Origin of the sequence: Chryseobacterium sp. HMWF035, from assembly GCF_003094695.1 — a bacterium.
Lineage (GTDB): Bacteria > Bacteroidota > Bacteroidia > Flavobacteriales > Weeksellaceae > Chryseobacterium > Chryseobacterium gambrini.
Genome location: NZ_QEHP01000113.1, coordinates 79,398 through 137,068, shown reverse-complemented (window position 1 = coordinate 137,068; position 57,671 = coordinate 79,398). Strand labels below are relative to the sequence as shown.

Sequence of the window (57,671 nt, the reverse complement as noted above, 5' to 3'; positions counted from 1 at the left end):
TGAATATCGGAAATAACGTATCTATCGGTCATAATGCGATTGTTCACGGATGTACCATTAAAGATAATGTGCTTATCGGAATGGGAGCAATTGTAATGGACGACTGTCTTGTGGAAGAAAACTCGATCATTGGAGCAGGATCTGTGGTAACGCAGGGAACCCATGTGAAATCAGGAGAAGTTTGGGGCGGTGTTCCGGCAAGAAAAATTAAAGACATCAATTCGCAGCTTCTGGAAGGAGAAGTGAACAGAATTGCAGATAATTACGTGAAATATTCTTCATGGTATAAAGAAAACGTGAAACATTTTGAAGGATAAATTTTAATTCAATGCTGAATGGTGAATTTTGCTTCGCAAGTAAATTTTTCACAGTAAATTCAAATTCATAAAAATAAAAAGCATTGCTGAAATCTTCAGTAATGCTTTTTTGTCCTTAGTGAAATTCCTGAAAGAATTTTAGAGTGTTTTTATTAGTAAACCAGTTCGGCTTTGCCTTTTATACATTTAATTGCTGTTGGAGGATTTACCATCATGCAGTCCGACATAATTCCGTATTTCTGGTTAAATGCTTTTACTTTTTCAGTATAATCATCAATTCTGCTTAGAATACTTTTCTCCATTTTTTTAGGATAGGCAATGTACAGTTGAGGTCCGCCGCAGGATTTTGCACCCATCGGAGCGAAAGCCCATTCAGTTGCATCGGTACATTTTTCTTTCGTAACTTCAGATTCAATGGAAACCCGAATTCTATCGAGCTGTGCCTGATCGTATTTCTGGCTGCTTTCATCGGCAGGTCTTTCTGCGATATCCTGAGGAAGATTGGCATTTGCTTCTTTTGCGGTTCCGCAGGAAACAAATAGCACCGAAAAGCTTAATAATACGACAGAAATATAAGAAAGAGGTTTTAGCATAATTACTTTTTTCTGTTTCAAAATTTTCAAAACTTATGCCAAGATAAGGATTTTAAGTTTCATTTCCGTAATTTTGACGACGATGAACAATCATTTTTTTGACTTAATAGAACATACCAACCGAAGCGTATTTTTAACGGGAAAAGCAGGAACAGGAAAGACGACTTTCCTCAACGATTTTGTAAAACGTACCAGAAAAAAACACATCGTTGTTGCTCCTACAGGAATTGCAGCCATTAATGCAGGTGGCGTAACCATTCATTCTATGTTTGGACTGCCGTTGAGAACGTTTTTACCGACCACGGAAAGAATTGATACCAGTCTGGCAAATAATATTGCAGACCTGATGCCTCATTTCAAATACAGAAAAGATAAGCTTAAACTTCTGCGTGAAGTAGAGGTGATTATCATTGATGAGGTTTCCATGCTTCGATCCGATGTTCTGGATATGATGGATTTTTCTCTGAGGTTTATCCGTAGAAATAATCAGCGTTTTGGAGGGGTTCAGATGCTGTTCATCGGGGATTTGTATCAGCTTCCGCCGGTTGTGAGAGATGAGCATATTCTTAAAATGTACTACAATTCGCCTTTCTTTTTTGATAGCCATGCGATTAAGGAAATTCCGTTGATTACGATAGAGTTAACCAAAGTTTACCGTCAGTCGGATGAAGATTTTCTTGCCATTCTTAATGCCATCCGTGACGGAGATACTGCGAATATAGATTTTGAAAGGCTAAATGAAAGATATGATCCGGATTTTAATTCCGGGGACGAACCTTATGTTTATCTCTGTTCGCACAATAAAATGGCGGACGATATCAATCAGGAAAAGCTCGACGAAATAAAAGTAACGTCCAAAACCTACGAAGCGAAACTTTTTGGTGAATTTAAAGAGAACCAGTTCCCGAACGAACAGTTTTTAGACCTGAAAATCGGAGCGCAGATCATGTTTATCCGAAATGATATTTCCGGAGAAAAAAGATATTTCAACGGAAAACTGGGTGAAATTTCTGCGTTGGACGAAAACGAAATTAAAGTAATTCTCGACGGAAGCGAAAGGGAAATTACCGTAAAGCGTGAAGTCTGGGAACAGAAAAAATATTTTCTGGATACTGATAAAAACATCAAGGAGGAAGTTTTGGGAAGCTTTGAACAGTTCCCGATAAAACTTGCCTGGGCAGTTACCATTCATAAAAGTCAGGGTTTAACCTTTGACCGTGTGATTATCGATGCCGGAAAGAGTTTTACAGCAGGGCAGGTGTATGTTGCTTTATCGCGTTGCCGTACTTTGGAAGGGATTGTTCTGAAATCTAAGATTACGCCTGAAGTTATTTTCAAAGACAACAGAATCCTTCATTTTCATTCCGATACAGTTGCCAATGATCAGGTAGAAGGGATTTTAAATAACGAAAAATACGATTACAGCATCAGGAAAGTGCTTCGTGCGGTCGATTCTCAATGGCTTTTAAAGGAAATTGAAGACTGGAACAATCTTTCAATCGTAACGAAAAGTCTGGATCATCTTAAAACGAAGCAATTATATAATCAGTTAAAACCTGAAATCGTTAATCTCGGCAAGATTTTCGAAAAACTGGAAAGGGTTATTTCCCAAAAGGTGAATAATTTCATTGAGCAGAAAGAAGAATGGTCTGAAATTGAAAGCAAAACCAAAGGTGCGGTGAATTTCTTTTTTACTGAAATCAGAGATAAGGTTTTCAGTCCGCTGAAAGATTTTTATGCTGAAATTAAAGGCACAAAAGGTCTGAAACAGTATAACGAAGATTTCCGCGTATGGCTGGAAGATATTGAAGAATATTTAAACAGTTTAAAGGAAATTCACTTGCTGGAAACCAAGCTTCTGGATGAGATCAACAACAAGGAAGTGACCATGAAAGTGGCAAAAGTTCCGTCTCAGGTTCTCACGTTCCAGTTGTTTGAGCAGGGGAAAACCATTGGGGAAATCGCTCTGGAAAGAGGTTTGGTGAAAGAAACCGTGATCGGTCATCTCGCGAAATTTGCCGAACAGGGATTGCTCGATATTTCAAGAGTGGTCACTTCAGATAAAATAAAAGCCTTTGAAGATATTTTCTACAAAGATCCCAAAGAAACTTTAACGGAGTGGAAAAATATTCTCCCGAGTGATTTTGAATTTAATGAAATCCGGATTCTGATCAATCATTTTAATTACCTGAAGGAGAAGAATCAATAAATATTGCTGATGTATAAATCACAAACCTCACAGGTTTTTAAAACCTGTTAGGTTTTTTTATCATAATTTTTTTTTGGAAGAATAAATTCCTGATGAATTTTTGTATTTTTAGGTGTTAAATCCTCATCACAATGAAATATCTATTTACTTTTTTGTTTGCCTTCTTGCTGAATGCAGATCACGATTCCAAATTCAATTACGATCTGCTCATTGGTTCATGGTCGCAGAAATCCATTGCGAACAGCAATTCTACCGGAATATTCACCTTTAAAAAAGACAGTACGGCAAGTCTTGAAATGATCGATCAGGCTTCCAACGGAATGATTGGCGGAATGACTGGTCCTTATAAAATTGAAAAAACCAAAGGAAATTTGAAAATTACGTTACTGGGAAAAGAAAAGACATTTGAAATTCAGGAACTGAGCAAAGATGTTTTGGTGATTCAGAATAAAATGGAAGGTAAAGAAAAACAGGTTTTTAAACGGTACATTGATAAATAGCTTTAATTTAAGATTGTCATAAAAACGCCTTTATGATCACTCATCACATTTTTATCCACAAAAATTCCACATTCTGTATTTTCTGAAAAACTTTTCGGGATTATAATGTGATCAATATTTTCTTCAATTTCTGAGGTAGAATTGATTAAGTTTAATTCTTTAAGTAGACTTTTTAAAGTTTCCGTTGTGCTGGAACTGATTGAAAATTGTTCTTCACCTTTTCTGAATGATGTATTAAAATCGCCAACGATAAAAATATTTTTGTTCTCTGCATAAATTTTTCGACAATCCTGAATCGTATTCTGTAATTCTATATCCACAAAAGGTTTTCGGTTAAACCAAGTTCCGATAATGGTGCAGTAGAAAACAATTTTTCCCAATTCTGTTTCAAATTCCAAAGCGAGATTGGTTTTATCATCCGTCACAGCATATTTTTTCGAATATGGAATTTTAGAGTATAAAACTGTCCGGAAAGCTTTTTTTCCTTTTAAATATTCTGAATAATTGAGATTTTCATAAACGGTGTTTTCAGGAATTCGCGAACTGAGATATTTATACGGGAAATTTTGAAGATCAAGATCGAGGGCTTCCGTAAGAATAAGGAAATCGAAATCAAACTGATTAAGAAATTCTGCGGTTCCTGAAGATTTCTTTTTTCTCGCCCAATCGATGTTGAGGCTTGCAATTTTCAATAGTCTCTGTTTAAAATTAATTTCCGTTGATTGTTGTCATAATAACTTGCATGAAGACTTGTATCTTTGAAGAATATTTCTTCATTTTCTATTTCATTAAATCTTTGCTTATCGGTCTTTGCAAAATCAATCAGCGTAAATGTGTTTTCATCTAAAATGGTTTCGGAAATGGATTTTATAATTACGTTAAAAAATAACAAAATAGGATGCTCTTCACTATCAAATCCCAAGTTATTATATTCTCCTCCTAAAAATAAATATTCTCTGAATGCTTTTGGAAAGGGTGTACCATTATTGAGTTTTTTTCAAGTTCCTATATCTCATTTATATTTAACCCTCTGTGAATATCATCGGAAATTTTTGAGTTTAGCTTCCATTGTTTTTAAATATATTATTTCAATAATTCCTATGTAGTAGGAGACTGCTTTTACACAGTCTCTCTGTAACTCTTTATACCACTAAATTATTTTCAGCCAAATAAACATGCTTGTCGATCATTTCTGAAAAAGTTTTGTAGGGAGTGTTCCAAATAATTTCGTCATCATCATTGTAATAAGCTTCGTGTAATGAGCAATTTATGGGTCTTGCTTATCTACTTCATCCGAATAAATAAATATCCCGCATTCATAATCCAATACATTAAGTAAGTACAGCAAACGGACGAACTATATTAATTTTTCTCTTTTTTAGACCTTTTCTAAAAAAATCTGTTCTTTTGGGCGTATTTTTACCATAATGATTTAATTGTATAGTACTAAACTTACCACCTAAAAACAAAAATTCTCGATAAGCTTTAAGAAAAGGTAAGCTATTGTTCATTTTTAACTCCATTTGTACAATTTCAGCTTCGCTTAGTCCTATTGGAGGACCATAAGTATTATATAGTAGTCCAATACCATTTTGTTTAAATTGCTCGTACTTTTTTAAATATATTATGTCCATAATTTATTTTTTAAGTTTTCGAACAACCGTACCCTTACATAGTTTCGTCTTTGTGAATAATAATTCCATTTTCTTACTTAGAATGGTCAGTTCTTCTACTTTTTCAAATTGCCATTTTTGTCATAAACTTTGGTTGTGTTTGGAACGGGTATATTATTATGAATTTGATATTCCATTTCTAAATTCCCGTTTTCATAATAATCTCTTATCCAACCTTCCAAATATCCATTCTGATATTCATTTTCACCAGAAAGCCATCCTTCATCTTCATAAATCTGGCAAATACCTGTAAAAGGTTTACCTTTGTATAAAAGAATTTCACTTCCTCCGAAATCAAATCCTCCGTGTTCTAAATCTTCATATTTTATTTTTAAAGCCATAATATTATAAAGAGACTCTTTTTTACACACTCTTTCTTTGGTTATTATACTCCTAGATTATTTTCTGCAAGATAAACACGTTTATCTATCATTTCTGAAAAAGTTTTATAGGGAGTATCCCAAATAATTTCATCATCGTCATTATCATAGGCTTTGTGTAATGAACAGTTTTTCGGCTGTGGATTATCACCCTCATCCAAATAAATAAAGGTTCCACTTTCTTCGAAAATATTTATTATAGCGAAAGGGCGTGTGATATTTACTTTTCTCTTCCTTAAACCATTTCTGTAATATTCTGCTCCTTTAGGTGTGTTTTTCCCATAATTGGACATCTGAATAGTTGCATATTCACCACCTAAAAACAAAAATTCTCGATAAGCTTTAGGAAAAGGTAAGCCATTGTTCATTTCCAGTTCCATTTGTTCAATTTCTGCTTCGCTTAGTCCTCTTGGCTGACCAAATTGTTTTATGGCATTTCCAGCACCACTTTCTTTGTACTGTTTGTACTTTTTTAAATATATTATTTCCATAGTTTTAATCTTTTAATAATTCAAATAATTGTATACCACCTTTAATATCTTCATCTCCATGAATAATAATTTCCACTTTTTTACCCAAACCCACTGCATACTCTTCAATATCTTTTGCTTCTTCCGCCAAATCCTCAGCTTTAGCACTGCTCTTAGCACCCTGCAAAAGTTCTTCAACAAATTTAATAAAGCCTTTGAAGCCTTTTAAACAGGCTTTAGAAAAAGAAAAACCACTTTCTACTGTACTTCAAAAGTGGTTTTATAGGAAAGGTTAGATTATTCTTCTATTGGAAAAACTTGTTTTACAAATTTGATAAGTTCTTCAATGCTCTTAAACTCTTTTTCTACAGGGATTTGACCAATAAAATAAACAAAGTACATCTTATTATCAATTTGTTCTACTCTAGAATATGATTCTTTCTTAGGTTTCCCTTTTTCATCAATCCATATAGTTAATGAATTGATACTAGTATGCAATTGGGTAGAATATCCCTCTTTTACTAACTCTGTTGATATTGTTTTAAAATTCATAATTATTTAATGTTAAATTTATTAGCACCACCTCTTAACCATAATTTTGAAAATTCTTCTAGGTCTACAATAGCTTCAACGCCTGAACCATTTCCTATTCCTTCCAATGGCCATGGGTCTTTAATATAAACCTTACTATCAAGTACTTTATCAATAATTACAGCATGCTTTTTACCTCCCATGGGATGTATGCTACCTATCCAACTACCTCTTTCAGATATTTGAGTGATTATTTCATGCATTTCCTCATCAGGATATTCCCGATAGGTAAGAGCTTCAATTTCTTTATCCTTAAAAATATCTCTTAATGCTAACTCTATACCTAAATCAGTCGTGCCAAAAAGCTTAGTAGTGCCAGCTAACTCTCTTATTGATGCTTCGGTCATTTCGATTCCATTATCTTTGGCTAATTGCCTGATACATGCAGCAGCGCAGGACATACTATGCTCTTGGTCAACCATGTTTCTGGAAAGAACTTCAAGATATTTCAATGTCCCTCCTGTACCAGTGCCTAATTTAGGTTTTAAAATTTTTCTCCAAAAATTAGTAACTTCTTCCCAATCTCCAATAAATATTTTTTTGTTTTTCCATTTCAGAAGATAATCTTTTGCCCTGCCTATAATTTCAATACCTACGCTTTGTAAACCTCGTATTACAGAAGTTGGTATTTTATAGATACTTAAAGGCTTCTGTCCTTTCAATACTACTTCTTCAATATCATGCGCTTCTTCCGCCAAATTCTCAGCTTTAGCACCGCTCTTAGCACCCTGCAAAAGTTCTTCAACAAATTTAATAAACCCTTTGAAACCTTTAGCACAGGCTTTTGCAAATCTAAAGATAAGCTTTCCAAGCCCAAGCAACAAATCTGTAATACCAAATGTTACTGCTGAGAACGTTTCTCTGGTGAGAACCCAAAGCAGACTGGATGCTTTCTCTACATAAGTAGCTCCTTTTATGATGTTACCTGCACCTTCAGTGAAAATCAGAAGTAAAATATTGATGATGAACTCAAAGGCAATAACTCCTGTATAAAATGCTATTGTATAACGAGATGCATTGTCCCAATATCCTTTCAACTCATCAAATATACCCTCAAAATCAGCTTGGGAAATACCTCCACTGGAACTAAACAGGTTTTTAACCCCTTCTAAAAAAACAGGTACATTTTCATGTGCCCAATCCAATACATCTTCTGCTTTTTCCAAAAGGTCTCTTCTTTCCAGATACTGCTGGTAAGAAAATGTAGTGGTAGGCTGCAAAAGGAACTCCAAAATATACAAAATACATTGTACCAAACCTACCAAACCATTTATTACTCCACAATTAAAAGCATTAAGAATTTTCAAGAATTCAATTCCTTTCTCTGCCAAATCTGTAACGGTGTCTTTAATTTCTGAAAGAAAGGTTTTAATGGTATTGATAATTCCGGTAATCTTGGTTATCAGTTTTTTGAAGGAATCTGGCAAGTGTTCTATAGAAGCGTCTTTCACTTTACTTGCAGATTGCATCACCAGTTCCCATACTTGGCTAAAAGCTGTCTCTATCCCCTGTACAAATGGGTTACTGCCCAAATCTTCAAAAAATTCTGCTGCCTTGTTCATATTTACAGGAACTGCGACTCCTGTAAAAACAGGAATCAGAGGGGAGTAATCTTTAGAAGCTGGGTCATAATTTTTTTCATTAGGTTTAAAGTCTTCCAATTGCTTGGCACACCACCCAATAGCATCAGCAGGAATGGAAGAGATATCTCCTATAATTTCTTCGAACCTCCTGTCACCGGTATAAAACTGATATTCTCTCATTAAAGCATCCCGAACAAGAGTCGCATTAATCTTATCTCCCTCATAAGTATATGCCAGTTGTGCCAAATAAACTGCCTCATCTTCCATAGAAGTAATGTTTTTAAAAAACTTTCCTCCTATTTTGGCAGGTAAAGGTTCCGGAAACCGCTTAAAAAGGCTTACAAAATAATCTCCCATCTTAGCAGCATAGAAGTCGCCCGCAAAGTTGGATTTGTTAGAATTAGGCTTTTCATAAAATAGGAAAAGGCTTTGTGGTTCTCGCTTGTTGGTATTGTAGCTTCCCAATACCTGTGAGCCGTTTTCACAGGGCAAAACTTCTGCTCTGTATTCATATCCCTTCTTTCCGGTTTCATCTGTTCCGGTAGAAGGGAAAATAGATGCCGGATCGTCTGTAAGATAAGAATACCCCAATGGTGTATTTCTGTAATCGTGGAACTTGCTTCTAAACTCTGGAGAATCATCCTTATTGATTAGAGTATTTTCAAAAGCATTCTTATTTTCAACAACTCCTTTATTTGCCTCTTCAAAAGTAATCGTTTTAAATTGGGAAAAATCCCCAAATTCGTCGTCAAATTCTTTCATAATCTTTGTGTTCTTGCAATTAATATTTGTTTAAATGTTTCTGAAAACAAAGCTAAAGCTTGGCTGCGCCAAAACTTGACGTGTTACTTTTTTGTTTATAAAAAAATCAGGACAGTTAATATAGCTGCCTGATTTTATTTTTTGTAAAATTTTGATGAAAATAGCTGAAATTTTCAACAAATTATCTAAAGATTTACCTGAAAGACTTAAAACTTTAGTGAAAAAGACCTAAACGGAATGTAAAAAGACTTAAACAGAACGTAGAAAGACTTAATCAGGTCTTCAGTTCACCTTAACGTTTAGGTTTTTTAGTATTTGATAATCTATATTGTTCTATTTTTCGGTTTCAGGCATATTGTTTTTTGCTGTTCTCGGGAAAAACTGTTTCAGGTCTGCTACTTTTTCTGCAAAACCAATTACTTCTCTTCCTTTTTTGTATTGAGAGTATGCATAATCGTCTAATGCATCATTATAATTATCGTAATCGTGTAAAATCTTGGTACTTTCCATTTGATATACCAAACTGGCTAATCTTTCTTTTCTCGTTTCTAAGAAAGTTCTTGCCTGATAATCGCTTTCAAACTCATCCCAGTCTACATCATCTGCACTCAACTGAGGTTGGTTCATTTTATAATCTCTCACTTTGTTCACAAAAAGTTTGTTCTGCTCATTTATGGTTCCGTAAAGTTTTCTTTGTTCGGCATTTAAAGCCGCCAGTTTTCCCTGAAATAAAGCTTCTAATTCTGCAATTTTGGCATCTATTTGTGTTTTTAAATCGTTAGTAAGCTGTGTCTGAATAACGTTTTTCATGATTTATAAATTTTTGTTCAAATGTATTAAAAATCAATTAATTTTTAAATAAATCATCAAAATTTTGAATATTAATAGTTTTTATTAATTTTTTATTGTGAAATAATTAAATTTTAAATATTTTAAACTTAATATTGATATGAATAGAAAATTATACTCACTTGCTGTAATTTTATAATACTCTTTTATTGATCTGAAGTTTTTGGGAACAGATTGTGTTTCTAAAACAATTGCAAAAAGTAAATTTCCCCCATAGTTTTTCCCTGAACCTCACCATTAATCCTATCGATTACAAAAAGTAACTAATGCAGTTTATTAGTCTTATCTTTGTGATGTAGAAATTTAAAATAATGAAACCGACAAAAGTGTGTGAAATACTTTTGTCTAAACAGAATATCCCGATATGAAAAATTTTGAAATATCAGTATTGGATCTTGCCCCTGTAAAGCAGGGAAAAACTGTTCATGATACTTTTCAGGACAGCTTATCTTTAGCCAGCCATGCTGAACATTTAGATTATAAAAGATTCTGGCTTGCCGAACATCACAATATGGAAAGCATTGCCAGTTCTGCAACCTCCGTTCTGATTGGTTTTATCGCCAACGGAACAAAAAAAATAAGAGTCGGTTCCGGAGGAATTATGCTTCCGAACCACAGTTCATTAGTCATTGCCGAACAATTCGGAACCCTTGAATCCCTATTTCCCGGCAGAATCGATCTTGGTTTGGGAAGAGCTCCGGGAACGGATGGTTTAACCGCTCAGGCTTTGGGAAGAAATCCTGCAATGATCAATCAGCAGTTTCCAAGACAGATTTTAGAATTACAGAAATATTTTTCCAAAGAAAACCGTGATGCTTTGGTTCGTGCAATTCCGGGAGAGGGACTGGATATTCCGATGTATATTTTAGGTTCGAGTACAGACAGTGCTTTTTTGGCAGCAGAATTGGGACTTCCGTATGCTTTTGCGGGGCATTTTGCGCCGGAGCAGATGGAAATGGCTTTCAATATTTACAGGGAACACTTTGAACCGTCAAAATATTTAGATAAACCTTACATCATTGCCTGTGTAAACGGAGTAGCAGCAGAAACTTCGGAAGAAGCTCATAAAATGTCCACAACATTGTTTCAGGCTTTTATTAATATTATCCGAAACGACAGAAAGCCTTTTGCACCGCCGATTGACGATATGGACGACATCTGGTCGCCCATGGAAAAATCTATGGTTTTGCAGAAACTGAGATATACTTTTATCGGAGATCAGAATGAAATTGAAGAGAAGCTGAAAAGTTTTCAGGAAAAATTCAATGTGGATGAACTGATGATTAATTCCCATATTTACGATCATCAGAAAAGACTGGAATCATACAGTATTTTCAGAAAAGCGAAAAATTCCCTATTGGTCGAAGCGAACTAGTATAAAAACTTCTTCAATAGGTTAACAGAAAATAAAAAAGAGTCCGTCTCAGAGTGTATGAGAACGGACTTTTTTTATCGTTTTTCCTGAATTCCTTACGGATGATCTTTAAATACGCGCTTTCAATCTACTCTGACTTTACGTAAGAGCTTATTATTGTAGCTTTTATACGATTTTCAGCGATTGAATCAATCCGTTCTCAAACTCGTAATGGTAAGTCAAAACAATCGGACTTCCCGGAAAATTGCCCGAGACTTCGGCTTTCAGTTCCTGTTTGGTTTCTGAATAGTCTAAAGGTTTCATAGTTGCTTGAAATTCTTTGTTGGCTTTATCTATCCAGTTTTCGATCTCTATTTTCCCGTGATATGTTTTTCCTTCGTCAAAAACGACGGCTGCTTCGGTAAAGCAGTTGGTATAAGCTGTACTGTCAAAATTGTCCTGTGCTTTTACTAAATCGGTGATTACTTTTGGTAAATTCATTTTTTTTATTTTTTATGATGATTATATTAAATAGTAGGAATGGTTCCGCCATCAATTACGAATTCAGTTCCTGTAAGATAGCCTGCTCTTGGTGAAACTAAGAACCCAACCAGTTCGGCAATTTCTTCGGGTTGTGCAGGTCTGCCAAAAGGTATTCCGCCCAATGCGTCCATTACACTTTGTGTTGCCTGTTCTTTTGTAATGTTTGAGCTTTCTGCAATACGTTCCATCATTTTTTCGGAAGCGCTTGTCATGATCCATCCCGGTGAAACGGTCAGAACCCTTACTCCTTTTGCCGCAACTTCATTGGATAAACTTTTGCTGTAATTAATTAATCCTGCTTTAGCCGCCGCATAAGGCAAAGTAGAATCGTAAAGCGGCAATCTGCCCTGTATGGAAGCAATATGAATAATCACACCGCTTTTTTGCTCAAGCATTTTCGGTAGAAATCCTCTGTCTAAACGGACGGGAGCCAATAAATTAGTTTGAATAGACAGTTCCCAGTCTTCATCGTTCAGAACCGCAAAACCACCGGCTTTTGTTTCGGAACCCCCCAGATTGTTAACCAGAATATCCAGCCTTCCAAATGTTGCTAAAACTTCTTCCACCACTTTTTCGGTTCCTGTTACTGTACTTAAATCTGCTGAAATGAAATAGTGGTTGTCATCAGAGATTTCCGGTGGGTTTCTTGCTGTGATAATTACTTTTGCACCTGCGTTTGAAAGCCGTTCTGCAATCGCTTTTCCGGCTCCTTTTGTTCCTCCTGTTACCAAGGCCGTTTTACCTGATAATTCGTTATTGAAATTAAAATCCTGTTTCATTGCTAAAATCTTTAGGACAAAGTTCAGACTTATGTACAGTCCTTACAAGTACGGAAATACGATTCATATAGGGGTAAATTTTTCCCCTATTGTACATTTTGGAACATAGGTTTAACTTTGTGGTAATGTATGAGAGAAAAATTTTACCCAATCTGAATTGTGGTTTGGATCTTATTGGCGAAGTATTGTACGGCAAATGGAAAATCCGTTTACTGTGGTTCATTAATGAAGGTCATTTGCGTCCCAGTGAACTGCAGCGCAAAATACCCGATGCAACAAGACGGGTGTTGAATATTCAGTTAAAAGAACTCGAAGAGCACGAATTAATTACCAGAAAAATTTACCCTGTTGTACCGCCCAAAGTAGAATACAGCCTTACTGAACTGGGAAAAACGCTGATTCCTGTAATTTCTGCATTGGGAAATTGGGGAGACAAGAATGAAGAGCATTTGCGATCAGTTATTTTAAAGCGTTTGAACTCCGAAAATAAATAGTGTGTTTTTTAAACTTAAATCCGGAAATATTTACAACTCTGTGTTCGGCAGATAATAAAGAGTTTATATTATTGGCGATGCTTATTTTTATGAGTATCTTTGCACAAATTTAAAAAGTAAAAATGTCTGATATTAAGTTAAATACTATTCCAGAGGCAATAGAAGACCTTAAAAATGGTAAAATAATCATAGTAGTGGATGATGAAGACAGAGAAAACGAAGGCGATTTTCTTTGTGCAGCAGAACTTACAACACCGGAAATTATCAACTTTATGGCGCTTCACGGAAGAGGTCTTATCTGTATGCCGCTTCCCGAAAAAAGATGTGATGAGCTTGGTCTTGAAGTAATGGTAAGCCGAAGCAGCGATCCGAAAGAAACAGCTTTCACCGTTTCTGTAGACCTTTTAGGAAACGGAACTTCCACAGGAATTTCTGCAAGCGACAGAGCGAAAACCATTCTGGCTTTGATGGATGAAAAATCTAAACCGACAGATTTCATGCGTCCCGGTCATATTTTCCCATTGAGAGCAAAAAAAGGAGGTGTTCTGAAAAGAGCAGGACATACAGAAGCGGCAATTGATTTAACTTGTCTTGCCGGTTTAAAAGAAGGAGGCGTAATCTGTGAAATCATGAATGAAGACGGTTCGATGTCGCGTTTGCCGGAGCTTTATGCTTTTGCACAGAAACACGATATGAAAATTGTTTCCATTGAAGATCTAATTCATTATCAGCTTAAAAAAGGAAATCTTATTGAGAGAATTGAAGAAAGAAAAGTAAAAACGGCTTACGGAGATTACGATTTCTTCGCTTTCAGAGAAACATCCAACGATCAGATCCATTTTGCTTTAACGAAGGGTTCCTGGACTGTTGATGAGCCTGTTTTGGTAAGAGTTCAGTCATCAGATTCTTATTTTGATGTGTTAACGAGATTAAATAACGGCGAAAAACCTCAGTTGGAAAAAGTAACCTCAATGGTGAATGAAGCAGGAAAAGGAGCCATTGTTTTCATTAATAATGTTTCAAGCTCTGAAAATACATTAAGAAAGCTTCAGCAGTTCCTGAATTATCAGGACGGACAACAGCAACATCCGACTTTGGCATTCAACTACAGAGATTACGGAATCGGAACACAGATTCTGAAAAATCTGGGAATTAATAAATTTAAAGTAATCACCCAGAATCCTAATGTGAAGCCGCAGGTTGGCGGATATGACGTTGAGGTAACGGAAATGGTGCAACTATAAAATGTGAATTGTGAATGGTCAATTTTGCTCTGCAAGTGAATTTTTGCAATGCTAAAATTGATAATGAAATAAATTCACTGTTGACAATTCACTTCGACGAAATAAAAATGGCTTGATTTCTCAAGCCATTTTTATTTCGTCGAAATTTCTGAAACCATTCAGAAAATCTTTGATATTCATTCTCTTTTTTCCTTCAAGCTGTAATTCTGATGGAAAATATTCTCCGTCTTGGGTGTAGATCTTAAATTCATTTTTAGAAATTTCCAGACTTCCGGCTGTTTTTCCATGATCTGAAATTTCAAATTTTCCACCAAAAATTTTAAGTCCTTTTTCTTCTTCGCCTATCTTTAAAGTGGTGAATGCCGCAGGATAAGGAGACATACCCAAAATAAACTGATGAATTTCTTTCGAATTTTTCGTCCAGTCGATTCTTGTATCTTCTTTAAAAATTTTAAACGCATTTTTCGGATGCTCAACTTCCGGCTGCGGTTTTTCGGTGATTGAGTTTTCTGCCAATCCGTCTAATGTTCTTACCACAAGCTCAGAGCCCATTTCCATGAGTCTGTCGTGAAGGCTTCCCGCATTTTCATCCGGTAAAATAGGGAGTTCTTCCTGAAGGAGAATATTTCCTTCATCTATTTTTTCATTGATAAAAAAGGTTGTAGCTCCGGATTTTTCTTCTCCGTTGATAATTGCGTAATTGATCGGCGCTGCACCTCTGTAATCGGGAAGTAAGGAAGCATGAAGATTGAATGTTCCCATTTTAGGCATTTCAAATAAAACTTTCGGCATCATTCTGAAAGCGACCACCACAAAAACATCGGCTTCCAGTTTTCTTAATTCCTCTAAAAATTCAGGATTTCTCAGTTTTTCAGGCTGAAAAACAGGAAGATTATTTTCTACGGCAAAAACTTTTACCGGAGACTGATTGATTTTCTGTCCGCGTCCGCTCGCTTTATCCGCAACCGTTACGACACCTACAACTTCATGATGAGAACGATGAATCGCTTCCAGAGATGCTTTGGCAAACTCCGGAGTTCCTAAAAATACAACTTTCAATGATTTCATACTGCAAAGATAAGGTCTTTGATGAAGGATTGAAAGATTTGATTTTAAAATTGAGAGTTGATATCAGAAAAATGTCATACTGAACTCAACGAAGTATCTCAGTTAAAATGCCAATTCCGTTATTTTTAAGAGATGAGAAAAGATCTTACGCCAAAGCATACGTTCTGAAGTTCAGCATTTTTACTTTTCCGGTATCCAGCAGAAAAATTAAATTTTCCAGAATATTCTCTTTGGAATGATAGCTCAGCTGAATAGAAAGTTCTTCAATCGTTGCCGGTCTTTTGCCGAGCAAATTGAGGATCTGCTGGGAAATATTTTTCCCGAAAATCGACTGTTTGTTTCGTTCACATACCGAACATTGCCCGCAGTTTTTAGCATTTTTTTCACCAAAATAGTTCAAAATGAGCTTCATTTTACAGTATTTATCATCTTCGATGTAAAATTTCATTTCTTCCCACTTCTGGATTTTATTTTTCTGAATATGTTCAAAAAGTTTCCAGTAAATGGATCCGTTTAATCTTTCGTCTCTTGGTTTTAAAAATTTAATGCTCGATAAAGCACCGTCAATATATTCCACATAGCCTTTTTGCTGAAGTTCTTTTAATCTTTCTTTGATCAATTCCACACTGGATCCGATTTTTCCACTTACCTGCTGTTCGCTGAACATCACTTTATGTGTAGTAATTCCGGAAATGGTACGAAGCATCAGTTCTAAAAAATAGGCATCTTTTCTGGGCAACTGATCAATTTCATGGGCTTCCATTAATAGCTGAAGCGATGAAAGACTTTTATGTTCGTTGAAATAAATTATTTCCTGATTGTGAAGAAAATTGAGAACATTTCTGATCTTCGCATTGGAAAGTTTCGTGAAATTATAAATTCCGTTGATATTCAGTTGAAAAACTTTTTCCGGAAGCTCAAATTCGGCAACCTGAAAAATAGAGTAGAGGTAGGTAACGATTTTTAGAAATTCAGCTTTATTGGGAATCTGGTTTTTTAAAATCTGATCAAAATTTAAAAGTTCCTGCTTATTCCAAAGCAGAAATGCGAAACTTTCTTTTCCGTCTCTTCCGGAACGCCCGATTTCCTGATAATAATTTTCAATGGAAGGAGCAGGAGAGTAGTGCAGTACAAAACGGACATTATCTTTATCAATTCCCATCCCGAATGCATTGGTGGAAATTAAGACATGATTATTGCTTCTGTTCCATACTTCCTGTTTCGTGTTTTTTTCTTTCGTGGATAAACCTGCGTGAAAATAATCTACATTTTTAAGCTGATTTTTTTTCAGAAATTCACTGAGGAGTTCGGCTTCTTTTCTTGTTCTCACATAAACAATTCCTGCTTCATTCGAGAATTTTAAAATATCATATACTTTCTGAAATTTATCCGAAACTTCTTCCATGAAAATTTTGATGTTGTCTCTTTTAAAACTTTTCTGAAAAACCTGCGGATTTTTTAGTTCCAGTTTTAATTTTATTTCCTCCAAAACTTTTGGCGTAGCAGTTGCCGTTAAAGCCAGACAAGGAATTTTAGGGTTATTTTTTCTGAATTCTTTGATATTCTGATAACTCGGGCGGAAATCCTGTCCCCATTCTGAGATACAGTGCGCCTCATCAACTGCGATAAAAGACAGTTCGATTTCTTCAATATTCTGGAGGAACTGCTTGTTGGTGATTCGTTCAGGAGAGACATACAGCATTTTTGTAAGTCCTTCTTTGCATCGGTCATAGATATTTTCTGCATCATACTCATCCAGTTCCGAAGACAGATATTCGGCTTCAATTCCTCTCGATTTTAATTGATTTACCTGATCTTTCATCAGTGCCAATAAAGGGGAAATTACAAGACAGGTTCCTTCTTTTAATAAGGCAGGAAGCTGATAACAAAGTGATTTTCCGGCTCCGGTTGGCAACAGGACAAGAGTATCTTTTTCGTTGATAACAGAATCGATAATCGCTTCCTGAGAATCACGAAAACCATCATATCCCCAAAAATGTTTCAGGGTTTTAAATTTTAACTCTTGAAAATCTTGCTGAGAAATCATAGGATAAAAGTAATAAAAGTATTCTGACAAAAAAAGCCACGCAATGCATGGCTTTTATATATTTAATAATAAATTTTTATTATTTAGCTTCGAAGTAAACTCTTCTGTTTGCTCTGTTTTTCCATTCAGGACATTTAGTAGCAGGGTCGCATTCAGGATATTTAAGGTCTTTTTCACCTCTACCTACTGCGTTAAGTTTACCGGATTGAACTCCGTTTTTAATTAAATAATCTTTTACGTTGTTCGCTCTTCTTTCAGAAAGTTTTTGGTTGTATGCATCAGAAGCTCTCGTATCTGTTGCTCCAACTACAGTGTAAGATCCACTGGAAGAATTAATGTAATTTACAGCGTTGTTAAGAATTGGAGTGTTAGAAGGTAAAATTCTGTCTGAATTCAGATCAAATTCAATTCCATCTAATTTTGTCTCTTTTTCATCAACTGGTCCAACCGGAGTAGGAGCTGTTGTAGGGCAACCTTGGTTTTCAACCGGTCCCGGAACGGTTACACACTTATCATATAGATCGATTACACCGTCAAGATCAGTATCAAGAGCTACACCCGCACCGTCCACTCTTGCACCTGCAGGAGTATCAAGCTGTCTGTCCCAATCGTCGCAAACACCATCGTTATCAAGATCTCCTTTTTTACAAACTTCGATATCCTGATTTTTGTTAGCTAAAACATCTAATTTATAATAGATTTCCTGAAGCGGATCGTGCCACATTAAATGAGATTCGTGTTTTCCAAGTTTTAAAGAAACCCCTAAAGTAGCGTTGAAGAAGTTATCAGAAACCTGCTCTTCACGTTGGTTGATCGTGCTGTATTTGTCTCCTCCACCGTCAAATTCATCATCACCGGTAACGGCATACATTACTCTACCTTCGATATCGATTCTTCTGTTTACTTTAAATTTCACACCGGCACCTGCCTGAGCAAACATAGATCCAAGTTGGAACGGCTTGATTTCCGTTGCCAATCTTTGTCCTTTATCATCTTTCTGATAAGCTCTGTAGGCTAAAGTTCCGATACCTGCATATCCATGTAAAGCCCATCTGTAAGGAGAATGGTTATCCACTCTTCTGAATAGGTTTGAGAAGTTAATGTCTCCTAATAATGAGATTGCATCATATTGCGTTCTTGCAGCTACACGTTGATACGCTGAAGCGTCAGAAGGCGCAGAATCTTTTGTATTAAACCATCCCTGTCTTGTTTCTCCTCTGTCGTATTGTAAATTAAGACCGAAAGCATGAGTAATGGCTTTATCAATACTTACATATGCAGAATAACCAAAAAGGTTTTTACCGTTTCCGCTTTTTATAGATGTTAAGTCTGCAGATTGAACTAATGGTACACCAGCACCGAAAGAGATTGCCCAATCGTTAAATCTTTTAGATTTATTGGTAAACGGGGAAACATTTGCAGAGCCCGAAGAAAACGTATTTGGATATTGTCCGTTTGAAACTACTGCAGTTGAGTCCTGTGCAAAGGCAACTGTAGGAACAGTAAGTGCTAATGCAACAATTGCTAAACTTAATTTCATAGTGTATTTTTTATTTAGTTAATTAAATGATTTAGTTATCGTTATTTAGTTGTAGTAGGACAACCTTGGTTTTCTACCGGTCCCGGAACAGTTACACACTTATCGTATAAATCGATTACGCCATCCAGATCCATATCTAAAGCAACTCCGGCTCCGTCTACTCTTGCTCCTGCAGGAGTATCAAGCTGTCTGTCCCAATCGTCGCAAACACCGTCGTTATCAAGATCACCTTTTTCACATACTACAAGTTCTGTGCTTTTATTTTCCAAAACATTGGTTCTGTAATAAGCTTCCTGTAAAGGATCATGCCAAGCAAGGTGAGAATTGTGTTTTCCCAATTTGAAAGAAACTCCCAGGTTTACCGTCCATGCGTTATCAGATCTTCTTTTATCAAGCATATTATACTTTGAAACTTTTGAAGTAACATCGTAATCTGCAGGACCTGCATTACCACCACCGTCGAATTCGTCGTCTCCACTGATGATATACATTGTTCTGGCTTCAATGTCGATAAGTTTTGAAACTTTATATTTCAAACCTGCACCAATCTGATAATAGATTGAGTTGATGTCTAACTTTTGATTGATGAATAAAGGAATTCTTGCAGGAGTAGTGCTCCATCTGAATTCATTATTATCATACAAAGAAGTATTGAAATTCATTAAACCAACACCTGCATAACCATGTAGTGCCCATCTGTAAGGAGAATGATTGTCTACTCTTCTTAAAAGGTTAGAAAAGTTTACATCTCCCATTAAAGCAATCTGGTTATATTTCGTTTTTGCTTCTGCAACTCCGGCAGCTACACCTGCAGCTCCTTCCAGCTGTCCTCTCTGATTGGTTTCCCCTCTCTGATAGATAAGGCTGATTCCTACAACATGGGTAATCTGTTTGTCTAAACTCACATATGAATTGTATCCCCAGTTGATTTTTTTATCTGTAATAGACTTCAGATCAGAATGCACCATAAAGGCTGCACCTCCACCTACTGATACAGACCAGTCGTTGAATCTTTTAGCTTTTGTGTCGAAAGGTTGAACATTGGCAGAACCTGAAGAAAATGTATTGGGATACCTATCATTTGAAGTAACAGCTATACTATCTTGTGCGTAAGCAGCAATAGGCAACGTAGCCAATAATAATAAACCTAATTTCATACAATATGTTTTATGTTTTATTTGATAAAATTGCTTAATAATATTTTTGAAAATTCTCTTTCAAAAAGATGCTTTTTGTGAGGGATTTCCAATCTTTCTGAGACAAATTTTAATTCATTGTACATAACGATATCTATGTCTATTACTCTATCAGAATATCCTCCTGAAGCTTTAGAATCGTTAGCTCTTCCCATTTCTTTTTCAATACTTTTAACAAAATCAAGCAGTTGAATCGGCGAAAGACGAGTAAACATTATCACTGCAATATTACAAAAAATATTAGAACTGGCAAATTCTACGGGGTCAGATATTAAAAATTCACTTAATTGTAATATTTCATTTTCACCGGTTTGCAGTTTTTCTATGGCTGTTTCCAGATTTTTTTTTTGATCTCCAAGATTACTTCCGAGTAACAAAACGACTTTATGTTGCGACATATCGTAAAATGATTGATTTATGAAAAGTTTTTTTAAAAATGTACTGGCAAATATAGTGGCTATTGTCATTTTAGGCGCTGTGTTTTTCTTCTTTTTCATCATTATGCTGGTGTTCAGCGCGATGGGAAGTGAGAAATCTGTGGTTGTAAAGAAAAATTCTGTCCTTACCATTAATTTAAAAACTAATATAATAGACAGTCCTACAGAGGAACAGAAAGGGCTTTTTAATATTAGCGATCAGACTAAAAATGTTTTGATTTATGATGCCATCGAAGCCATCGAAAAAGCAAAAACGGATGATAATATTAAAGGAATAAGTATTGAAGCCGATTATTTGAATGCAGGAATTACCCAGATCGATGATCTCAGAAATGCTATTCAGGATTTTAAAAAGAGCGGAAAATTTGTGTATGCTTATGGAAATACGGTTTCTCAGGCAGCTTATTATTTAGGATCGGTTGCAGATCAGTATTATCTTAATCCTTCGGGAATGATCGAGCTTAAAGGTTTGGCAACAGAAGTCGCTTTTTATAAAGATTTTGCCGACAAATACGGAATCGGGATTGAAGTTATCCGTCACGGAAAATTTAAATCTGCGGTTGAACCTTTTTTAAGAAACGATATTTCTCCGGAAAATAAAGAGCAGCTAAGCACGCTTTTAAATGATATCTGGAAAAACACTTCTTCAAGAATGGCGGTTTCCAGAAAGATGGATACGGCTCAGTTCAGAACGGTGGTCGACAGTTTGTATGGAATGATTCCTGATTTAAGTTTAAAATATAAACTGGTGGACAAATTAATTCAGAAAACAGAATACGATCAATTAATTAAATTGAAGTTAAATTTATCAGGAGACGATAAGCTGAATAAAATTTCTTTAGGAAAATATATTGCTTCTTATTCTGATGATGAAAAATCGGGAGACAGAGTAGCAGTTTTGTATGCTTCAGGTTCCATTAACGGTGGAGACGATTATAACGATATCCATTCCGAGAAATATATTAAATACATTAAAGAGCTTCAGGATAACGATAAAGTAAAGGCGGTTGTTTTCAGAATTAATTCTCCGGGAGGAAGTGCAAATGCTTCGGATGAGATTTTATTCGAATTGCAGCAGTTGAAAAAGAAAAAACCATTAATTGTATCTTTTGGTGACTATGCAGCTTCGGGAGGGTATTACATCGCAATGGCGGCAGATAAAATTTATTCTGAGCCAAACACGCTTACGGGTTCTATCGGAGTTTTCGGAGTGATTCCTTACTTCAAAGATATTGCGAATAAAAACGGAATCCGTTCCGATATTGTCTCTACCAATGCGAATTCTCAATATTATTCTTCTTTAAACGGAGTTACGCCTTACGGAGTAAGCTTAATTACCAGAAGTGTGGAAGGAACTTATAAAAGATTCGTTCATTTTGTAACGCAGAACAGAAAACAGACTTTCGAACAGATCGACAGTGTAGGTGGAGGAAGAGTATGGAGCGGAACCAGAGCTAAACAAATCGGTCTTGTAGATGAATTGGGAACATTGAATGATGCCGTGAAATTTGCCGCTCAGAAAGCCGGTTTAAAGTCTTACGCAGTTTCTTCTTATCCTAAAAGCATGACGCCTTTCGAGCAGATTTTTAAAGATCTTAATGAAGAGGATATCTCTGCAAGAGTGGTAAAAAACAAAATTGGAAAAGCAAATTATGAACTTTTAGAGCAGATCGTGGAAGAAAGAAAACTACAGTCTGAAGTGAAAATGGAAATGCCTTACCAGATTAAAATCAACTAACTAAATTATATATTGTACAAAGAAACGGCGGATTTGAATTTCAAATCCGCCGTTTTAATTTTTTATGGCTAATCAAACTTAGCTTTTCTTCGTAAGCATTCCGTAAATCCACAGAACGATTAAAGCGCCTCCCACTGAAAAAATAATGGGCCAGAAGTGAAACATTCTTTCATCGCTTGCTCCGCCGCCGCCAAATATGGCATTGGCAATAAACCCACCGACAAAAGCTCCGATGATTCCTAAAATACAGGTCATTAGCCAACCCATATTTTGTTTGCCAGGCATTATCATTTTAGCCAAAGCACCTACAACCAGTCCGAAAATAATCCAAAGAATAAATGTGAACATAATAATTATTTTTTTAAAATTAGTGTTAATAGATACAGCTAATTTATAAAAAAATATGAGCTGTTATCTTTTTTTGAAAAATGAATCTACAAACTCCGTACCATTAAACAACTGCAGGTCCTGCATCTTTTCTCCGACACCTATATATTTCACAGGAATCTGGAACTGATCTGAAATCCCGATCACAACTCCTCCTTTCGCTGTTCCGTCGAGTTTGGTTACCGCTAAAGCATTTACTTCCGTAGCGGCTGTAAACTGTTTTGCCTGTTCAAAAGCATTCTGTCCGGTAGAACCGTCAAGAACCAGTAAAATCTCATGAGGCGCATCCGGAATAACCTTCTGCATTACTCTCTTGATTTTAGAAAGCTCATTCATTAAATTGATCTTGTTGTGAAGTCTTCCTGCCGTATCAATAATAACCACGTCTGCATTTTGGGCAACGGCACTCTGTACCGTATCAAAAGCAACGGAAGCCGGATCTGAGCCCATCTCCTGCTTTACGATAGGAACTCCGACTCTCTGGCTCCAGATTACCAGTTGATCCACCGCAGCGGCTCTGAAGGTGTCTGCAGCGCCTAAAACCACTTTCTTTCCTTCTGTTGTAAACTGGTGAGCCAATTTTCCGATGGTAGTTGTTTTTCCTACCCCGTTTACGCCGACAACCATAATAACGTAAGGTTTCTTGGAGGCATCGATGTTTCCGGTTCCGGCGTGAGGATTTTCAAGCAGAAGACCTGAAATTTCTTCACGGAGGATTTTATCAAGTTCGCTTACGCCGACGTATTTGTCTCTTGCAACGCGCTCTTCAATTCTTTCTATAATTTTGATGGTGGTAGATGCGCCAACGTCGGAAGCAATCAGGATTTCTTCAAGATCATCAAGAACTTCATCATCTACTTTGCTTTTGCCGACTACGGCTTTCGTCATTTTTTCAAAGAAACCCTGGCTGGATTTTTCCAATCCTTTATCTAACGTTTCTTTTTCTTCTTTTTTAAAAATATTTTTAAACCAACTCATCTTATGAATTATGGAATTTAATGTTTATGATGAAAGTAAGGAGATGGAGGCTGAAGTTTAAAACCTTATTTTTAAGTTTTATGGCGAACTTCGAGCATCCGGCTTCTGACCTTCCAGCTAGATTAAAAGCAAAGATAACAAAAAAACTACCCAAAATATGAGTAGTTTTTTATATTGTAAATAAAGTGGAGATTATTTCTTCAAATAACCGTCAACTTCGTCTGCATTCATTACTTTTTCTTCGAAAACGTAAGCTCCTGATTTAGAAGACTTCACCATTTTCACAACTTTGGTCATTTTTTTAGACCCGGTTTGTAGGGTTGCTACTACTTTCTTTGCCATGGTAAATTATATTTTATAAATTACTTGATTTCTTTGTGAACTGTAACTTTCTTAAGAACAGGATTGTATTTTTTCAATTCCAATCTCTCTGTAGTGTTCTTTTTATTTTTAGTAGAAATGTATCTTGACATTCCCGGCATACCGCTCTCTTTGTGCTCTGTACATTCAAGGATTACTTGAACTCTGTTTCCTTTTTTTGCCATGATTTAGTTCTTTTTTATCAATCCGTTTCTAGTCGCTCTTTCAATAGCTTCCTCGATTCCAATTTTGTTAATCACTCTCAATCCATGAGCTGATACTTTCAGTGTTACGTGCTTATCCTGCTCCGGAAGGTAAAATTTCTTCTCTAATAAGTTAATTTCAAAACGACGCTTCGTTTTGTTATTAGCGTGAGAAACGTTGTTACCAACCATTGCACGCTTTCCTGTTATTTGGCAAATTCTTGACATATCTCGATGTTCTTATTTGTACTATAATATTTGAGTGTGCAAAATAACGAAGAATTTTTCAGATAGACAAATCTTTTACAAAATTATTTATAAATAACTTATGCATTAATCATTCGGATTTCATGTTAATATCACTCATAGTACGCATTGGCTTCAGGAATGATATATTTCATATTCCCGAAATAATAATTTTTAAGCCTTCTTTGTCTTTCTCTGAAACCAGCGGATTAAAAAATAAAACAGCAGAAATCCTAAAGCAAAAACGGAGAATCTGGATAAAAGATCTCCTGATCTTGTATAAAAAGTCATCCCGTCATACAGGTTTATTTTAGAAAATAAAGCAGTTTTATCGCCGTAAAAAGTATCTTCCATGATTTCCCCTTTCGCATTAATATGAGCGGAAATTCCGCTGTTTGCTGCTCTTGAAATTTCTCTTCGGGTTTCAATAGCTCTTAATTTTGCGTAGGAAAGAAGCTGTTTATGTCCTTCTGTAACGCCCCACCAAGAATCGTTCGTCATAATGGCTAAAAAGTTTGCGCCTTTTTTTACATACTCTCCCGTAAATTCTCCATAAATACTTTCATAACAGATGATCGGAGCCATTTTTCCTTTGTTGAAAGGATTTGAAAAGGCAACCCTTTCTTTATCGGTTCCCAAAGAAGCAACCGTTCCGCCCAGATTAATCATTGCATCGCCCAGAAGTGGCTTTAAATAGTTCATATAAGGGAAGATTTCCACGCCCGGAACCAGCTTTCCTTTATGATATACTTCTACTTTCTGGTTCGGAATAACCTGTACCGCCGAATTAAAACTTTCCACCCAAAGTCCTGTATGAATCTGGTAAGCTTCTTTTGGCAGATTTTTTTCACTTGTAAAAAAATGATGCGAAGAAATTCCAGTTGCGAAAACCGAACCCGGATGTTTGGCTAAAAATCCTTTAAGATTGTTTAAAATAACACTCTTTTCAAAAGCGGTTTCCGAAATAGAACCTCTTCCCGGAAGCGCAGTTTCGGGAGCGATGTAATAGTCTATTTTTGTTTTGGAATTTCTTTCTGCAAGGCTTAGAAGATCGTTTTCAATTGTTAAGCTGTCCTGCGTGTATTTTTCTGCATACGGATCCAGATCAGGCTGAAGCATCAGTACATTAACGCTTCCGATTGGTTTTTCGTCAAAATTATTATATTTCACCACAGAAATAATCATCGGAATAATGATTAAAGCGGCAACAATGGATGTGTTTTTAATGAGTTCTTTTCTTTTTCTCCCCGCTTCCCAAATTCTGATTGTATAGAAAATCAGGACATTAATTAATAAAATCCAGAAACTTCCGCCGGTCGCTCCTAAAGTATCGTACCACTGGATAAGTTTAGGATAATCGGAAAAAACATTTCCCAGATTCAGCCATGGCCATGTTAATTCCCAGCCTAAATGGAACTTTTCAAAGCTCATCCAGATCGCGATCAGAAATCCTAAACCCCAATAGGTTCCCTGTGCATTTTTGTACCAGTGATAGCATTGGAAAACCAATGAATACAGAAAAGAATTGACCAATACCGGAAATACAACCGCCATCATAGAATGGCTTCCGTCCGGATTTTTTGAACCATAAAGCCATCCTGTTGTTACCACATTCCAAATCACAAAACAGAGGTAGGAAAGTCCGAAAACGACCCAGCTTTTTCTGCTGTAATCTGAAAATTTGGAGACGCCGTGTTCCATCATTAAAAGCGGAACAAGCGCAAAAAATATAAAAAACGGAACTCCGTAAGTAGGCCACGAAACGGACAAAAGCATCGCTGAAATGAGCGTAAGTAAAACGTATTTCATTAAATTGATTTAACATACAAATTTAATGTTTTTGAAATGAATAAATTTGCAAACGATGTTAAAGAAATTTTATAAAATCATTATCGTTCCTTATACCCTGTTTTTGCTGTACCTCATGTTTTTCGGGATGGGCAGAACGCAGATGGAAGATAATCTGTTAACCATAGAGCCGATATTTTCTACCATCAATTTCATTAAAGGATGTATTTCATGGAAAGAAATAGTGACTATTGTTGCGGGAAATGTGGTGATGTTTATTCCTTTCGGATTTCTCGGCTGGATTTTTCCCAGACTTCAGGATTTACAGAATCTCCTTTTTACGTTTATTTCTTCAATTACCATTGTGGAAGCAATTCAGTACTTTTCCAGAATGGGGATTTTTGAAGTGGATGATATTATTCTGAATACTTTTGGCGTATTTTTAGGCTTTTTAATGAAGAATTTTATCGAAAAACGATTTCCAAACGGGATGATTTAAAATATTTAAGAATACATCACTGGAAATAGTTTTAGCCCAATTTAATAATAAGAAAGAAAATCGGCTTTAGCCAAAACTTAGTATAAATTCAGGCTGAAGTCGATTTTCATTTATCCTCTGAAAAAGTCTGATTATCCATTCAGTTCTTTCGCACGTTTTTCTGCACTCAGAATTCCGTTCTTCAGAATTTCCTTTAAATTATTTTCATTAAATGATTTCAGGGCAGCTTCGGTGGTTCCGCCTTTGGAAGCCACATCTTTTATGAGTTCTTCCAGACTTTTATCCGAATTGTTGATTAAATGATACGCTCCCAACATCGTCTGTTTCACAAAAAGCTGGGAAAGATTTTCCTCGATTCCCATTTCTACGCCTGCTTTTATCATAGCATCGATAATGTAGTAAAAATAAGCAGGTCCGCTTCCCGAAAGCGCCGTAACACTGTCCAACAATTCTTCATTTTCCAGATAAACAGATCTTCCGGTAGAATTTAATAACCGTTCGATATTAATTAACTGGCTGAAAGAAATTCCTTCCGCAGAAGTGTAGCCTGTAATTCCCATTCCGAGAAGAGTAGGAGAGTTGGGCATGGCTCTTACAACCAATGGATGATTTAATAATTTCTGAATTTTCTCGATTTTAATTCCTGCCATAATCGATAAAACCATCTGGTTTTCTTTTAACTGAAACCGGAAATTTTCCGCTACGTGCTGAAAATCCTGAGGTTTTACGGCGATGATAATTAAATCTGCGTCTAAATCTTTCACTTCATCGAAAGTAGAGATTTTAGACTTTGGAAATTCTTCCGAGATTTTTGAAAATTTAGACTGGTTTCTTGTAATTAAATGAAGGCTTTCAGGCTTTATCAGTTCGTATTTCAAAAAAGACTTTGAAAAGGATAAGCCCATATTTCCGGCTCCGAGAATTGCTATTTTCATATTTGTGTGTTTTTATTATTCTGATAATTAGTTCTAAAGTTAGTAAAATTGTTTAAAATCACGAATATCACAAAAGGTTGGATTTTAAATAGTTTTTGTGATTAATTTCTTATGACAAATTAAAAGTTCTTTTTGGAAATGTTTTTAAATAATATTCACCTCCCTTTCCAGTTCAATCCCGAATTTTTCTTTCACAGAATTAATAATCTCCGTCGAAAAATCAAAAATTTCCTTTCCGGTTGCGTTTCCTGTTGCGTTAACGATAACCAGAGCCTGTAATTTGTGAGAGGCAACATTTCCTATTTGTTTTCCTTTCCAGCCGGATTGTTCAATCAGCCATCCTGCAGGAACTTTTACAGAATTTCCGTTCGGATATCCCGGAATATTTTCAAATTTCTGCTGTAATGTTTCAAACTGAGCCAAAGGAATCGTAGGATTTTTAAAGAAACTTCCCGCATTTCCTGTTTCTTTAGGATCGGGTAATTTGCTTTGTCGGATATTGATAACCGCTCTGGAAACATCCTGAATCGTAGGATTTTCAATACCTGAACTTTTAAGTTCAGACTGTATTGCGCCGTACTCTGTTTTAATTTTATGATTTCGGAAGGTAAGTCTGAACGAAACTTCTAAAATCACATATTTACCTTTTCCTTCCTGCTTAAAAATTGAGTCTCTGTACCCGAATCTGCATTTTTCAAGATCAAAAGTTTCAATTTCCAGCGTTTCAAGATTTAAAACCTTGCAGTCATAAAAAACATCTTTAATTTCAGTTCCATAAGCTCCGATATTCTGCATCGGCGATGTTCCTACATTCCCCGGAATTAAGGAAAGGTTTTCCAGTCCGCCAAAATTATTATCCAGACAGAACATCACGAATTCGTGCCAGTTTTCGCCTGCTTTTGCGGTAACCAGAACTTCGTTCTCATTTACAGGCAGCACGGAAATTCCTTTCAGGTTTAATTTAATCACCAATCCGTCAAAATCTTTTGTAAATAAAACATTGCTTCCGCCTCCTAAAAATAAAGTAGTAAGCGAATGAGAATTGGAGAAACTAATGGCTTCTTTCAGTTCTTCAACGGTATGTATTTCGGTGAAATATCTTGTTTTTACATCTACCCCGAAAGTATTGTATGGCTTTAGTGAATAATTTTCGTGCATTATTTTAGTTATATTCTGTTGGAAGAAGGGCGTTAATCTGGTCTTTTAATTTCTGAAGCTGTTGATAATAAATAGTATCTGAATACGAATTTACATAAACATGGTATTTATTCGGCGTTCTGATCTGGAAAGTTTCATCAAATCCGTCAACCGGCTGTTTGCTGGGAGAACTTTCGATTTTATCTAATGTTTTTACATTAAGAGACGCCGTTACTCTTTTCCAGATTTGCGGCGTTATTGCAGATTTCCATTCTTTGTGGATTTTCTTTGCTGAAACTCCCTGTTCTGCAAAAACAGAATCTTTGTTAACTTTTACGATTTTATAATTTCCGAGATCTCCACCGATATCCGAATAGCTTATCGAAATAATTTCGTTGGCGTTTCCGGAATAATTTTCTTCCTTCTTGCTGTTACATGAAAAAAATATCAGCAATAAAATAAATAGTGAGAACAATTTCAAACTATGATATTTTATTGCTGACATATTATGTTCTTTTAAATTAAAGACTGAATTCTGATTTGTATTTTTCAAGAGCATCTTTAAGGATTGCTGCGCTTCTTCTTAAATCTTCCTCTTTCAGAACGTAAGCAATTCTTACCTGCTTTTTCCCCAGTTCCGGATTGCTGTAGAATCCTCCTGCAGGAGCCACCATAATCGTTTCGTTATTGTGGGAATAGCTTTCCAGAAGCCACTGAGCAAACTTTTCAGTATCGTCTACCGGAAGTTCCGCAACGCAGTAGAATGCGCCTTTCGGTTTTGGGCAGATTACTCCCGGAATGGCGTTCAGTAAATCTACCAGAACATTTCTTCTGTGGGTATATTCTTCTCTTACCGCTCTGATGTAAGCTCCGTCATTTTGGTGAGCCGCCGTTGCCGCGATCTGTCCCAGTAAAACAGGACTTAATCTTGCCTGTGCGAAAAGCATCGCCGCATCGTGAATTTTTTTAGAACGGGTAATCATACATCCGATTCTTACGCCGCACATTGAGTAACGTTTTGATTCTGAATCGATAATGATGCAGTTTTCTGCCAGTTCAGGAAAAGCCAGCATAGAAACCTGCTGTTTTCCGTCGTAAACATACTCTCTGTATACTTCGTCTGAAATAACAACGATGTCATATTTTAAAGCAATCTCTGCTAATTTCTGAAGTTCTTCACGGGTATAAAGATAACCGGTAGGATTTCCGGGGTTGCAGATAACGATGGCTCTTGTTTTTTCAGTGATTTTTTTCTCAAATTCTTCAACCGGAGGAAGTGCAAAACCAGTATCGATGGTAGAAGGAATCGCTACTACATTTACATTGAAAGTACTTGTAAATCCATTATAATTGGCATAATAAGGTTCAGGAATAATTACTTCATCACCATCATCACATAAAGTAGAGATGGCGAAATTTAAAGCTTCTGATCCTCCGTTGGTTACAATGAAATTATCCGGTGTAAGATCTGTGAAATCCAAAGAGTGATAATATTCTGTAAGTGCTTTTCTGTAGTCGATATTTCCTTCAGAAAGAGCATATTCCAATACTTTTAAATCAATATTCTTTAAAGCATTAAGTGCCGTTTCCGGAGTTTCAATATCCGGTTGCCCGATATTAAGATGATAAACTTTTGTCCCTTTCTGCTTCGCTTTTAGGGCAAAAGGAACCAATTTTCTTACCGGCGATGGCGGCATGTGGAGTGCTCTGTTTGAAATATTCGGCATTGTTCAAAAAATTTGTATGGCAAAAATAAGATATAATTTCTCAATAATAAAATAAAGCTTGTAAAGAAAGAATTTTAACGGGTTGAGTTGAATGATTTGCTTTAAGAACTCCTGTAAAGTGAATATTTCCTTAATAATAGATACAAAAAGTGTTTTATTAATAATTTATTTTACTTTTGCCCGGAATCTAAATAGATATATGAAGAAATTAAATTTACTTTTTCCGGTTGTTTTGTTTTCGGTTCAGTCTGTTTTCGGGCAGAGAATTGATAAAGAAACCATCAGTTTTCAGTTGCTGAAAGAGCCTGTTTTTACAACAGATCTTGCCAACAGAAATTACACCATCACGGTAAAATCCCCTTATAATATTACGAAAGATGATGTTTTAAGGATGTCTAAAGAAGAGCATCAGAATCAGGTAAATAATTATCAGACGAATGTAGAAACAGCAAAGATCGAACATCAGGAAAGGCTGAAAGATTATGAAGCGGAAGTAAAAAAGCTTCAGGAAAAATTCAAGCTTGAATCTGCCGAGTACAATAAATTATCTGCTGTCGAAAAAATTGCCGCTGTAAACGGAGCGCCAATTTTAAGACTGCCTTCAAGACCTGTCCTCAATATTCCGCCGATGCCGGTTTACAGACAGCCCGATCTTAAAGATGCTTTAATTGTCGATAATAAAATTCTCGCTTCTCAGATGGATGTTGCCGGATTTTCAAAAGGAGGGAATCATCTTGATGTGCTTGTTGAAATGGAAAGAACGAATTTTCAGGACAATCAGGGGAAAACATTTGCCAATCAGCCGGTGAGAATTGTCGGAAAACAGAACGGAGTGGTTAAATTAGACAAAACGTACTTTTCAGATTTTGCCGAGATCGCAAGTGTACCTACAAATGAAATCAACCTCAATGTCCACGAAAAGAGATATCTGCAGAGAACAATGGACCGTACAAGAAATATCATCAATGATCATTTCGGATATCAGACCATCAATTCATCGGTTACTTTAGAAACGGTAAAAAATAAAGGGGATTACGACGATCTGGAAAAAGCATATATCTATGTAACGACGAATCTTAAGAAACTTCAGGCAAAATCCGATTACGCGCCCAATAAAATTGCCATGGAAAATATGCAGAAGGGAATCGAGATGTGGAAAGCTGCGCTTGGAAAAGTTAATTACAACGATAAAAAAGCACTGTACAACCAAAAAATAGGAGAGTATCTGTATTTCAATTTAATAAGGCTGAATCTTGCTTTGGGAAATTACACAGAAGCGGAAAAATATTTAAACGAACTTCAGGAACATTTGGTAGACATCAAACTGTCTTACGATGCGAACCTCGAATTAAAAAGATTAGAAGAAAAAATTTATAATAACTAAAGAAAATAATATGATTAAACAGATTATTGCCTCTGTAATGATTACCGCTTCTGTATGCGCATTTGCTCAGGTAAAAGTGGTGGAGGGAACAAAATTTACAACCGATGCCAATCTTGAAACCGACGAAAAACTGGTTTTGGCAGACGATTACAATTCTTATATGTTCAGCGCGATTAATATCGACGGATTGATGAGAAACGTATTTCCGCACAAAAAGCTGCTGATGAGAAAACTCGATCAGAACGGAAGTCTTGTAGATACTTACATTCAGGATTACGCGAATAAAACCAACGGTGTTCTTCACAATTATCTGGGTTCTCAGCAGATAGATGAAGACCGTTTTGTGGCATTTACGGAAGAATATTTCGGAAAAGAAAACAGAAAAGAGGTTTTTCAGCACGTTTTCAGTAAAAAATCGGGAACGTTTACCACAAAAAGTATCGCAAAATATACGATTGAATCTACCAACAAATCGGGAACGACCTACGTAGTTTTTTCTGAGAACGGAAAATATGCAGCCGTTTTCAACGACCGATATGCCACGAAAAAAACAGATAACATCAATGATGCTCTGGTTCTCGATTTAAGAACATTAACGCCGCTTTGGAACAAAGAAATTTCTTTAAGCAGCGATTATGTGGAAAAATCGTTAACCTTAACCAACTCTGGAAAAATTGTGTTGCTTCGTAAAGCTGCGGGCTGGAAAGAATCTTATAAAATAGAGATGGTTTCCAACACGGAAGATAAAGATCTGCCTTTTGATGATAAATACATTCCTGAAAAATTATACGCGATCAGCAAAAACGACAGCGATTATCTGGTAACTTTCGGAAGAAAAAATCAGGCAGTTACGATGGGTGGAAGTACCTTCGGAACAGTGATGTTCTACGACATCAAATCTGGAAAAGCCGTAATCAGTAATACCAATCTTGCCGGAGCGAAAGATATGAACGATGTGAAAGTAATTAAAACCATTGTGAAAGGCGATGAAGTTTTAATGGCGGTTCAGCAGGAAAAGATCTCAAGACCGATGCCGACTGCGATGAACCGTTTTCCAGATCCTGTGTATACGCTTGATGTTGGCGTTTTAATGAAATTCAATAAAGAAGGAGAAGTAAAGCAGTTTGTACCGCTTGGAAGCAATCCTTCGGGAAGAAGAGTTCAGGTGATTGAGTCCGGAGACAATCTGTATGTTTCCGCATTCTATCCGAAAGGAGCATTCGGGAATACAGGTTTCTCCATGAAATCTTTCGATTTTGGCACTCTGGCTCCGAAAGAACTTACACTCGATTATAAAGGAAGAAACTTCTTCCAGAATTATGGTTTTACAGACGGAAACTTAGTACAATTTGTTCCGGCAAACAATAAATTGTTGTTTCTGGACAAAAACGGGAAAGACGTTCAGATGTTCAGCGTTTACAATTTTGTAAAATAATTTAATCAAAATAATATTGAAAGAATCAGCCTTAAATCTTTAGGGCTGATTTTTTTTGATTTAAAATAGTTTCAAATTTGATCAAAAGAGACCATTGCAAAACCATAAAATCGAATATTCTCAAAACCCTTATTCTTTGTTAAGTGTAACGGCTTTGTGAACCTAAAACGTTTAATAAAACTTGTTTAAAGTAATTTCGGAATTAACCGCAAAAGATGCAAAAGATAATGATAAAGCGAATTTCCAGAATAATCAAAGCGCTCAAAAGAATAAAAATCAAAGATTTTTAAAAACTATTGTGATCTTCTTATTTATAATCACCAGCTTTAAATAAACATTTAGTTAATCTTTTGAACCTTTTGCGTTTAAATAAAAAGTGTAAACAGGTTTCATAGCTAAAAAACCTTCGTGAGTTTTGTGTTCAATTAAGCATCATGATTAAAAACTTCGAATCAAAAAAATTAAAACAAACTTTCTCTTATTCTTTGTTAAGTGTAACGGCTTTGTGAACCTAAAATGTTTCATTATTAAAAAACCTTCGTGAACTTTGTATTCAATTAAGCATCATGATTAAAAACTTCGAATCAACAAAATTAAAACAAACTTTCTCTTATTCTTTGTTAAGTGTAACGCTTTGTGAACCTAAAAACGTTTCATAATTAAAAATCCTTCGTGAGCTTTGTGTTCAATTAAGCATCATGATTAAAACCCGCGAATCAAAAAAAGTTAAAACAAACTTTCCCCTTATTCTTTGTTAAGTGTAACGGCTTTGTGAACCTAAAAACATTTCATAATTAAAAATCCTTGGTGAGCTTTGTGTTCAATTAAGCATCAAGTTTAAAAACTTCGAATCAAAAGTTAAAAAAATTTCCTTATTCATTGTTAAGTGTAACGGCTTTGTGAACCTAAAAACGTTTCATAAGTAAAAATCCTTCGTGAGCTTTGTGTTCAATTAAGCATCATTGAAAAACTGAAAAATATGCAGATTCAATCCGTTTCCGTAGATGATTATATTTTCCTGATTCTCGTGGAAAAGTAAAAAGAGTAAAATTCTCAAACCCGGCAATCGCCTTTCCAGAGCCACCGCCGAAAGGAGGAAGCCTTCGGGAACTGCCGAAACCATCTCGCCGGAAGGAGTAAACTTTCGGAACTCTCCGAGTGTATTCCGACCGAGATTATATACTATCGGGAACTCCCGAAATCATCTCGCCATAAGGAATATGATTTCGGAAATCTCCGAAGCTAAAACGCCAGAGTGAGCATATTTTAGGAACTTTTTTAAATGAATTTCGGAATTAACCGCAAAAGGACAAAATATAATGATAAAGCGAATTTCCGGAATAATCAAAGCACTCAAAAGAATAAAAATTAAAAATTTTTAAAAACTATTGTGATCCTTTTTATTTATAATCGCCAGCTTTAAATAAACATTTAGTTCATCTTTTACGACTTTTGCGGTTAAATAAACTTCTTATAAAAAGTTAAAGGTGAAATGACATAATGTTTTAAAACGACTTCTGTCAGGGGGTTAACATAATAAAATTTTTCTCTTTTGTTTGATTTATAGCTATATATTTGCTGTTCAATTTTAAAAAAATATACAATTATGAAAAAAGTATTTTTCGTCGCTATGCTTGGTGTAGCGGGTCTTGTTAGTGCTAAAGGAACACCGGTAAAAAGCTTAAATCTTAAGGCTACAAAAACAACAGTAAGTACTAAAGAGGTAAAAAAGACAAAAAAAGCGGCTAAATTCAAGAGCACCTTTGTTACTTATACTTCTTGTGGTGTAGCTGCTACCACAACTCAGGACTGGACTAACGAACAAGGACAAATTTGGGCTAATATGGTTGAAGCAATTTATTGTGGACACGGTTATTAATAGTTAAAAAATAACAAATCTTCATTTGCACATATGGTTTTTATATGTGCAATTTTTCATAATAAAAAGCAATATCATGTCTTATCATAAAAAACTATTTCAACTATTCGTTTTATTTTATAGTATTTTATTTTATTCTCAACTGAATACTCAGGATTCATTGCGAGGAGAGTTCATTTACTTATTGAAAGCTAAATTAAATACGTTAAATCCCAATCAGACAGATGAAGAACTATTCTCACTTCAGGTAGCTGATCATCGTACATTTTTTAGTAGTCTTAATTCTTTGAAAAGAGATTCTGTAGCCGGAATTGTTTCAAGAAAAGCAATTAATAATGGGGGAGGGGTTTTTGATTTCAGAGGGACATCAATGCCACAAACAAAGTTTTCTTATACGATCATACAAACCAATGAAAATATACAGTATTTTCAAAGAGTTGCCATGTCTTTACTATCATATAAAGAATCGGTAATAAAAGATTGGAAACTTATTGACGAAACAAAAATAATAAATACAGTTAATTGTAAAAAAGCAGAGGTTTCATATAAAGGCAGAAATTGGACTGCATGGTATTCTGCAGAAATTCCATTGCCTTATGGTCCGTATAAATTCAGTGGATTGCCGGGCTTAATTATAAAAATTACTGATGATAAAGGGGATTATGATTTTGAATTGGTAAGATCTGTATCTAATTCTAAATTGAAAGGCAGATTGGTAAACATATACGAAAACAGATACACTAATTCAACGGAAACAACTAAAACAGAATTAGAAAAAACGTTACAAAATTTCAGAGAAAATTCCTTAGGAATATTGGAAAGTCTTGGAACAAGTGTTACTCCGGAACAAAGAAAAATCATCATGGAAAGACAGAAAGAAATGCAGTTAAGGAAAAAGGGAGATAACCCTATAGAATTAAATTAGTATAAAACAGGAATGAAAAATATTATACTATTATTCAAAATGATAGCCTTTATTCAGTTAAAAATCCTTCTTCAGCTTTGTGTTCAATTAAGCATCAAGATTAAAACCCGCGAATCAAAAAAAATTCCTTTATTCTTTGTTAAGTGTAACGGCTTTGTGATCCTAAAAACGTTTCATAACTAAAAATCCTTCGTGAGCTTTGTGTTCAATTAAGCATCAAGATTAAAACCTGTGAATCAAAAAAACTTAAAAAAATTTCCCCTTATTCTTCGTTAAGTGTAACGGCCTTGTGAGCCTAAAACTTTTCATAATTAAAAATCCTTCGTGAGCTTTTTGTTCAATTAAGCATCAAGATTAAAACCTGCGAATCAAAAAAAGTTAAAAAAACTTTCCCTTATTCTTTGTTAAGTGTAACGGCTTTGTGAATCTGGAAACATTTCATAATTAAAAAATCCTTCGTGAGCTTTGTGTTCAATGAAGCATCAAGATTAAAGCTTTCGAATCAAAAAAGTTAAGAAAACTTTCCCTTCTTCTTTGTTAAGTGTAACGGCTTTGTGAACCTAAAAATGTTTCATAATTAAAAAACCTTCTTCAGCTTTGTGTTCAATGAAGCATCAAGATTAAAACCTTCGAATCAAAAAAGTTAAAACAAAGTAATTCATTTAAAATCCTGTTCCACTAAAATTTTGTTAATTTGGAGAATTATTAAAACTGAAAAATATGCAGATTCAATCCGTTTCCGTTGATGATTATATTTCCCAGATTCCCGAAGAAAGACAGGAAATATTCAGAAAAATGTATCAGACAATTAATGATAATTTACCCGAAGGTTTTATGCAGGGTTCAAGCTACGGAATGATCGGTTGGGCAGTTCCTCTGGAAACATATCCCGATGGTTATCACTGTACACCGGGATCGCCTTTGCCTTTTATCAGCATTGCCTCCCAGAAAAATTTCGTCGCGTTGTATCACATGGGAATGTATGCGAAACCCGAACTGCTGAACTGGTTTGTAGAAGAATTTCCGAAACATTCCAAAAAAAAGCTGGATATGGGGAAATCCTGTGTCCGCTTCAAAAAAATGGAAGATATTCCGATGGAATTGTTGGCAGAAATGAGCCGGAAAATGACTGTTGAAGAATGGATTGATATTTATGAAACCAATTTTAAAAAGAAATAATTTTTTACTGAAATTTTTTGCGGCTTTTTTCCTTTTTGTCCTGATTATTGCCTGTAAAAACTCACAGATTTCGGGTTTGAAGAACGGAGATTTGCTTTTTGTGACTGCAAAACAAACGGGACTTTCAGGAGCCATTAATAATGTTACCCAAAAGCAGGAAAATGCTTCTTTCGACCACATCGGTATTGTGGAAAAAAGTAAAGAAGGAATTTTCGTACTTCACGCCGCTCCAAAAGGCGGTTCGCAGAAGCAGAAAATGAAGGATTTCCTGAAAGACCAATCGGAAGAAGGACAGCGGGTTATAGTATACCGTTTGAAATCCAAATACCAAAAATCGATTCCTTCCGCGCTTGAAAAGGCAAATTCCATGTTAGGGAAACCATATAACTTCAATTATATTCTGGATGAAAACTCGTATTACTGTTCAGATTTTATAGAAAGAGCTTTTCGGGAAGATCATATTTTTAAGCTGGAACCAATGACCTTCATCGATCCGAAAACAGGAAAAACAAATGCTTTTTGGGAAGAATTCTATCAAAAGAAAAATCTGAAAGTTCCCGAAGGTGAGTTAGGCTGCAATCCGAATGGTCTGGCTGCTTCTCAAAAACTGGAAAGAGTGATGGAACTTAAATAAAACATAAATTATTAAAGTTGATATAAGGATATAAGAAGCAAAACCTTATATGAAAACTTTTGTGTTAGTTAGACAAGCGAATTAGCATTGTCTGGCTTACTAGTACTTCAAATTACTATTTTCTTTGTTTTCTGCTATAGATCTATTTTGAAAATGAAGCATTTGAATCCATTTAAATCCAAATTTTGTTTAAACTTTTTTATAAATAAAAATATTCTTGTTGGAAAACGCAAAGACGCAAGATTTTTATTAGTCTCAAATCTTTAAGGCGCAGGAAAATCAAAGATTTTCAATAAGGATTCATGCTTCATTTTATCGCAGATAAAATCTTTGCGCCTTAAGACGATGTAGTATTTAATGATATTTTGCGCCTTTGCGATGTTTAAAATTAAAAGAACTTTAGCCAGTTTTGTTATTGGAAAATCAAATGGTTTTAACCGAAAAATAAACATCACAGAAAAAATTGATTAAAATTAAAAAAATATTACCCTACTAATTTGGTAGACTAATATTTTTTTATATTTTTGCCATACAATTAGCACAGAGCAACAGAATATTAAATCTGAAAAAAGTTTTCTCTGAAAGTTTAACCCTAAAATGTTGAGTTATGGTAACACCAAATCCGGGACTACAGGTTTTACAAAATCAATTAAACCTGCCCAAAAAAGAATGGATACTGGAAATAGAGCTGAATGGTAAAATGAAATTTGAACATTTGATGAATACCATTTACCATCAGTTCGGGATCTGTCATAAAGTGTTATCGGCTAACGTAGAATATGTAGACGGAAGAAGTTTCGGCGCAGTTCAGCTTTATATTAATGTAAGCTCAGAAGATTTTAAGCAATTAGAATTTTATCTGGAAAAAAATAAGCTTTTGAGTACCACGGTAGAATATACCTGTAGAAAATATACTTAAGAGATTCATATAGTTTTAATTACAACAAACGACCGTTACTTTTTTGTGACCGGTCGTTTTTATTTTTTGTTGAAAATTAAGAACCTTTTTAAATTTTTATAATTATTTTTTTTCACGCAGGGTTTAATTCATTTTTTTACATCTTATTTTCAGAAAGCAAAGTCAAATAAAATTTGCTTCATGAAACCTGAAGACGCTGTTTGATCAAATCAACTTGTTGATTACTCTTTGCTTGCTTTATAATTAGTAATGTAAATATAATCTTGGAATGATGATTTCTGAACATTTAATCAAATTTAAACAGTTTCTAAAGCTAAAAAAAGACCACTCAAAAAGTGGTCTCTGTATTTTAAAATAAAAATTAAATTCTTTCAATATCCGCTCCGATTGCTTTCAGTCTTCCGTCGATATTTTCATAACCTCTGTCGATCTGTTCGATATTGTGGATAATAGATTTTCCTTCTGCGGAAAGGGCAGCAATTAACAGTGCATTTCCTGCTCTGATGTCAGGAGAAACCATCGTTGTTCCTCTCAGCGGAGTTTCCTGATTAAGCCCGATTACCGTTGCTCTGTGCGGGTCGCAAAGAATGATCTGCGCTCCCATATCGATCAGTTTATCTACGAAGAACAATCTGGATTCAAACATTTTCTGGTGAACCAGCAGACTTCCTTTTGCCTGAGTTGCTACCACCAGAATAATCGATAACAAATCCGGAGTAAATCCTGGCCAAGGTGCATCGGAAATCGTTAAAATAGATCCGTCGATAAATTTTTGAATTTTATAATTTTCCTGAGCCGGAATAAAAATATCGTCATTGCTCTGCTCAAGCTGAATGCCCAGTTTTCTGAACGTATTCGGAATAACACCAAGCTGATTCCAGTTTACGTTTTTAATTGTAATTTCAGATTTTGTCATTGCAGCAAGACCAATCCATGAACCGATTTCCACCATATCCGGAAGCATCGTATGCTCCGTTCCGTGTAGATGCGAAACCCCTTCGATGGTTAATAAATTGGACCCGATTCCTGAAATATTGGCTCCCATTCTGTTCAGCATTTTGCAAAGCTGCTGAAGATACGGTTCGCACGCCGCGTTATAAATTCTTGTTTTTCCTTTTGCCAAAGCTGCAGCCATCACGATGTTGGCTGTTCCTGTTACAGAAGCCTCTTCAAGCAGGATAAACTTACCGTTGAGTTCTTTCGCTTTTAATGAATAAAAGAATTCTTCCTCATCATAATGAAATTCGGCACCCAGTTCTACAAGTCCTTGAAAGTGAGTGTCTAATCTTCTTCTTCCGATTTTGTCGCCTCCCGGAGTCGGCATATACGCTTCACCGTATCTCGCCAACATTGGTCCCATCAACATGATCGAACCTCTCAGTTTTGCGCCGTCTTTTTTAAATTCGTTTGATTTTATATAATCAAAATTTACTTTATCTGCTTTGAAAGTATAATCGCCGTGTCCGTTTTTGGTAACCTGTACACCAAAGTCGCCCAGAATCTCAATTAATCGATTAACGTCGTGGATATCGGGAATATTTTTAATTCTGACTTCCTCATCTGTCAACAAAACAGCACAAAGAATCTGAAGAGCTTCGTTCTTAGCTCCCTGTGGAGTAATTTCACCTTGCAGTCTTTTTCCTCCTCTTATTTGAAATGTTCCACTCATGTCTACTTTCTTTTATTATGATTGTTGTTGTTATTGTTGTTGTGCCTTCTTTTGTTGTTCTGGTTGTTTCGGTTGTTATTCCTGTTGTTATTGTTGTTATTTCGGTTGTTATTATTGGTCGTGTAATAGATCTTGCTCTTCTCAAGAGAATCTATTCCGGTAAGATCCAGCCTGTTTTCCGAAAGTTCTTTCAGGTGACGGAAGATTACATCGTCCGTTACGTGTTCTTTATTATAGACATTATAAGATTTCTTCATATTGTTGGCAATCACCTCGATCAAAGCTTCTTTTTCGTCGCCCTGTTCAAGTTCGATGGCTTTTTCAATTAACTGAAGAATACTTTTCCCGTAAAATTTAAAATCACCCTGAAGTTTTGGATACTCCATTCTCTTCGGTTTTTCTTCAAGTTCTTCTTTCGTAGGAAAAGGGTAGGGAGAATCTACATCCAATTCATGATTGGCTAAAATATAGAGATGATCCCAAAGTTTATGTTTATAATTTTCTTCGTCTCGCAGCTGCGGGTTTCTCTGACCCATAAAATCAATGATCGCCATTGCCATTTCGCTTCTCTCTTCTTTTGTAGGAAGCTCTTTACAACGTTCAACCAACTGTTGTATAATTCTGCCATATTCCGGCAAATGAAGCTGAGTTTTTTGGGTATTGTATTCCATAGTCTGCAAATATATGGAATAATGGAAAAATTGTACCGAAAATCTTAAAAGTTTATGATTTTTAATGAATCTTCCGAATAACGATTTGAAGGGATTTGTTGGATAATATTAAAATTATTTCACTTGGTTTAGAATTTATTTCAATAAAATTGTATTTTAGTTGATACTTTAATAATTTAAAATTTTTAACATGAAAAAAACACACATTTTACTCTCATTGCTGGCTTTAGGCATTTTGAGTTCTTGCCAGAACAATGATGAGATCGTCACTGAAAACTCTAAACAGTTAGAGATTCATGATAAAATTGTGAATGTCACCAATCATGACGGGCGCCCTTTCAGTACGGGAGCAGGAGTTTCTTCCACCTCAAAATTTGTTGCCGGACCGGGTGGAAGTGTCCTTATGCAGGGATTTTACTGGGATGTTCCCGATGGCGGAAACTGGTGGAATACCGTAAAAACCAAAGTAACCGACTGGTCGAATGCAGGAATTGGAGCGATATGGCTTCCTCCGGCTTCAAAAGCCCAGAACGGAGCCTATTCTATGGGATACGATCCGACGGATTATTACGATTTCGGAAATTTTAACCAGAACGGAAGTGTGGAAACACGTTTCGGATCAAGAGCGGAATTGGAAGCTCTGATTACAAAAGCTCATGACGAAAATATGCAGGTGTATGCCGATATTGTCATCAATCACAACAGTGGTGGTCAGTCGGAAGCGAATCCCTACACAGGAACCAGTACCTGGACCAATTTTTCCGGTGTAGCATCGGGAAAATTTCCAAGAAATTACAACGATTTTTACAAAAATTCTTACGGCAATAATGATGAAGGTGCTTTTGGTGGTTTTCCGGATCTTTGCCACGCCAATCCTTATGTGCAGAGCTGGCTTTGGGAAAGAGATGATTCTGTTGCTAAGTATTACAAAAACGTCATGAAGTTTGACGGATGGAGATTCGATTATGTAAAAGGTTTCGGACCGTGGGTGGTTAATAAATGGAATGCGAACGTGGGCGGATTTTCTGTGGGAGAATTATGGGATTCTAATGTAAATACGCTGGAATGGTGGGCAAATAATGCCAACAGTTCGGTTTTCGATTTTGCAGCCTATTATAAGATGGATGAAGCATTTGATAACAATAATTTGAATGCTTTGAATGATGATATGATGTGGAAAAGAAATCCTTTTAAAGCGGTGACTTTTGTTGCCAATCACGATACAGACATCATTTACAATAAAATGTTGGCGTATGCTTATATCTTAACCCATGAAGGATATCCTACGATTTTCTACAGAGATTATGAAGAATGGCTGAACAAAGAAAGATTAAACAATCTGATCTGGATTCACAATAATAAAGCTACCGGAACAACTTCTATTTTATATACGGATAACGACGAATATATCGCAAGAAGAAACGGCTACAACGGAAATCCGGGATTGGTAGTTTACATCAATAACTCTTCAACGTGGCAGGAAAGATGGATTCAGACGAACTGGGCAAGTCAGCAGATTAAAGATTTTACAGGAAGTTCAGGCTGGTATCCTACAACGCAGGGCGACAAATGGGTGAAAATTCAATGCGCTCCGAAATCTTATTCTGTATGGTCTTTGAACCAGTAGGATTCGACAATTTAAAATGAAAAGACTGCTTTTTTGAAAAGGCAGTCTTTGTTTTATTCGTGAGAAAAGTAACTTAAATACAAATCAAACTTCTATAAATTTTTTCCTTTCATCCGGAGTCGGCAGATAACATTTCTGATTTGCCAGTTTCATTCTGTTTTTTGAAATCAGATCATAAATTGTATCACTGAAAAATCGGGGAATTATTTTTCCGATGACTGAAAGTTTATAAATTCCGCCTAAAATATTGGCAATTTGCAGAACCGCGTTGGATTTTTCAAGATAATAATGATTTGGTTTCCACAAATAAAGCGTGTTGAAGACTTCCGTATTTAGTTTTCTTTCGGTTAAGAATTGTTGTCCGAAATCCGATTGCAGGGAAGCAAAAAGAAATCTGTTGTTGTGATCTCTTTTAAGAATCCACTGTACCCAGAAATTGCAGACTCCGCAATCTCCGTCAAAAAATACAATATGTTTCCCCATCCATTTTTCCTCCATGATTTTTGGTTTTAAAGAGCCATTTTTCTTTCGGTTTCCGCTTTTTCTTTTTTGAAGTAATCTACTAATATTTTTCTTTGCGCATCGGTAAGTTTCGCATCCTGATGTCCGATATAATACGATTCCAGAGGCATTTCTTTCTTTTCGACCATCTCTATGCATTCATCAAGCTTATGAACCTGCTGTTTGGGAAGATAAGTCGCAAAAGTAGAGAAATTAAGCTCTTTTCTTCCTTCGTCGATATGATTTTTCAGAATCCATGAGGCAGGAGCGATATTAGAATACCACGGATATCTGGACTCGTTGGAATGGCAGTCGTAGCAGGAATTATTAATCAGTTGTGCCACTTCGGGCTGTGTGTTTTTGATCTTTAAAAAATCCATTCCGGGAGTCGGAGCCGGATTGGTTTTATCAATTGGGAAAAACTGGATGATGATAAAAGCGACAAGAATGACAACCAATATTTTTTTCATTGCTAAAATTTTATGTTTTCTGAATAGATAAAGGTACTTAAATTTCAGATAAATAAAAAGGATAAAATTCAGGAAATCTCACCACTGTCTTGAATTGTTCTAAATATGATTTTTAACGGCTGAAGATTATTTAAATTAAAGTAAAAAATGCTTAACTTAATTGAATGATTAATTTTTTGGAATTGTAAATAACTGCAAAACAGTATTTTGATTTAAATTATTGTTTTTAACTATCGTAAAAATATTTTCAATAGATTGTATTTATATAATAACAATGGTAAGTTTGCATTGTTCATTCAGTAAAACGTAAAACAACATAAAAATTTAAACAATATGGAAAATACTTCAGGAGACATCAGCAAATGCCCTTTTCACAACGGAACGATGAAAAAAGAAAATTTAGCAGGAGGTGGTACTAAAAATATAGATTGGTGGCCGGATCAGTTAAGAGTAGATATTCTTCGTCAGCATTCTGATCTGTCTAATCCGATGGAGAAAGATTTCAATTATGCAGAAGCTTTTAAAAGTCTGGATCTGGAAGAAGTAAAAAAAGATCTTCATGCTCTAATGACGGATTCCCAGGATTGGTGGCCTGCAGATTTCGGACATTACGGACCTTTGTTTATCCGTATGGCTTGGCACAGCGCAGGAACGTATCGTGTAGGTGACGGGCGAGGCGGAGCAGGAGCCGGACAGCAGCGTTTTGCCCCTTTGAACAGTTGGCCGGACAACGTAAGTCTGGATAAAGCGAGAAGACTTCTTTGGCCCATTAAACAAAAATACGGGAAGAAAATTTCCTGGGCAGATTTAATGATCCTTACCGGGAATATTGCCTTAGAATCTATGGGATTCAAAACGTTCGGATTTGCGGGAGGTCGTGAAGATGTTTGGGAACCGGATCAGGATGTGTACTGGGGAACAGAGAAAACATGGTTGGGCGGAGATCTTCGCTATGCACATGGCTCAGACGGAGTGGTAGAAAACAGAGGAGTTCTTCCTACTGATGATAATGCAGACGGAGATATCCATACAAGAAATTTAGAAAAACCGTTGGCTGCGGTACAGATGGGACTTATTTATGTAAATCCTGAAGGTCCGGACGGAAATCCTGATCCTATTGCAGCAGCAAAAGATATTCGCGATACGTTTGGAAGAATGGCAATGAATGATGAAGAAACTGTTGCTTTAATTGCGGGAGGTCACACATTTGGTAAGACGCACGGAGCAGGACCTGCGGATCATGTAGGAGAAGAGCCGGAAGCGGCAGGAATTGAAGCGCAGGGATTCGGGTGGAACAGTACCTATAAATCCGGAAAAGGGCCGGATGCTATTTCCAGCGGACTGGAAGTAACCTGGACGGAAACTCCGACGGAATGGAGCAATTATTTCTTTAAAAATCTTTTCGAAAATGAATGGGAACTTACCAAAAGTCCTGCAGGAGCGCATCAGTGGGTTGCCAAAAATGGTGAAGAAATTATTCCGGATGCTTTTGATCCTGATAAAAAACACAGACCGACAATGCTTACAACGGATCTTTCGTTGAGGTTTGATCCTTTTTACGAAAAAATTTCAAGAAGATTTTATGAAAATCCGGATGCTTTTGCAGACGCATTTGCAAGAGCGTGGTATAAACTGACACACAGAGATATGGGACCAAAAGCCCGTTATTTGGGACCGGATGTTCCTGCGGAAGAATTAATATGGCAGGATCCGATTCAGGAAGTGGATCACGCGTTAATCAATAATTCAGACGTTGAAGCTTTAAAATCAAAAATTTTAGATTCAGGTTTAAGTGTTTCCGAATTGGTTTCTACAGCCTGGGCATCGGCTTCTACATTCAGAGGAAGTGATAAAAGAGGAGGTGCAAACGGGGCGAGAATTCGTCTGGCTCCACAAAAAGACTGGGAAGTAAATAATCTGGCACAGCTTCAGAAAGTTTTAAACATTCTTGAAAATATTCAGAAAGAATTTAACGAAAATCAGACAGGCGGTAAAAAAGTTTCTTTAGCAGACCTTATTGTTCTTGCAGGAAGTGCTGCTGTTGAAAAAGCGGCAAAAGACGGAGGTTATCCGGTAATCGTTCCTTTTGCGCCGGGAAGAATGGATGCTTCACAGGAACAGACGGATGTAGAATCTATGGGATATCTTGAGCCTGCAGCAGATGGATTCAGAAATTATTTAAAGAAAAAATTCTCGGTTTCCACAGAATCATTACTGATTGATAAAGCGCAATTATTAAATCTTACAGCTCCTGAACTTACCGTACTGATCGGAGGAATGAGATCTCTTAATGCGAATTTCGACGGATCTTCTCACGGTATTTTTACACAGAATCCGGGAGTACTCTCTAATGATTTCTTTGTTAATTTATTGGATATGAGTACCCAGTGGAAATCAGCTTCTGAAGATAATGAACTTTACGAAGGAACAGACCGAAAAACAGGAGATAAAAAATGGACAGCCACGAGAGCAGATCTTGTTTTTGGATCGAATTCCGAACTGAGAGCTATTTCAGAAGTATACGCAAGTTCTGATGCTAAAGAAAAATTTGTGAAAGATTTTGTTTCAGCATGGGTAAAAGTGATGAATCTTGATCGGTTTGATTTAAAATAATTTAATTATTTAACATAATATTTAAAAAGACAGCCAATCTGGTTGTCTTTTTGTGTTTTAAATGTAATTTTATTGGTTTAAAATTAGGATTTGTGTAATAAAGATATATTTTTGTTAAAAAAACAAATTCTAATATGATAAGAAAATTATTTCCTGCCTTACTATTGGTAGGTTCTTTTAGTTACGCTCAAATCGGTATCAACAGTGAAAATCCAAATGCCACATTGGATGTTATTGGCAATCCGGGAGATCCATTCAAATTTGACGGGATTATTGCCCCGAGAATTACAGGAGATCAATTGAGAGCAAAAAATTATACTGCATCACAAAACGGAGCAATTGTTTTCGTTACACAGGAAGATACAGCTCCTGCAGGACAGACCATAGATGTTACGGCTTCCGGATATTACTATTTTGACGGAAATTCTGGGAAATGGATCAAGCTGATCTCTGCTGCAGCTTCACAAAAAATCAGGACATTATCAACCGGAACTGTTGCAGACGACGATTATACCGTTTTAATATCGGGAGATGTTACTTTACCATCTGCAACTTCGTCGAACAGAGGAAAGGTCTATCAACTCATCAACGATACTGCAGGAAATGTAACGGTAAATGGTTTATTCAGGATCAACGGAGGCAATTTTTCTAACTATGGATTAAATAACAGCAATCTGGGAAGAGGAATTGTAGTGCAGAGTACGGGATCGGCTTGGGTAATTACTTCAAGATATTAGTATCTTTATTTTGTTTGTGAAAAAAGCCGGTTTAATTTTCCGGCTTTATTTTTATGATTACTGAAAGATTTTTAAAAATCTGATATTGGATAAGCTTTAGTCGCTACAACTTAATCTTAAAATATTTACGATACTCTTTTTAGTCTTATTTCCTCTTTCCGTTTTTTGAGAAAATCAGCAGGTCGAATGCCATTTTGTTCATAAAATAAATTTGAAAAACTTTGCCGATTGCTAAAACCACAGGCAAGTGCTATATCTTCTACAGAGTATTTTTGCCAAAGTTTATTATTGTATATTTTTTCTGTTGCGTAATCTATTCTTAATTTATTGATATAAGTATTGAAATTACAGCCCTGATATTCATTCATAAATTGTGAAATATAAGTTGCATTGGTACCAAACTCTATTGCAAGTTTTCCAGCAGTAATTCCTTTTTCAAGAAAACCATTATTTTTTTCAAAATCAGAGAATTTACTTTTAAGAAGCTGAACTGTTTTTATTTCTATCTTTGAGTTCTTTTCGGTAAGTTTATTAAGATCTGCATTTTCTTTTATTTTTGTATTCTTTGAACTGATTTTTTCTAACAGCTCCTCATATTTAATCTGAATTTCTTTTTTCTTTCTCAGCCAATATGCTAAAAATAATATAAGAACTAAAATTACGGCGAAGCTAAATATGAGTAAAAACTTTCCGAAAGAATTGGTTTTTTCAAGATTTGATTGAGCTTCAAGTAAAGATTTTGTATCGTAGTCCCGGTGTATACGATTGGAAAGATATTTAAAATCAGTGGAGATGATGCTGTCTGCTTTTAGCAGTTGCTTGGTATAATATAATTCTTCTTTTGGTTGGTTTTTATTTCTGTAAAATGTAATAAGTTTTTCGTAATTGTTTCTTAATTCAGGAAGAATAAACTGGTATTTATTGAAGATAGAATCTACTTTCTTATAATCAGAAAGAGCTTTTTCAGTATTTTTTAGTTCATCATAAGCAGATCCCCGATAGTAGTAAATGACAGATGCAAAGGTGTAATCATTAATTTTTATGAATTCAGGCAGTGCTTTGTTAAATATTTGAATTGAATTTTGATAAGATTTTTTATTAAATTCTGTAATGGCTTCACTTTTATAGAAATAACTTTTTTCGAGATTGAAAAAAGGATCTTTTGGAAGAGCATCTAATCCTTCTTTTATAAGCTTTTCAGATTCAGTATAATTTCCCAGTTGCTGATAACAGACAATCATTTGGTGTAAGCAATTGAGATAGCCTTTTTGATGATTCTTGATAAGATTAGGGTGTATATTTGCTTTTATTTTTGATTTAAAATAGACATTACATGACTTAAATAATTGTAATGCTTCTTCATAATATCCCAGATAGCTTTTTACAACACCAATATGGTATAGATTTTGGTATTTTAGAAATTCATCATCTGTATTTTTTGTATACTCATATGCCTTCAAATATTCATTCAGAGCTGGTTGAAATTTTCTGTAGGTAAAATAATATACAGCTCCTTTACTTATATATGAACTGCCAATAAGATCAGAATTTCCAGATAATTTTGCAGCAGAAATAGCACTGTCTGCATATTCTATTTTTTTGTTTGGTGAATATCTTATAGCATCATCATAAGCCTGAAACAATTCTGCATAATTTTTTTCTTTTTTTGCTTTAGATATGTAGATGTTGAGATAATGAAAAGCTTTTTGATCATTCTCTTCATATATCCAATATTTATTTCTTAACGCAGAATAATAATCCTGTGCTGACAGTTGGCAGATTGTAAAAAAAACAAAAAAGCTGAAAATAGTTTTATTCATTCCTTTTTAATTTGTTTTTCATGGAATTCTTTTTTCACTTCAAATGTAATTATTTTAATATAATAAAAGTTTACATAGATATAAAAATGTTTTTTACTGATGAGAATAAATCACTGATGATTAGAGTAATAAACAGGGAAAATGTAAAAATTATAAAAATTTTTACGTAATAATTTTTATAATCTTACCCACAACTGTTTGTGAAACAGGGTGTACTCTTTTAATATTGCTAAAAATAATCGATGACTTTCGGCCGGAAATTATCAACCAAAAAAATATTGAAAAAGTATGAAATTCAAAATCACTATAATCTTACTTGGGCTTTTTTGTGTGTTGTTAAATTCTTGCAGGGAAACTGAAGATCTAAATTATCCAAATACTGTTTCAGATAATATTACTCTACAAAAGGATAGTAAAAAAGAAAAAGACTCTAGTGAAAACCAAAAGGATCCTCCAATAAAAGGAACTCACTGGAAAACTCAAAGTGTAGGTTCCGCTGAAAAATAGAATGAAAAAATATACATTACTTTTTTTATTAATATCTGTCTTTTCTTTTGCTCAGGACTCGATCAATAAGATTGTAGAAAAGCAAATAGAGCAAATAGAAATTGTTACAAAGAAAAAATTGATTGAAAGAAAAATCGACAGATTGGTATTTAATGTTGAAAATTCAATTTCTGCAACGGGGGGAGATGCGCTTGATGCCTTAAAAGTAACACCTGGAATACGCGTGCTCAATGACAAAATTTCGATGATAGGTAAAAGCGGAATGATTGTGATGGTGGATGATAAAGTAATAAAACTCTCAGGAGATGATCTTATCGGTTTTTTAAAAACAATACCATCAGACAATATTAAAAGTATTGAAGTAATTACAGTGCCGCCGTCCAAATATGAAGCACAAGGAAATAGCGGGATCATTAATATAAAGCTTAATAAAGTAAAACAAAATAGTTGGAACAGTTCAGTGAGAAGTACTTATACACAAACTACTTATCCTGCGGGAACTATAGGAGGAAGTTTTAATTATAATAAAGATAAAATTTCTATTGAATCTGATTTAGGATATACAAACGGATCGATTGCTCCCAGCTATAATACAACTTTCTTTTATCCCAATCAGATATGGAGAGAAGTAAATACAAACAGAAACTATTACGATTTGGTTCGTGGAAAATTGGGCGTAAATTACAGATTTTCTGACAAGTTTAATATTGGCGTACAGTATATGTCCAGTAATAACAAGAAAAGAAATTTAGAAAATGATTATTCAACCATAACAGATAATATTAGTAATTCTATTGACTCCTTAATCGTTAATAAAGCTGAAAATAGAATAAGAAATAGATTTAATACTGTAGATTTTTATTCCGTTTATAAATTAGATACTCTGGGTAGAAAAATTTCAGCAAATTTTAACTATTTGAAATTTAAAGATACACAAGACAGGATTTTTAGCTCAAATAATTTGTTGGCAAACAATGTGGTAATTCCCAATTCATATTATTCTGCCAATAATATTTCAAAACAGGATATTGAAAATTATTCGGCAAATGTTGATGTGGATTTTCCGACTAAGTTCGCAGATTTTACTTTTGGTGGGAAAGTTTCTTTTACAAAGAATAAAACAGATCTGGCTTTGTACAATCTTAGTTCAGGAAGTTCAATATATGATGCTGCACAGAGTAATCGGTTTGTTTATAAAGAAAATACAGAAGCACTGTATTTTTCTGCCAGCAAAAAATTATCCGAGAAGTGGGAAACCCAGCTGGGTCTAAGATTTGAAACTACACAAACTGAGGGAAATTCAATTTCTTTAGATAGAATAAATAAGAATAATTACTCGAAATTATTTCCAACATTTTATCTGACATATACTCCTGATGAAAATAATATTTTCTCAATTAACTACAGCAGAAGATTAAACAGACCCAATTTTGAGGATTTAAATCCATTTAGAATATACAATAACAAATACCAGTATTCTGAAGGTAATCCCTTTCTTCAGCCAAGTTACAGTCATAACATGGAGTTGAGTTATACTCTTAAAAATAACTGGACAAGTAAGCTTTACTACTCTAAAATAACAGATGGTTCAGGCGGTATTATTTTGATAGATCCAATGAATAATAATTTACAGGCAAATATAATTTTAAATTATTTGAACTCACAAATCATAGGTCTTTCAGAATCGTATACATTAAACTTAAAAAAATGGTTTCAAAGTTATAACAGTTTTGATGTGTATTATTCTAATTCAAAATCAACAGTGCCATATATAAACTCTAATGTGGACGGATTTAATTATAACCTGACTACCAATAATACTTTTAGTCTTAATAAGGAAAAGACCGTTTTATTCGGACTGAATTATTCATACAATTTTAAGGGAGTTTCGGGAGTAGACAGAATTTCCGCATACAGCCAGCTTGATGTATCATTAAAATTTTTGTTTTTAAATAAAAATCTGAGTCTTGCAATTATTGGAAATGACATTTTAAAAAGCAGTATCATAACCCAGACTTCAATAACCAATAATTATCAGATTATATACAAAAACTATGAAGATATAAGGTTTTTAAGGCTGTCATTAGTTTACAAATTTGGTAATAAAGATATTAAAAGTACTCAGATAGAAGGAAGTAACGAAGAAGAAAAAAACAGACTTAAAAAATAAACGCATAAACAAAGACCAACGAGGGTATAAAACAGAACGTTAAAGTTCTGGTGTCTTTAAAAGTTTGCCGATTGTTTAACCCATTAAAAAATTAATAACATGGAAAAGAAAAAATTCAATGCCAAAGATTTTTTGAATGTTAGCACTTTATCACCGCTTGAATCTGCAGAGATTAAAGGAGGTATGGCTGACACTATTAAAACTGTAAGAACAGTTAAAACTGTTGTAGATGTAGTAACAACAGTAACAAACTAAAAACTAAAGTTTTTACAGCTAAAGGCGGTGGAAAATCCACCGCCTTATAAAATTTAAAAACATATAACTATGAATACAGAGATATTAGCAGAAATAAAACCATTTTCTTCAGAATGGTGGGATTTTTTCCTAAAAGAAAATGGAAACTTTACAGAGACCAAAGTATTTAAAGATGTAATAAGCGATGCGGATGTTGTTCTTTTAAATGAAGAAATAGTTAAAATTCTACAAGAATTATATTTATTAAAAACAAATAAGTATGGTTTTAGAATATACTTGGATGGGAAGGAACAGGATAATACTTTTATGACCAATTTATTCGAAAACCATGCGCCTTTTGATAATGAAGATATTACAGAATATTTTAATAGAGTGTTTTCAGATAAGAAATTTGGAATGATCATTAATCATACTGAAAAATTTTCTGAAGAATTGGCTCGTAATGTATTATTAAAAATACAGCCATTACTCGATAAAGTAGGTATTCCCCTAACAGGATTAAGTGCTCACATACTAATTGGAAACTACGGATGGACTCCTTTAGGGATTCATCAGGATACCAGAGGCGAAAATGTTATTCATTTTCATTTGGGCCCCGGTCCTAAAATTATGTACAACTGGAACGAGGAAGATTATAAGGAACTGACTGGTAAAAAAGATAATAATAAAGATGTTGAACCACTTTTACCATACGCAGAAAGTTATCCCTTTGAAACAGGAGATCTCTATTATATGCCTTGGAATAAATACCATATAGGCTTCTCTGACCAATTTTCTGTAGGACTTACAATTTGGTTTAACAATCCTACAAAGAGAAGTTTTACTACCGCAATTCTTGATGCCCTTCATTTGCAGCATCTTAATGAGGATGACGAAATTTTAAGCCCTAATAAGGACAAAGATATTGATTTAACGTTTGAAAATATTAAATCCGTACTAAATCTCAATGAAAATCTAAGAGGACTGACTTTTATTGATTTATTAAAGTATCTCCACAAAGAGTATAAATTAGCGATTTTAAGCAACGGGGGATGGGCGAGTATTCCTGTGACCTTAACTGATAAAATCAAGTATGAGATTGATAATTATGAAATACTGGATAATAAGAAAATTATCACTCCATATCCCTTTAAAACATTTTACGAAAAAATAGATGATGAATTGGTGATTTTTGCAAGAGGATATAAGGTGAAAATTAGATATCATGATGAGCTAATAAATATAATTGATAAATTAAACCAGAATAAAGAAGAACTGGTAACGGATTTACTCAGTAATTTGATAGTTGATTGGCCTGTAGAAGCCGGTTTATACTTTTTATCGCTCCTTTATGACAAGAGAGCTATTAATATTGTTGAAACTAATCAGTTGAAATAAGATGGAACAGGCAATTATCGAAAAAGTAGAATCTTTTTCTGCGGAGTGGTGGGATCATTTTTTAGAAGATAGTGGGAATTTTACTAAAACAAAAGTATACAAAAATGTAATTTCTAATGATGATATTGATATATTAAAGAACGAAGCAGTAAAGATTTTACAGGAGATTTATACTCATAGAACTAATCAGTATGGGTTTAGAGTGTACATAAAAGGTGAAGAACAGGATATAAACTATATATCCAAACTTTTTGATGCTCCACCAACTGAAAAAGAAACTTTGGAAAGTTATGCCGAAAGAGTTTTTGAAAAACAAAAATTCGGAATGATTATTAATAGAACTGAAAAATTTTCAGAGAAAGTTTCACAGAATATTTTATTAAAATTACAGCCTTTACTGGATAAAGTAGGAATACCTTTAACAGGACTGGAAATGACTCTGTTTGTAGGAAATTACGGATGGACACCTTTGGGAATTCATATTGATATTAAGGGCGAGAATATAATGCATTTTCATCTTGGACCCGGTCCAAAAATAATGTATAATTGGGAAGAAGATACATATAAGGAGCTAACTGGCAAAAAAGAAAATAATACAGATATAGAACCACTTCTGCCTTATTCGGATGCATATCCTTTCGAAACGGGAGATTTTTATTTTATGCCATGGAATAAGTATCATATAGGATTTTCTGATGAATTGTCTATCGGATTTATAGTTGGATTTAACAATCCTACAAGAAAAGGTTTTACATCTGCAATTTTAAATTCTATTTCTCAGCAATATTTAAATGATAACAAACAAATATTAAGTCCGGATAAAAATGTAGAAGTTGAAGATTCATTTAATGCCATTGAATCAGTAATTAATTTAGATGAAAATCTTAGACACCTATCTTTCATGGATTTGATGAAGTACTTACACAAAGAATTCAAATTAGCAATTTTAAGTAATGGCGGATGGGCAAATATCCCAATAACCTTAAATGATAAAATAAAATATGATGTAGATAATTATGAAGTACTTGAGAATAAAAAAATAATTACTCCTTATCCATTTAAAACATATTATGAAAAAATTGGAGATGAGCTGGTCATATTTGTGCGAGGTTATAAAGTAAAAATTAAATATCATGATGAATTACCCGGAATTATTGATAAATTAAATGGAAATAAAGAGGAGGAAGTGACGGATTTATTAAGTACTTTAACGCAAGATTGGCCTGTAGAAGCCGGCTTATACTTTTTATCATTACTTTATGATAAAAGAGCAATTAATATTATCGAATAACAAAATAAAAAATGAAAAAAATAATACTTTTAATACTTATGACTGCATTATCAAATTTAGGAACAGCCCAGACAAAAACTACCAGTAGTACAAAGTCTTCCGAAAGCTATAGTTATTCGACTTCTTTTGATGCAAAGCAAAAAGAGTCGATACTGAACTATTTAAAAAAAGAGCTAGGCAAAGAGTATAAAACAACGAACCAGAAGTTAGTATGGTCGAAGATTAGTGATCTTGAAACTAAAAATGACAAAACGTTTGTTAAACTAGAAGGTAATGAAATTGAATTAAATTATCAAAGTAAAAACGATTTATTGAATCCCCTTATATTGAAAAAACTGAAAAAAATATCTGATTTTATTGAATCAACCAACAAATAAATGAAATTTATTCCTCAGTATAATATCATGGACTGTGGTCCGGCTTGTCTGGCTATGATTGCCAATGAGTATGGAAAAAAATATACTCTGAAATATTTAAGAGAAAAATCATTTCTTACAAGAGATGGAGTATCTTTATTAGGAATCAGCGAAGCGGCGCAAAGCATAGGATTTGAAACAGTAACAACCAGAATAAATTTAGACCAGCTTTTAGATTTACCTACACCCTGTATATTACATTGGGATCAAAACCATTTTATAGTTTTAGAAAAAATAAAAGGATCCAAAAAAGGCAATAAGTCTTTTTTTAAAAGAGGCTTATTGTTTAAAATTGTTGATCCTTCCTATGGCATATTATACCTCAAGGAAACTGAATTTTTAAAGCATTGGATTAGCAGTGACAACAAAGGTGTTGCACTATTTCTCAATCCTACAGATGCTTTCTATGAATATTCTCCTCCTGCGGAAAATAAAATAAATATCAAATATTTAGCAGGAATTTTATTTCAGCATAAAAAACAGTTTTTGTGGATGTTATTATCCTTGCTTTTAGGCAATTTAGTAAACATCGCTTTCCCGTTTTTAACGCAAAATCTTATAGACAAAGGGATTACTGACAAAAATCTGTCAATTGTTCAATTGATACTTTTTGCGCAGATCAGCTTGTTTCTGGGAGCTATGACTGTTGAAATCATTAGAAACTGGCTGGTTTTAAAAGTAGGAACAAAAATCAGCATAACAATTATTTCAGACTTTCTAAGAAAATTATTACAGTTAAAAATAAAATTCTTTGATACTAAAATGATGGGCGATTTCACTCAAAGAATTCAGGATAATGAAAGAATCGAAAATTTTTTAACTTCACAGAGTTTAATCACTATTTTTTCCATTATTTCATTTTGTGTATTTTTTGTGATTTTGGGATATTACAACTACACAATACTGTTCATTTATTTGCTTCTTACTGTTTTAGCTGTTTGTTGGTCTGCATATTTTCTAAAGAAAAGAAGCATACTCGATTTTTATAAATTTAAATTAAAAAGTGAAAATCAAAATGCCATCTATGAGATTATAAATGGTGTAACAGAGATGAAGCTAAATCAGTTTCAGGATTTTAAGAATAAAGAATGGCAGAAAATTCAGGATAAATTATTACAAATAAATGCAAGAGTTCTGAGGTTAACTCAATTTCAGATCGGCGGTTTTGAAATAATCAACCAGATTAAGAACATTATTGTAACCTATATATCAGCTGTTTGTGTGATAAAAGGAGAAATGTCATTAGGTGAGCTTATGGCAATTTCTTTTATATTGGGACAAATGATCTCTCCTCTTAACAGTATTACAACATTTTTTTATTCTCTACAGGATGCCAAGCTTAGTTTGGAAAGACTCTCTGAAGTTCAGTATCATGAAGATGAAGAAAATGAAAATTTAATCCCTCTTCCAAAAACATCTTTATTAAATAATCAAGGGATCAATATTAACGATGTTTCATTTCAATATGAAGGTCCTAAATCTCCATTTGTTCTTAAAGATATTAGTTTTAAAATTCCGGAAGGAAAAATAACGGCAATTGTCGGCGCAAGCGGTAGTGGAAAAACCACTTTAATGAAACTGCTTCTGAGATTTTACGAACCAACAAGAGGGGAACTTTTCTATAATTCTGAAAATATATCAAAAATTTCCCCAAAAAGTTTACGGGAAAATTGTGGTGTCGTAATGCAGGACGGCTTTATATTTTCAGATACTATTGAAAGAAATATTGCCACTGGTGATGAGGAGGTAAACAGAGAAAAACTTCAAAACGCAGTAAAAATTGCAAATATAGAAGAGTTTATAGAAGAACTTCCTTTAGGATATAATACCAAAATCGGAGCATCAGGAAATGGTATTTCTGGTGGGCAAAAACAAAGAATACTTATTGCAAGAGCAGTTTATAAAAACCCTCATTACATTTTTTTTGATGAAGCTACTTCTGCACTTGATGCCGAAAATGAAAAAATCATCCATGACAATTTACAACAGTTTTTCAAAGGAAAAACAGTTGTAATAATTGCACACCGTTTAAGTACAGTGAAAAATGCCGATCAGATTATTGTTTTAAAAAATGGAAGAATTGTAGAGCATGGAAATCATCAGACATTGGTTGATAATAAAGCAGATTACTATAATCTGGTAAAAAACCAGCTGGAGTTGGGCAGCTAATTTATATAAATTAAAATTCTTTAAAGATCAATACCTTTTTGATGAAAAGCTGTCATAATTAATATAAATATTACAAAACATTTTTAGATACAAAAAAACCGTTAATTTGATAATTAACGGTTTTCGTAGACCCACAGGGACGAAAACTGTCTTTATACCAACCGTTGCTAATTCCTTTGTTTTTAATGGTTACAGCTTTGTTTCATTGGTTTTTCAGATAAGATGAAATAAAGTAAAATAAAGATAAATAATATTTTTTTCGGGACATATTCGGGATTTTATTAAATTAGCATAAAATTAAAAGGAATGAAAGTAATGTATTTTATAAAGAAGCGACAAAACCCGATTTCAAAAATTTATGTTAGGCTTTGGGAAAGTAAGAAATATGATTTTACG

General features: G+C 34.8%; 58 protein-coding genes (1 of these 58 only partly in view). 25 read left to right on the top strand and 33 right to left on the bottom strand.

Going from position 1 to position 57,671, the window contains the following annotated elements; all coding sequences use genetic code 11:
• On the top strand, positions 1-317 hold the 3' portion of the coding sequence (locus DD829_RS16955) for a gamma carbonic anhydrase family protein (RefSeq protein WP_108411521.1). Its footprint begins 220 nt before the window's first position; 317 of the gene's 537 nt are visible here — the last part of the coding sequence; its start codon lies beyond the left edge, outside the window; the stop codon is at positions 315-317.
• A 152-nt stretch (positions 318-469) separates the two neighbouring features.
• Here DD829_RS16955 and DD829_RS16950 read toward each other — a convergent pair whose 3' ends face one another.
• The gene (locus tag DD829_RS16950) at positions 470-910 is read right to left on the bottom strand and encodes a hypothetical protein (RefSeq protein ID WP_108411523.1); all 441 of its coding nucleotides are present in this window, start codon (positions 908-910) and stop codon (positions 470-472) included.
• Between the two features lie 82 nt (positions 911-992).
• On the opposite strand from DD829_RS16950, the gene DD829_RS16945 reads away from it, so the two are divergent.
• A complete protein-coding gene (locus tag DD829_RS16945) occupies positions 993-3,119 on the top strand; it encodes a helix-turn-helix domain-containing protein (RefSeq protein ID WP_108411522.1) in 2,127 nt (708 codons plus the stop codon).
• A 131-nt stretch (positions 3,120-3,250) separates the two neighbouring features.
• Positions 3,251-3,619 carry a hypothetical protein gene (locus tag DD829_RS16940; RefSeq protein ID WP_108411397.1) on the top strand — a complete coding sequence of 123 codons (369 nt, stop codon included), beginning with the start codon at positions 3,251-3,253 and terminating at the stop codon, positions 3,617-3,619.
• Positions 3,620-3,621: 2 nt separating this feature from the next.
• Here the strand turns inward: DD829_RS16940 and DD829_RS16935 are convergent, their stop codons facing one another.
• The 9 genes from DD829_RS16935 to DD829_RS16900 all read right to left on the bottom strand — a co-directional run bounded on the left by DD829_RS16935 (position 3,622) and on the right by DD829_RS16900 (position 9,888).
• Positions 3,622-4,311 (bottom strand): endonuclease/exonuclease/phosphatase family protein, encoded by a 690-nt coding sequence (locus tag DD829_RS16935; protein ID WP_165796736.1) that lies wholly within the window; start codon positions 4,309-4,311, stop codon positions 3,622-3,624.
• Complete coding sequence (locus DD829_RS16930) at positions 4,308-4,541, bottom strand: hypothetical protein (protein WP_108411399.1); 234 nt, start codon at positions 4,539-4,541, stop codon at positions 4,308-4,310. Before DD829_RS16930 ends, DD829_RS16935 begins: the two co-directional genes overlap by 4 nt.
• A gap of 409 nt (positions 4,542-4,950) precedes the next feature.
• Positions 4,951-5,253 carry a hypothetical protein gene (locus tag DD829_RS16925; protein WP_116547963.1) on the bottom strand — a complete coding sequence of 101 codons (303 nt, stop codon included), beginning with the start codon at positions 5,251-5,253 and terminating at the stop codon, positions 4,951-4,953.
• 95 nt (positions 5,254-5,348) lie between these two features.
• Positions 5,349-5,633, bottom strand: a complete 285-nt coding sequence (locus DD829_RS16920) for a hypothetical protein (RefSeq protein ID WP_087712349.1) — start codon at positions 5,631-5,633, stop codon at positions 5,349-5,351.
• A gap of 44 nt (positions 5,634-5,677) precedes the next feature.
• Positions 5,678-6,163: an SMI1/KNR4 family protein gene (locus DD829_RS16915; RefSeq protein ID WP_108409432.1), complete on the bottom strand. Its 486-nt coding sequence runs from the start codon at positions 6,161-6,163 to the stop codon at positions 5,678-5,680.
• Between the two features lie 4 nt (positions 6,164-6,167).
• Complete coding sequence (locus tag DD829_RS23760; protein ID WP_165796580.1) at positions 6,168-6,329, bottom strand: hypothetical protein; 162 nt, start codon at positions 6,327-6,329, stop codon at positions 6,168-6,170.
• 110 nt (positions 6,330-6,439) lie between these two features.
• A complete protein-coding gene (locus DD829_RS16910; protein WP_108409433.1) occupies positions 6,440-6,694 on the bottom strand; it encodes a hypothetical protein in 255 nt (84 codons plus the stop codon).
• Positions 6,695-6,696: 2 nt separating this feature from the next.
• Positions 6,697-9,078 carry a cysteine peptidase family C39 domain-containing protein gene (locus DD829_RS16905; protein WP_116547962.1) on the bottom strand — a complete coding sequence of 794 codons (2,382 nt, stop codon included), beginning with the start codon at positions 9,076-9,078 and terminating at the stop codon, positions 6,697-6,699.
• A 333-nt stretch (positions 9,079-9,411) separates the two neighbouring features.
• The gene (locus DD829_RS16900) at positions 9,412-9,888 is read right to left on the bottom strand and encodes a hypothetical protein (protein WP_116547961.1); all 477 of its coding nucleotides are present in this window, start codon (positions 9,886-9,888) and stop codon (positions 9,412-9,414) included.
• A 403-nt stretch (positions 9,889-10,291) separates the two neighbouring features.
• Between DD829_RS16900 and DD829_RS16895 the strand changes: the two genes are divergently transcribed.
• The gene (locus DD829_RS16895) at positions 10,292-11,302 is read left to right on the top strand and encodes an LLM class flavin-dependent oxidoreductase (protein WP_108409001.1); all 1,011 of its coding nucleotides are present in this window, start codon (positions 10,292-10,294) and stop codon (positions 11,300-11,302) included.
• 165 nt (positions 11,303-11,467) lie between these two features.
• Here the strand turns inward: DD829_RS16895 and DD829_RS16890 are convergent, their stop codons facing one another.
• Together DD829_RS16890 and DD829_RS16885 are read right to left on the bottom strand one after the other, a co-directional pair.
• Complete coding sequence (locus tag DD829_RS16890; RefSeq protein ID WP_108409002.1) at positions 11,468-11,782, bottom strand: hypothetical protein; 315 nt, start codon at positions 11,780-11,782, stop codon at positions 11,468-11,470.
• 26 nt (positions 11,783-11,808) lie between these two features.
• Entirely contained in the window at positions 11,809-12,603 is a 795-nt protein-coding gene (locus DD829_RS16885; protein ID WP_108409003.1) for an SDR family oxidoreductase, read from the bottom strand.
• A 125-nt stretch (positions 12,604-12,728) separates the two neighbouring features.
• Between DD829_RS16885 and DD829_RS16880 the strand changes: the two genes are divergently transcribed.
• Positions 12,729-13,097, top strand: a complete 369-nt coding sequence (locus DD829_RS16880; protein WP_108409004.1) for a winged helix-turn-helix transcriptional regulator — start codon at positions 12,729-12,731, stop codon at positions 13,095-13,097.
• A 122-nt stretch (positions 13,098-13,219) separates the two neighbouring features.
• Positions 13,220-14,341 carry a 3,4-dihydroxy-2-butanone-4-phosphate synthase gene (gene ribB / locus DD829_RS16875; protein WP_076390916.1) on the top strand — a complete coding sequence of 374 codons (1,122 nt, stop codon included), beginning with the start codon at positions 13,220-13,222 and terminating at the stop codon, positions 14,339-14,341.
• A gap of 120 nt (positions 14,342-14,461) precedes the next feature.
• On the opposite strand, the gene fmt is transcribed toward ribB, so the two are convergent.
• The 5 genes from fmt to folK all read right to left on the bottom strand — a co-directional run bounded on the left by fmt (position 14,462) and on the right by folK (position 20,590).
• Complete coding sequence (gene fmt, locus DD829_RS16870; protein WP_108409005.1) at positions 14,462-15,409, bottom strand: methionyl-tRNA formyltransferase; 948 nt, start codon at positions 15,407-15,409, stop codon at positions 14,462-14,464.
• Between the two features lie 145 nt (positions 15,410-15,554).
• Complete coding sequence (locus DD829_RS16865; protein WP_108409006.1) at positions 15,555-17,456, bottom strand: ATP-dependent DNA helicase RecQ; 1,902 nt, start codon at positions 17,454-17,456, stop codon at positions 15,555-15,557.
• 79 nt (positions 17,457-17,535) lie between these two features.
• Entirely contained in the window at positions 17,536-18,996 is a 1,461-nt protein-coding gene (locus DD829_RS16860; protein ID WP_076390919.1) for an OmpA family protein, read from the bottom strand.
• Positions 18,997-19,037: 41 nt separating this feature from the next.
• On the bottom strand, positions 19,038-20,153 hold the full coding sequence (locus tag DD829_RS16855; RefSeq protein ID WP_076390920.1) for an outer membrane beta-barrel protein: 1,116 nt from the start codon (positions 20,151-20,153) through the stop codon (positions 19,038-19,040).
• A gap of 17 nt (positions 20,154-20,170) precedes the next feature.
• Positions 20,171-20,590, bottom strand: a complete 420-nt coding sequence (gene folK / locus DD829_RS16850; protein WP_108409007.1) for a 2-amino-4-hydroxy-6-hydroxymethyldihydropteridine diphosphokinase — start codon at positions 20,588-20,590, stop codon at positions 20,171-20,173.
• Positions 20,591-20,609: 19 nt separating this feature from the next.
• On the opposite strand from folK, the gene sppA reads away from it, so the two are divergent.
• On the top strand, positions 20,610-22,367 hold the full coding sequence (gene sppA, locus DD829_RS16845; RefSeq protein WP_108409008.1) for a signal peptide peptidase SppA: 1,758 nt from the start codon (positions 20,610-20,612) through the stop codon (positions 22,365-22,367).
• Positions 22,368-22,445: 78 nt separating this feature from the next.
• Here the strand turns inward: sppA and DD829_RS16840 are convergent, their stop codons facing one another.
• The 6 genes from DD829_RS16840 to lnt form a co-directional block, all read right to left on the bottom strand.
• Positions 22,446-22,715, bottom strand: coding sequence for a GlsB/YeaQ/YmgE family stress response membrane protein (locus DD829_RS16840; protein WP_076390923.1), 270 nt, complete (start codon positions 22,713-22,715; stop codon positions 22,446-22,448).
• 63 nt (positions 22,716-22,778) lie between these two features.
• Entirely contained in the window at positions 22,779-23,732 is a 954-nt protein-coding gene (gene ftsY, locus DD829_RS16835) for a signal recognition particle-docking protein FtsY (RefSeq protein WP_116547960.1), read from the bottom strand.
• Positions 23,733-23,924: 192 nt separating this feature from the next.
• Positions 23,925-24,074, bottom strand: a complete 150-nt coding sequence (locus DD829_RS16830) for a DUF4295 family protein (protein ID WP_065722020.1) — start codon at positions 24,072-24,074, stop codon at positions 23,925-23,927.
• A 20-nt stretch (positions 24,075-24,094) separates the two neighbouring features.
• Positions 24,095-24,277, bottom strand: a complete 183-nt coding sequence (gene rpmG / locus DD829_RS16825) for a 50S ribosomal protein L33 (protein ID WP_027379950.1) — start codon at positions 24,275-24,277, stop codon at positions 24,095-24,097.
• 3 nt (positions 24,278-24,280) lie between these two features.
• Positions 24,281-24,523 carry a 50S ribosomal protein L28 gene (gene rpmB, locus DD829_RS16820; RefSeq protein ID WP_002976757.1) on the bottom strand — a complete coding sequence of 81 codons (243 nt, stop codon included), beginning with the start codon at positions 24,521-24,523 and terminating at the stop codon, positions 24,281-24,283.
• 192 nt (positions 24,524-24,715) lie between these two features.
• On the bottom strand, positions 24,716-26,350 hold the full coding sequence (gene lnt, locus DD829_RS16815) for an apolipoprotein N-acyltransferase (protein WP_108410233.1): 1,635 nt from the start codon (positions 26,348-26,350) through the stop codon (positions 24,716-24,718).
• A gap of 55 nt (positions 26,351-26,405) precedes the next feature.
• Between lnt and DD829_RS16810 the strand changes: the two genes are divergently transcribed.
• Positions 26,406-26,828: a VanZ family protein gene (locus tag DD829_RS16810; protein WP_108410232.1), complete on the top strand. Its 423-nt coding sequence runs from the start codon at positions 26,406-26,408 to the stop codon at positions 26,826-26,828.
• Between the two features lie 131 nt (positions 26,829-26,959).
• On the opposite strand, the gene proC is transcribed toward DD829_RS16810, so the two are convergent.
• The 4 genes from proC to DD829_RS16790 all read right to left on the bottom strand — a co-directional run bounded on the left by proC (position 26,960) and on the right by DD829_RS16790 (position 30,627).
• Entirely contained in the window at positions 26,960-27,763 is an 804-nt protein-coding gene (gene proC / locus DD829_RS16805; RefSeq protein WP_108410231.1) for a pyrroline-5-carboxylate reductase, read from the bottom strand.
• A gap of 144 nt (positions 27,764-27,907) precedes the next feature.
• Entirely contained in the window at positions 27,908-28,921 is a 1,014-nt protein-coding gene (gene murB, locus DD829_RS16800) for a UDP-N-acetylmuramate dehydrogenase (RefSeq protein WP_108410230.1), read from the bottom strand.
• Positions 28,922-28,925: 4 nt separating this feature from the next.
• Positions 28,926-29,405: a hypothetical protein gene (locus DD829_RS16795; RefSeq protein WP_108410234.1), complete on the bottom strand. Its 480-nt coding sequence runs from the start codon at positions 29,403-29,405 to the stop codon at positions 28,926-28,928.
• 16 nt (positions 29,406-29,421) lie between these two features.
• Complete coding sequence (locus tag DD829_RS16790) at positions 29,422-30,627, bottom strand: pyridoxal phosphate-dependent aminotransferase (RefSeq protein WP_076390929.1); 1,206 nt, start codon at positions 30,625-30,627, stop codon at positions 29,422-29,424.
• A 199-nt stretch (positions 30,628-30,826) separates the two neighbouring features.
• Between DD829_RS16790 and DD829_RS16785 the strand changes: the two genes are divergently transcribed.
• Together DD829_RS16785 and DD829_RS16780 are read left to right on the top strand one after the other, a co-directional pair.
• Positions 30,827-32,011: a hypothetical protein gene (locus DD829_RS16785; RefSeq protein WP_108411516.1), complete on the top strand. Its 1,185-nt coding sequence runs from the start codon at positions 30,827-30,829 to the stop codon at positions 32,009-32,011.
• 10 nt (positions 32,012-32,021) lie between these two features.
• Positions 32,022-33,446: a hypothetical protein gene (locus DD829_RS16780; protein WP_108411517.1), complete on the top strand. Its 1,425-nt coding sequence runs from the start codon at positions 32,022-32,024 to the stop codon at positions 33,444-33,446.
• A gap of 952 nt (positions 33,447-34,398) precedes the next feature.
• On the opposite strand, the gene DD829_RS23755 is transcribed toward DD829_RS16780, so the two are convergent.
• On the bottom strand, positions 34,399-34,569 hold the full coding sequence (locus DD829_RS23755) for a hypothetical protein (protein ID WP_165796744.1): 171 nt from the start codon (positions 34,567-34,569) through the stop codon (positions 34,399-34,401).
• Positions 34,570-35,052: 483 nt separating this feature from the next.
• Between DD829_RS23755 and DD829_RS16775 the strand changes: the two genes are divergently transcribed.
• The 5 genes from DD829_RS16775 (at position 35,053) to DD829_RS16755 (ending at position 38,982) form a co-directional block, all read left to right on the top strand.
• Positions 35,053-35,325 (top strand): hypothetical protein, encoded by a 273-nt coding sequence (locus DD829_RS16775; RefSeq protein ID WP_116547959.1) that lies wholly within the window; start codon positions 35,053-35,055, stop codon positions 35,323-35,325.
• 76 nt (positions 35,326-35,401) lie between these two features.
• On the top strand, positions 35,402-36,250 hold the full coding sequence (locus tag DD829_RS16770; protein ID WP_108410883.1) for a GLPGLI family protein: 849 nt from the start codon (positions 35,402-35,404) through the stop codon (positions 36,248-36,250).
• 720 nt (positions 36,251-36,970) lie between these two features.
• A complete protein-coding gene (locus DD829_RS16765; protein WP_116547958.1) occupies positions 36,971-37,429 on the top strand; it encodes a DUF1801 domain-containing protein in 459 nt (152 codons plus the stop codon).
• Positions 37,404-38,063, top strand: a complete 660-nt coding sequence (locus tag DD829_RS16760) for a YiiX/YebB-like N1pC/P60 family cysteine hydrolase (protein ID WP_108411584.1) — start codon at positions 37,404-37,406, stop codon at positions 38,061-38,063. Before DD829_RS16765 ends, DD829_RS16760 begins: the two co-directional genes overlap by 26 nt.
• A 607-nt stretch (positions 38,064-38,670) precedes the next feature.
• Positions 38,671-38,982, top strand: coding sequence for an NIL domain-containing protein (locus DD829_RS16755; RefSeq protein WP_076390935.1), 312 nt, complete (start codon positions 38,671-38,673; stop codon positions 38,980-38,982).
• A 361-nt stretch (positions 38,983-39,343) separates the two neighbouring features.
• Here DD829_RS16755 and murA read toward each other — a convergent pair whose 3' ends face one another.
• On the bottom strand, positions 39,344-40,651 hold the full coding sequence (murA, locus tag DD829_RS16750) for a UDP-N-acetylglucosamine 1-carboxyvinyltransferase (RefSeq protein WP_076390936.1): 1,308 nt from the start codon (positions 40,649-40,651) through the stop codon (positions 39,344-39,346).
• Between the two features lie 2 nt (positions 40,652-40,653).
• The gene (locus DD829_RS16745; protein ID WP_076390937.1) at positions 40,654-41,322 is read right to left on the bottom strand and encodes a DUF4290 domain-containing protein; all 669 of its coding nucleotides are present in this window, start codon (positions 41,320-41,322) and stop codon (positions 40,654-40,656) included.
• 190 nt (positions 41,323-41,512) lie between these two features.
• Between DD829_RS16745 and DD829_RS16740 the strand changes: the two genes are divergently transcribed.
• A complete protein-coding gene (locus DD829_RS16740) occupies positions 41,513-42,949 on the top strand; it encodes an alpha-amylase (RefSeq protein ID WP_108411211.1) in 1,437 nt (478 codons plus the stop codon).
• An 84-nt stretch (positions 42,950-43,033) separates the two neighbouring features.
• Here the strand turns inward: DD829_RS16740 and DD829_RS16735 are convergent, their stop codons facing one another.
• A complete protein-coding gene (locus tag DD829_RS16735) occupies positions 43,034-43,447 on the bottom strand; it encodes a thiol-disulfide oxidoreductase DCC family protein (protein ID WP_108411210.1) in 414 nt (137 codons plus the stop codon).
• Between the two features lie 11 nt (positions 43,448-43,458).
• Positions 43,459-43,920 carry a heme-binding domain-containing protein gene (locus DD829_RS16730; protein WP_087712380.1) on the bottom strand — a complete coding sequence of 154 codons (462 nt, stop codon included), beginning with the start codon at positions 43,918-43,920 and terminating at the stop codon, positions 43,459-43,461.
• Positions 43,921-44,253: 333 nt separating this feature from the next.
• On the opposite strand from DD829_RS16730, the gene katG reads away from it, so the two are divergent.
• Both katG and DD829_RS16720 read left to right on the top strand, forming a co-directional pair.
• Positions 44,254-46,533 (top strand): catalase/peroxidase HPI, encoded by a 2,280-nt coding sequence (gene katG / locus DD829_RS16725; RefSeq protein ID WP_116547957.1) that lies wholly within the window; start codon positions 44,254-44,256, stop codon positions 46,531-46,533.
• A gap of 134 nt (positions 46,534-46,667) precedes the next feature.
• Complete coding sequence (locus DD829_RS16720; protein ID WP_116547956.1) at positions 46,668-47,270, top strand: hypothetical protein; 603 nt, start codon at positions 46,668-46,670, stop codon at positions 47,268-47,270.
• A 125-nt stretch (positions 47,271-47,395) separates the two neighbouring features.
• Here the strand turns inward: DD829_RS16720 and DD829_RS16715 are convergent, their stop codons facing one another.
• Positions 47,396-49,090, bottom strand: coding sequence for a helix-turn-helix domain-containing protein (locus tag DD829_RS16715; RefSeq protein WP_116547955.1), 1,695 nt, complete (start codon positions 49,088-49,090; stop codon positions 47,396-47,398).
• A gap of 288 nt (positions 49,091-49,378) precedes the next feature.
• Between DD829_RS16715 and DD829_RS16710 the strand changes: the two genes are divergently transcribed.
• The 7 genes from DD829_RS16710 (at position 49,379) to DD829_RS16685 (ending at position 57,275) form a co-directional block, all read left to right on the top strand.
• Positions 49,379-49,597, top strand: coding sequence for a hypothetical protein (locus DD829_RS16710; protein ID WP_076390943.1), 219 nt, complete (start codon positions 49,379-49,381; stop codon positions 49,595-49,597).
• Between the two features lies 1 nt (position 49,598).
• Positions 49,599-51,767: an outer membrane beta-barrel family protein gene (locus DD829_RS16705; RefSeq protein ID WP_116547954.1), complete on the top strand. Its 2,169-nt coding sequence runs from the start codon at positions 49,599-49,601 to the stop codon at positions 51,765-51,767.
• Positions 51,768-51,866: 99 nt separating this feature from the next.
• Complete coding sequence (locus tag DD829_RS23750; protein ID WP_165796729.1) at positions 51,867-52,022, top strand: hypothetical protein; 156 nt, start codon at positions 51,867-51,869, stop codon at positions 52,020-52,022.
• A gap of 69 nt (positions 52,023-52,091) precedes the next feature.
• Positions 52,092-53,399, top strand: a complete 1,308-nt coding sequence (locus DD829_RS16700; protein WP_108411293.1) for a hypothetical protein — start codon at positions 52,092-52,094, stop codon at positions 53,397-53,399.
• 1 nt (position 53,400) lies between these two features.
• Positions 53,401-54,690: a hypothetical protein gene (locus DD829_RS16695; RefSeq protein WP_116547953.1), complete on the top strand. Its 1,290-nt coding sequence runs from the start codon at positions 53,401-53,403 to the stop codon at positions 54,688-54,690.
• Between the two features lie 11 nt (positions 54,691-54,701).
• The gene (locus DD829_RS16690; protein ID WP_076390947.1) at positions 54,702-55,067 is read left to right on the top strand and encodes a hypothetical protein; all 366 of its coding nucleotides are present in this window, start codon (positions 54,702-54,704) and stop codon (positions 55,065-55,067) included.
• Positions 55,068-57,275 carry a peptidase domain-containing ABC transporter gene (locus DD829_RS16685; RefSeq protein ID WP_116547952.1) on the top strand — a complete coding sequence of 736 codons (2,208 nt, stop codon included), beginning with the start codon at positions 55,068-55,070 and terminating at the stop codon, positions 57,273-57,275.
• Positions 57,276-57,671 lie beyond the last annotated feature (396 nt).

Excerpts from the sequence above, each read along its gene's own strand:
- DD829_RS16880 (WP_108409004.1), top strand. The coding sequence starts at position 12,729 with ATGTATGAGAGAAAAATTTTACCCAATCTGAATTGTGGTTTGGATCTT.
- DD829_RS16685 (WP_116547952.1), top strand. The coding sequence starts at position 55,068 with ATGAAATTTATTCCTCAGTATAATATCATGGACTGTGGTCCGGCTTGT.
- DD829_RS16765 (WP_116547958.1), top strand. The coding sequence starts at position 36,971 with ATGCAGATTCAATCCGTTTCCGTTGATGATTATATTTCCCAGATTCCC.
- rpmB (WP_002976757.1), bottom strand. The coding sequence starts at position 24,523 with ATGTCAAGAATTTGCCAAATAACAGGAAAGCGTGCAATGGTTGGTAAC.
- DD829_RS16720 (WP_116547956.1), top strand. The coding sequence starts at position 46,668 with ATGATAAGAAAATTATTTCCTGCCTTACTATTGGTAGGTTCTTTTAGT.
- DD829_RS16690 (WP_076390947.1), top strand. The coding sequence starts at position 54,702 with ATGAAAAAAATAATACTTTTAATACTTATGACTGCATTATCAAATTTA.
- DD829_RS16925 (WP_116547963.1), bottom strand. The coding sequence starts at position 5,253 with ATGGACATAATATATTTAAAAAAGTACGAGCAATTTAAACAAAATGGT.
- DD829_RS16700 (WP_108411293.1), top strand. The coding sequence starts at position 52,092 with ATGAATACAGAGATATTAGCAGAAATAAAACCATTTTCTTCAGAATGG.
- DD829_RS16885 (WP_108409003.1), bottom strand. The coding sequence starts at position 12,603 with ATGAAACAGGATTTTAATTTCAATAACGAATTATCAGGTAAAACGGCC.
- DD829_RS16695 (WP_116547953.1), top strand. The coding sequence starts at position 53,401 with ATGGAACAGGCAATTATCGAAAAAGTAGAATCTTTTTCTGCGGAGTGG.
- murB (WP_108410230.1), bottom strand. The coding sequence starts at position 28,921 with ATGCACGAAAATTATTCACTAAAGCCATACAATACTTTCGGGGTAGAT.
- DD829_RS16740 (WP_108411211.1), top strand. The coding sequence starts at position 41,513 with ATGAAAAAAACACACATTTTACTCTCATTGCTGGCTTTAGGCATTTTG.
- DD829_RS16910 (WP_108409433.1), bottom strand. The coding sequence starts at position 6,694 with ATGAATTTTAAAACAATATCAACAGAGTTAGTAAAAGAGGGATATTCT.
- DD829_RS16865 (WP_108409006.1), bottom strand. The coding sequence starts at position 17,456 with ATGATTTCTCAGCAAGATTTTCAAGAGTTAAAATTTAAAACCCTGAAA.
- DD829_RS23750 (WP_165796729.1), top strand. The coding sequence starts at position 51,867 with ATGGAAAAGAAAAAATTCAATGCCAAAGATTTTTTGAATGTTAGCACT.
- lnt (WP_108410233.1), bottom strand. The coding sequence starts at position 26,350 with ATGAAATACGTTTTACTTACGCTCATTTCAGCGATGCTTTTGTCCGTT.
- DD829_RS16915 (WP_108409432.1), bottom strand. The coding sequence starts at position 6,163 with ATGGAAATAATATATTTAAAAAAGTACAAACAGTACAAAGAAAGTGGT.
- proC (WP_108410231.1), bottom strand. The coding sequence starts at position 27,763 with ATGAAAATAGCAATTCTCGGAGCCGGAAATATGGGCTTATCCTTTTCA.
- DD829_RS16940 (WP_108411397.1), top strand. The coding sequence starts at position 3,251 with ATGAAATATCTATTTACTTTTTTGTTTGCCTTCTTGCTGAATGCAGAT.
- DD829_RS23755 (WP_165796744.1), bottom strand. The coding sequence starts at position 34,569 with ATGGTTTCGGCAGTTCCCGAAGGCTTCCTCCTTTCGGCGGTGGCTCTG.
- DD829_RS16745 (WP_076390937.1), bottom strand. The coding sequence starts at position 41,322 with ATGGAATACAATACCCAAAAAACTCAGCTTCATTTGCCGGAATATGGC.
- ribB (WP_076390916.1), top strand. The coding sequence starts at position 13,220 with ATGTCTGATATTAAGTTAAATACTATTCCAGAGGCAATAGAAGACCTT.
- murA (WP_076390936.1), bottom strand. The coding sequence starts at position 40,651 with ATGAGTGGAACATTTCAAATAAGAGGAGGAAAAAGACTGCAAGGTGAA.
- DD829_RS16830 (WP_065722020.1), bottom strand. The coding sequence starts at position 24,074 with ATGGCAAAGAAAGTAGTAGCAACCCTACAAACCGGGTCTAAAAAAATG.
- DD829_RS16730 (WP_087712380.1), bottom strand. The coding sequence starts at position 43,920 with ATGAAAAAAATATTGGTTGTCATTCTTGTCGCTTTTATCATCATCCAG.
- DD829_RS16895 (WP_108409001.1), top strand. The coding sequence starts at position 10,292 with ATGAAAAATTTTGAAATATCAGTATTGGATCTTGCCCCTGTAAAGCAG.
- folK (WP_108409007.1), bottom strand. The coding sequence starts at position 20,590 with ATGTCGCAACATAAAGTCGTTTTGTTACTCGGAAGTAATCTTGGAGAT.
- DD829_RS16920 (WP_087712349.1), bottom strand. The coding sequence starts at position 5,633 with ATGGCTTTAAAAATAAAATATGAAGATTTAGAACACGGAGGATTTGAT.
- DD829_RS16905 (WP_116547962.1), bottom strand. The coding sequence starts at position 9,078 with ATGAAAGAATTTGACGACGAATTTGGGGATTTTTCCCAATTTAAAACG.
- DD829_RS16785 (WP_108411516.1), top strand. The coding sequence starts at position 30,827 with ATGAAGAAATTAAATTTACTTTTTCCGGTTGTTTTGTTTTCGGTTCAG.
- DD829_RS16810 (WP_108410232.1), top strand. The coding sequence starts at position 26,406 with ATGTTAAAGAAATTTTATAAAATCATTATCGTTCCTTATACCCTGTTT.
- DD829_RS16770 (WP_108410883.1), top strand. The coding sequence starts at position 35,402 with ATGTCTTATCATAAAAAACTATTTCAACTATTCGTTTTATTTTATAGT.
- fmt (WP_108409005.1), bottom strand. The coding sequence starts at position 15,409 with ATGAAATCATTGAAAGTTGTATTTTTAGGAACTCCGGAGTTTGCCAAA.
- sppA (WP_108409008.1), top strand. The coding sequence starts at position 20,610 with ATGAAAAGTTTTTTTAAAAATGTACTGGCAAATATAGTGGCTATTGTC.
- DD829_RS16710 (WP_076390943.1), top strand. The coding sequence starts at position 49,379 with ATGAAATTCAAAATCACTATAATCTTACTTGGGCTTTTTTGTGTGTTG.
- rpmG (WP_027379950.1), bottom strand. The coding sequence starts at position 24,277 with ATGGCAAAAAAAGGAAACAGAGTTCAAGTAATCCTTGAATGTACAGAG.
- DD829_RS16715 (WP_116547955.1), bottom strand. The coding sequence starts at position 49,090 with ATGAATAAAACTATTTTCAGCTTTTTTGTTTTTTTTACAATCTGCCAA.
- DD829_RS16945 (WP_108411522.1), top strand. The coding sequence starts at position 993 with ATGAACAATCATTTTTTTGACTTAATAGAACATACCAACCGAAGCGTA.
- DD829_RS16890 (WP_108409002.1), bottom strand. The coding sequence starts at position 11,782 with ATGAATTTACCAAAAGTAATCACCGATTTAGTAAAAGCACAGGACAAT.
- DD829_RS16855 (WP_076390920.1), bottom strand. The coding sequence starts at position 20,153 with ATGAAATTAGGTTTATTATTATTGGCTACGTTGCCTATTGCTGCTTAC.
- DD829_RS16780 (WP_108411517.1), top strand. The coding sequence starts at position 32,022 with ATGATTAAACAGATTATTGCCTCTGTAATGATTACCGCTTCTGTATGC.
- DD829_RS16790 (WP_076390929.1), bottom strand. The coding sequence starts at position 30,627 with ATGCCGAATATTTCAAACAGAGCACTCCACATGCCGCCATCGCCGGTA.
- DD829_RS16900 (WP_116547961.1), bottom strand. The coding sequence starts at position 9,888 with ATGAAAAACGTTATTCAGACACAGCTTACTAACGATTTAAAAACACAA.
- DD829_RS16755 (WP_076390935.1), top strand. The coding sequence starts at position 38,671 with ATGGTAACACCAAATCCGGGACTACAGGTTTTACAAAATCAATTAAAC.
- DD829_RS16735 (WP_108411210.1), bottom strand. The coding sequence starts at position 43,447 with ATGGAGGAAAAATGGATGGGGAAACATATTGTATTTTTTGACGGAGAT.
- ftsY (WP_116547960.1), bottom strand. The coding sequence starts at position 23,732 with ATGAGTTGGTTTAAAAATATTTTTAAAAAAGAAGAAAAAGAAACGTTA.
- DD829_RS16760 (WP_108411584.1), top strand. The coding sequence starts at position 37,404 with ATGAAACCAATTTTAAAAAGAAATAATTTTTTACTGAAATTTTTTGCG.
- DD829_RS16950 (WP_108411523.1), bottom strand. The coding sequence starts at position 910 with ATGCTAAAACCTCTTTCTTATATTTCTGTCGTATTATTAAGCTTTTCG.
- DD829_RS16705 (WP_116547954.1), top strand. The coding sequence starts at position 49,599 with ATGAAAAAATATACATTACTTTTTTTATTAATATCTGTCTTTTCTTTT.
- katG (WP_116547957.1), top strand. The coding sequence starts at position 44,254 with ATGGAAAATACTTCAGGAGACATCAGCAAATGCCCTTTTCACAACGGA.
- DD829_RS16840 (WP_076390923.1), bottom strand. The coding sequence starts at position 22,715 with ATGTTCACATTTATTCTTTGGATTATTTTCGGACTGGTTGTAGGTGCT.
- DD829_RS16795 (WP_108410234.1), bottom strand. The coding sequence starts at position 29,405 with ATGTCAGCAATAAAATATCATAGTTTGAAATTGTTCTCACTATTTATT.
- DD829_RS16775 (WP_116547959.1), top strand. The coding sequence starts at position 35,053 with ATGAAAAAAGTATTTTTCGTCGCTATGCTTGGTGTAGCGGGTCTTGTT.
- DD829_RS16860 (WP_076390919.1), bottom strand. The coding sequence starts at position 18,996 with ATGAAATTAAGTTTAGCAATTGTTGCATTAGCACTTACTGTTCCTACA.